A 57,671-nucleotide genomic window follows, 5' to 3' on the forward strand; every position below is an offset into this window, starting at 1 on the left:
TCGACGCCGGGATGGATGTTAACGATGTTGCGTGGTCCGATCGGCGACAGCTCGCCGAAATATTTTCCCTTGGGGAACAGTGCGTTGAACGTACCGAGCTTGGTGTCCTCCGAATCGCGGTCGCCGCTCGCGATATTCGCGCGCAGCCGCAACCGGGGTTTGAACGGCACGTGCGGCAAGTTCCATGCGGTCTCGGTCGCGAGCGACCAGGCGCGGATGGGGTCGCCGTCGAAATGCCCGCGCTGGAGCATCGCCTCCCAGTTCCAGCCGAGATGGCCGCGCTTGCCGAAGAAGCGCAGCCCGAAGCTATCGCGCGTTTCGCGCGCTGTGCTGTTGGCGAAGCGCGCTTCCTCATTCTCATAGCCGAGCCAATAGACGTCGATGCCGATCCCGCTTGCGGGCGTGATCGTTGCATAGACGCCATCGAGCCTGCGGGTTTGGGAGGTCCTGTCGTCGAAGTCGCGCCCACCGATCGAAACGGGGCGCAGACGAAAGGCGTCAACGCGCACCGGGCCATGTTCGGCTATCGCCCGAAAGCCGTCAAAGGCCTGCGGAATATTGGGGCCGTAGCGGATGCCGACGAGCCGCTCCGAACCCAGCGCCATCAACTCGCGTCCGCCGCGCAGCGTCACGCTGCTGCCCGCGCCCAGGTCGAGGCGGATGTCGGCGAAACCCTGCAGGAGATCGATTCCCGTCTCGTCGGCAGGACCCTCGCCCGCGGCGACGCCGCGCGCATAGCCGGCGATCCCCTGCACGAAAACGCGCGCGGGACCGGCGTGAAGATCGGCGTGCGGCATGGCGCGGAGCCACAGATAGCCATCGTCGGGCGCTGGAGGATCGCCCCAAAGGTTGTTGTCGAACCCCTCGAACCGTGCGCGCGCCTCGCCGCCGAGCGTCAGCCAGACGTTGCCGCGCTGGTCGAGCGGGACATATTTGACCTGTCGCCAGCCGTTGTGCTCGCCATCGCGCAGCACCGACCAATCCTCATCGTAACGCAGATTGGTCTGCGGCGCGTCTTGCGCATGCACGCCGAAAGGCATGAGCGCCGCAAGGAGCAGCAGCCGACGCATCAGCGCCGCGTGACGAAATGACGCACCAGCGGGGGCGTGTCGCCCGCGTTGAAGACGGCAAGCGACTCCTGCTGCACCCGGTCGGCATTGGTCACGCGGTCGTGCTGGCGCAGATGCTCCAGCCAACTTTCGACGGTGAAGGTTTCGATAACCGTGCCCGGCTGCGACGTATCCTCATAGACCCCCCAATGGATCGCGCCGTCGCGTCGGCGGATGCGCCGCATCTCCTGGATCGCGGCGAAGAAGTCGGGAACCCTCGCGGGATCGACGCGATATTCGATCGTGACGAGCACCGGTCCGCTGTCATGCTCGACCGCGCCGTCGACGATTGGCGCCGGCCAGTGCGCGGAGGGCGCGAGATCAAGCATGCTTGCACGATCAAGAGGGAAACGCCAGGCGAGCAGCAGGCTGAAGACGACGAGGAGCGCGCCAGCCACCAGCAGCGTCGACGGCACGCCGATTGTCGATGCGACCGAGCCCCACAAGGTCGATCCCGCAGCCATCGACCCTTGAAAGACCAGCAGGTAGATTGCGAGCGCGCGCGCCTTCACCCAGCCGGGCGAGGTCGCCTGCGCGCCGCCGTTCAACGAGGCCATCATCGCGATCCAGGCAAGGCCAGCGACGAACAGCGCTGCCGATGCGGTCCAGAAAGCCTCCGCGAACGACAGACCCGCCATCGCTGCCGCGAGCAGGACCGACGCTACGAGCGTGATCGTGTTGGCGCCCGTCCGCCCTCGCAGTTTCGGCATCAGCACTGCACCTGCAATCGCGCCCGTCCCCATGAAGGTGAGGAGGCCGCCATAGCCTGCCGGCCCCAGATCGAGGTCGCGCCGCGCGATGATCGGCAGCAGCGCCCAGAGGCAGCTCGCGAAAAGGAAGAAGCCGACCGAGCGGATCAGCACGACCTGAAGCTCGGGCGCGCGCATCGCATAGCGCAGCCCCGCGCGCATCGCGCCGACCATGTGCTCGGCGGGCAGGTGCCGTTCGGGCACATGCCTTTGCCAGCGCGCAAGCACGATCAGCACGCCGACCACCGATGCGGCGTTGACCGCGAAGACCGCGCCCGGCCCCGATGCCGCGATGATGACGCCACCCACTGCCGGGCCGATCGCGCGCGCGATGTTGATGCCCAGCGAGTTGAGCGCGACCGCCTGTTGCAATGCCGGTTGCGCGACCAGTTCGGGAACGATCGCCTGGAATGCGGGCGCCGAGAAGGCGGCGCCGATCGCAATGGCCGCAGTAAAGACAAGCAGCACCCACGCAGTCGTGAATCCGGCGAGTGTCAGTGCCGCGAGCGTGGCTGCTGCTGCGAGCCCGAATAGCTGCGCGCCCATCAGCAGTCTGCGCCGATCGACGATATCGGCGAGCGCTCCTGCCGGCAGGGCAAATGCGAATATCGGGAAGGTTGTCGCCGCTTGCACCAGTGCGACCATCAGCGGATCGGGGGAGAGCGACGTCATCAGCCAGCCCGCACCGACATCGTGCATCCAGGTGCCGATGTTCGACACGATCGTCGCGATCCACAGCGCGCGAAACACCGGGCTGGAAAGCGGACCCGCGGTCGAAGGGGCGACGGCTTCGGTCATGCTTTCCGGTCGCGCAGGATCGCCGCGAGCATCAGCCCGCCGATCAACCCGATATGTTCGAGGAAGGTGTTGCGCTCGTGAAAGCGAGCCACGGGGTCAGCTACCTGCCAGAAGGGATGCGCGATCCGCGTTGCGATCGCCGTGAATACACCGAGCGCACCCGCGCCGAGCCAGGCCTGGCGGCCGATGATGATCAGCAGCGATCCGCCGATCTGGACGATGACGGTGATGCCCACGGTGAGCGCGGCGGGCTCGAGCCCGAAATGTCGCGCTTCACCGAGCGCGCCGCCGAGATCGGCGAGCTTGGCGATGCCGCTCGACCAATAAGGGAGGGTGAGCAGTGTCGCGGCAAGGATCGCGAAGCGGCTGTCGCCGAGCAGGCGCGCGATGGCGGCAGGCGTCATCACTCAGACCGCCCAGCAGCCGCAGCCGAAGGCGCCCCAGAAACTCTGGACGTCGGCGGCGGGAACATTGGCGCCGAGCGCGGCGGCATGGTCATGCCCATGCACGTTACAGGCGGTGCCGCAGCCGCATGCCGCGGCGAGTTTCTTTGCGCCCTCGGGCCGTCGATAATGGCCGCCGAAGGTCGCGACCGGAGACCAGTCGGGCATCGGCCTGGGCAGCGCCGGGGCGATCGGGCCATAGTCGCCTTCGCCATGGACGACCTTGCCGCCGAGCAGCGTGAGGACCGAGCGCAGGTGGACGATCTCGCTTTCGGCGACGCTGAGATAGTCGTCGGAGAGGAGCGCGAGGTCCGCGAGCTGGCCCTTCTTGATCTGGCCCTTCTTGCCGACTTCGTTCGAGAACCATGTATTGGCTTCGGTCCAAAGGCGCAGCGCGGTCTCGCGATCGAGACGGTTACGCACGGGGTAGAGCGTCGTACCGCCGAGCGTCTTGCCGGTGACGAGCCAGGCCAGCGACACCCAGGGATTGTAGCTCGCAACGCGCGTGGCATCGGTGCCCGCGCCGACGGGAATGCCCGCCGCCATCATCCGCTTGATCGGCGGGGTTGTCTCGGCGGCCTTGGCGCCATAGCGCTCGACGAAATACTCGCCCTGGAACATCATGCGGTGCTGCACCGCGATGCCGCCGCCCAGCGCGGCGATACGGTCGATGTTGCGCTCGCTGATCGTCTCGGCATGGTCGAAGAACCAGTTGAGCCCTTTGAGCGGGATGTCCTTGTTGACCTTTTCGAACACATCGAGCGCGCGGCTGATCGTCTGGTCATAGGTGGCGTGGAGTCGCCACGGCCATCTGCGTTCGGCCAGCAGACGGACGACGGGTTCGAGGTCGCTTTCCATGTTCGGCGGCATATCGGGGCGCTCGACGCGGAAATCCTCGAAATCGGCGGCCGAATAGACGAGCATCTCGCCCGCGCCATTGTGGCGATAGCTGTCGTCGCCGTCGCCGGGCTTCACCTGGGTAGACCAGGTCGCGAAGTCCTTGAGCTCTTCCCTGGGCCTTTGCGTAAAAAGGTTATAGGCGATGCGCAACGTCAGCGCGCCGTCGCGGTGCAGCTTTTCGATGATCTGGTAATCGTCGGGATAATTCTGATAGCCGCCGCCCGCGTCGATAACGCTGGTGACGCCCAGCGAATTGAGTTCGCGCATGAACTGCCGGGTCGAATTGAGCTGATACTCGGGCGGCAACTTCGGACCCTTGGCCAATGTCGCGTAGAGGATCGTCGCATTGGGCTGGGCGAGCAGCAACCCGGTCGGGTTTCCCGCCGCATCGCGGACGATCTCGCCGCCCGGCGGATTCGGAGTGTCCTTCGTATAGCCGACAGCGCGCAGTGCGGCGGCGTTGAGCAAGGCGCGATCGTAAAGGTGGAGGATGAACACCGGCGTATCGGGTGCGGCTGCGTTTATTTCGTCGATCGTCGGCAGGCGTTTTTCGGCGAACTGGTGCTCGGTGAAGCCGCCGACGACGCGCACCCATTGCGGCGGCGGGGTGTTCTCCGACTGCCGCTTCAGCATCGCCATCGCATCGGCGAGCGTGGGAACGCCCTCCCAGCGCAGCTCCATATTGTAATTGAGGCCGCCGCGGATGACGTGGATATGGCTATCGATCAGGCCCGGGATGAGGCGACGCCCCTTCGCATCGATGACATCGGCGCCGGGCCCCGCTGCGGCGCGCGCCTCGGCTTCGCTGCCGACAGCGAGAAATTCGCCGTCGCGGATCGCGACCGCCTCGGCGACCGGATTGGCGCGGTCGAGCGTAGTCACCCGGGCGTTGACGATAAGAAGATCGGGCATGTTGGTCCTTCCACTGCGGGCCCAGGCGTTGGTCGCGAGCAGCGCGGATGCGCCGCCCACCAGGATTGCACGGCGATCAGGGCCGGTCATGGTGTCCATTCCTTTCCAGCAAGGCGGCGCGCATCAGCTGCGCTCTTCGGACTGGTGCGGCTGCGCCGACGGCAATTGTCCCATGACATGTTCGGCGCAGTCGGTGCGGATATAGGCGGCCACCTCGTCGCCCTTCATCAGCCGCTTGGCGACAGGGACGATCTGTTCGCCCAGGAGAATTCCGAGGAGACCGACGAGCGCGACCACCGGCGGAGCGGGCGAGCGGACATTCAGGAACCCGTAGATTCCGCCGACGAGCAGGCCGACGGCGAGCGCGATCAGATAGGATTTGAAGTCAACCATCACTGTTCTCCGCAAGGGGCTTCGCGCCGGGCGGTGCCCGGCGCGAAGGGATCAGGCGGCGGGGACAGGGTCGAGCCGCGGTCCGTGCGTGACGCGTTCGTCGGCGCCGTGGACCATCGTATAGGCATAGTCGACGCCCATGCCATAGGCGCCGCTGTGCTCGCGCACGACCGCCATCACCGCGTCGTAGCTTTCCTTGCGCGCCCAATCGCGCTGCCATTCGAGCATCACCTGCTGCCAGGTCACGGGGACGATGCCGACCTGGATCATGCGCTGCATCGCATAATCATGTGCGGCCTGGCTAGTCCCGCCCGAGGCGTCTTCGACCATGTAGATTTCGTAGCCGCCCTCGAGCATCGCCGAAAGCGCGAAACCATTGTTGCACACTTCGGTCCACAGGCCCGAGACGATGACCTTTTTCTGGCCGTTCCTGGCGAGCGCGTCGCGTACCTTCTGGTCGTCCCAACTGTTCATCGAGGTGCGCTCGAGAATTGGATGATCGGGAAAGACCGCCAGAAGCTCGGGATAGGTATGACCCGAGAATCCCATCGTCTCGACCGTCGTGATCGTTGTGGGGATACCGAATATCTTCGCCGACTTGGCGAGGGCGACGACGTTGTTCTTCAACGTCTGACGGTCGATCGACTGGACGCCAAAGGCCATTTGGGGCTGTTGATCGATGAAGATCAACTGGCAGTTCGTGGGCGTGAGCAGTTCGAGCTTGGGATCGGTCATGCCGGGTCTCCTTGGTTCAGGCTTTTACAAATGCGAGAAGGTCGGGGTTGATGGTGTCGGGATGCGTCGTGCACATGCCGTGGGGCAGCCCCTTGTAAGTCTTGAGCGTGCCCTGCTTGAGCAGTTTCGCTGAGAGCGGCGCGGAATCCGCATACGGCACGATCTGGTCGTCATCGCCGTGCATGACGAGCGTCGGCACCGCGATTGCCTTCAGATCCTCGGTGAAGTCGGTCTCCGAAAAGGCCTTGATGCAGTCGTAATGCGCCTTGGCGCCGCCCATCATTCCCTGCCGCCACCAATTCTCGATGACGCCCTGGCTCACCTTCGCACCCGGCCGGTTGAAACCGTAGAAGGGCCCCGAGGGCACATCGAGGAAGAACTGCGCGCGATTGGCGACGAGCGCGGCCCGGAACCCGTCGAACACCTCGATCGGCAGGCCGCCGGGGTTCGCCGGCGTCTTGACCATGATCGGTGGCACGGCGCCGATCAGCACGGCTTTGGCGACGCGGCCAGGTCTGGCGCGCGCGACGTAGCGCGCAACCTCGCCGCCGCCGGTCGAATGGCCGATGTGCACCGCGCCCTTCAGGTCGAGATGATCGGCCAGCGCCGCGACGTCGGCGGCATAGGTGTCCATCTCATTACCGGTGTCCGTCTGCGTCGAGCGGCCGTGGCCGCGCCGGTCGTGCGCGATGACGCGGTAGCCCTGCAGCCGGAAGAACATCATCTGATTGTCCCAGTCGTCCGCCGACAGGGGCCAGCCGTGATGGAAGACGATGGGCGTGGCATCCTTCGGCCCCCAGTCCTTGTAAAAGATCGAAACGCCGTCGGGGGTTGTCACATAGTCCTGGGTCATCCGGGTATCTCCTGTCGTTGATGAGGCGGAAGGTGGCTGGGCCAAAAGGGCGCCGGGCCCGACGACCGCAGCAAGGGCGATTGCGGTCGCCGTTCCGGCGGCTCCGCCGATGACTTGCCGGCGTTCCAGGTGCGGTCCGTCGAGCATGTTTGCTTCTCCCATTTTCGTACCCGCCAGGCCTTCCTCGCGGGCGGCCCTATTCCAGCGCTATGACCTTGCGGCCGAAGATCCGCGCGTCGATCGAGTAACCGCCCGCGCCGATCATCGAGAGCGCGAGCGATGCGAGCCCGTGCAACAGCGCGAACAAACCGAGCTGCCCGCCAATATCTGCACCGATCAGCGCCGCTGCGATCAGTCCGCACGCGCCCGCGATCCGTGTCAGGGCGCCCAGTACGAGCATCGCAACGATCAGAAGTACCGGCCACTCCACCCAGGGCGCGGCGGCAAGTGTCGCGCCGACGGCCAGCGCCGCGGCCACCGACAGGCGGAGAAGTAAGAGAGCCCATCCAACCAGCCCCGTCGGATACTGAAAGAAGCTCCTGGTCATGACCTGAGATTAGGAATGGCACCCCGGCTTCGCTACGCCGGAAAGGGGGGTAGAACAGTAACTCTTTCGGGTTTGCCGTGCGCACGGCAGACGGGGCATGGCCGCTCCCAATCGACACCGTCTGCGAGGAGATATAGGACATCGGCATGCGCGGCGGGGGACGATCATGCGTTTGGATCATCGGCGCGCTCATGCTCGCTGCCAACCCGCCTGCACGCGCGCTCGATCCGCAACGGGGCCTCGGCCAGCTCCATCACACCGCCTGGACGATCGAGGATGGTGCGCCGCCCGATATCTGGGCGCTCGCGCAATCGGCGGATGGCTATCTTTGGCTCGGAACAGGCGGTGGACTCTACCGGTTCGATGGCGTGCGGTTCGAAGAATTCCGGCCTGTCGCGGGCGAAAGCTTGCCATCGGCGAACATCAACGCCTTGTTCGCCGATCCCCAGGGCGATTTGTGGATCGGCTTTGAAGCAGGTCAGATATCGAGGCTTCGCGGTGGAAGGCTGACCACATTTTCGCCCGGGGTAGCTGGCGCGTCGGTGCTGCAGATCGCCGGGGGCCGGAACAACGACATTTGGGCCGCCCTGATGGGGCGCCGCCGAGGCGGGCTGGCGCGCTATGCGAACGGTCGGTGGACAATGGTCGGGCAAAGCCGGGGGCTTCCGCCTGGCGGCGTGTCGAGCGTGCTCGCTGCGCGCGACGGATCGATCTGGGCGGCGACAGGCGGCTGGCTCTGGGTGCTGCGGCCGAAGGCGCGAACATTCGAACGAACGGGGGAGCCCGCTCTCGAACGCGCGCGCATCTTTCAGGCCCGCGATGGCCGTATCTGGCTGTCGCCCGGCGGGGCGCTGCCTGTTCATGCGATCGCTCCTGCGCTTCAACCGGCAGGCGTGAAAGGCGCACCGCCCGGCCCGGTCTCACCCAGCCTCGAGGGCAGCGGCGAGCCGATCTGGGTCGATCGCGACAACGTCCTCTGGGGCGCGCGCACGCGCGGCGGCATCTTCCGGATTGCGGCAGCGCGGCGTAGCGCGACGGATCGTGCTTCGCTTCACCCATCCGTCGAGAGATTCACCTTGGGCGACGGACTGAGTTCGGACATCGCCAGTCCGCTGCTTGAAGATCGTGAGGGGAATATCTGGGTCGGCACCAATCTCGGCCTCGATCGTTTCCGGCAAACCAATACGGTCGCGGCGCCAGGCTTGCCGGCCACGTCACGTCAGGGCTTCCAGGCGGCGGCAGGCCAGAACGGCACGGTCTATGTGCTCACCGGCGACAGGTTGTTCAAAGTCCATGCCGATCGCGAGGCTGAACCGATCGCCCGCCTCGAAGGACGGCCCAGATCGCTTTATGTCGACCGGTCGAACGGAGTCTGGGTGGGCTTCGAACACGGCTTCGCCCGTCTCGAAGGTTCGCGATTGCGCTTCGTCACGCTTCCGGGCGGCGTCAAGGGCGGCGTTGTCGGGTGGCTGGAGACCAGCGGCGGGCTTCTCTGCGCTTCGGTGCTCGATCAAGGCGTCTTCTGCAAGGACGCGAAGGGGTGGGAGCGCGCTCCGGCACCGCTCGGCACCCTGCGGCGGGCGCCCGTACAAATGGTTTCCGACGCCGGGGAGCGGCTATGGCTCAACTATGAAGATCATCTGGTATTGCTCGACGGGGCGCGCCAGACGGTCTTTTCGGGGAAAGACGGTCTGACGGTCGGCAGCATCGAAATTGTCGCGGCGGTCGACGACGAGGTCTATGCGGTTGGCGACTTCGGCGTCGCGCGTTTCGACGGGCGGCGCTTCCAGACACTGCGGTCGGATCGGCATCCGCTGCTGAGCCGGCTTTCGGGGATTGCAAAGGGCGCCGACGGTGCGATCTGGCTGAATGGCCTCAAAGGGGTGGTCCGGGTGACGGCCGCGGACATGGCGTCGGCCTTCGCCGATCCCGGCCGCCCGGTGCGCACGGCGCTCTTCGATCTCGATGACGGGCTGCCGGGGGTCGCGCAACAGGATTCGAATACGCCTACCGTGATCTCGACGACCGACGGCAAGCTGTGGTTCGTAACCAGTCATGGCGTCGCGTGGATGGATCCCCGGCATCTCTCGCGAAATCCCCTCCCACCTCCGGTGTCGATCACCCGGCTCGTCGCCGCGGGGCAATCATTCGCGGGGCTTTCGGCGATCGACCTTCCTGCCGGGACGACCAGCTTTCAGATCGATTATACGGCGCTTAGTCTCGCGATACCCGACCGCGTGCGCTTCCGTTACCAGCTCGAGACCATCGATGCGGGATGGGTCGATCCCGGGTTGCGGCGGCAGGCCTTCTACACCGGCCTTGGACCTGGTCGCTATCGTTTCCGGGTCATCGCCGCCAACAATGATGGCGTCTGGAACCGGACGGGCGCGACGCTGACAGTCGTCATTCCCCCGACCTTCGCCCAGAGCATCTGGTTCAAGATCATCATCGCCGGCGCGCTGCTCGCTGGCGGCTGGCTGCTCTACTCGATGCGAATGCGTCAGGTCGCATCGACGATCCGGCTGCAACTTGAAGAACGTCTGCGCGAGCGCGAACGTATCGCGCGCGAGCTCCATGACACCTTGCTGCAGGGCTTTCAGGGCCTGGTATATCGATTCCAGTCGGCGATCGACATGCTCCCGGCGTCGCATCGCGCGCGCGCCAATCTGGAGGAAGCGCTGGATCTCGCCGACACAGCGCTCGCAGAAGGGCGCGACCGGGTGCGCAACCTTCGGACCGGACCGACCGACGACGATGTCGCGCAGCATTTCGCCGGCACGGCCGCGCACAGCGCACCGACGAATGCGGGCGCGTTCCAGCTTGTCACCGAGGGGCATCCGCGTCCGCTGCACCCGGTCGTCCGCGCCGAAATCCTCCGTATCGGAGACGAGGCCATTCTCAATGCGATCCGTCATTCCGCCGCTCAGAAGATCGTGGTGAGCATCGTCTATCATTCACGCGAATTCCTGTTGCAAATTGCCGATAACGGGGTTGGAATCGCGCCCGAGCTGATCGCCCGCGGAGGGCGGCATAACCATTTCGGGATGACGGGGATGCGCGAGCGGGCCGAGGTTGTCCGGGGCAGCTTTTCGATCGCGAGCCGACCCGGCGGCGGCACCCAGGTGACACTGACGGTGCCGGCATCCATAGCCTATGTGCACAAGGCGCGGGGCGGCAAGCGCCTCTTCCGTTGCCGCTTGCCGCTCGGGGATTGAAGGATGGCCGCACCAAAACGGGCTCGTACCATCAAGCTGATGACGGTCGACGATCATCCGTTGCTTCGCGATGGCCTCGCAGCGCTCATCCAGCCCCAGCCCGATATCGAACTGGTCGCCGAAGCTTCGAACGGTGTCGAGGCCGTCGAGTTCTTTCGTCGTTTTCGGCCCGATGTGACGCTGATGGATCTGCAGATGCCGCTAATGGGCGGAATCGAGACGATCGCGGCCATTCGCGCCGAATTCGCCGCCGCGCGGATTATAGTCCTCACGACCTACGCTGATGAGAACAAGGCCGTGCGCGCGCTCAAGGCGGGGGCCGTCGGCTATCTGCTCAAGAATGCGGTGCGCCGGGAGTTGCTCGACACGATTCGGGCGGTGCATGCCGGACAACGCCGGGTTCCTCCGGACATCGCGTGCGAGATTGCGGCTCATCTCGGAGACGAAGAACTGAGCGACCGGGAGATTTCGGTGCTTCAACTCGCCGCCGGCGGCAACGCCAACAAGCAGATCGCATGGCAGCTCTCGATCTCGGAGGATACCGTGAAAGCGCATATGAAGAGCATCTTCGCCAAGCTCGATGCGTCCGACCGGGCGCACGCCGTCGCGATCGCGGCCAGGCGCGGTTTCATCGAAATTTAGCCTGCCATCTCGCGGACACGCCCGAGGACGGCAGGCATTTGTCCGTTTCGACGGTTCCGTTTTCACGTCGATGAAGCCGCCGCGCACAGAGCGAACCATCTCATACCGAGGATGTCATCAGGTCTAGGCCGCCAGTTTGACGGTCGATGCAGGCGCGTTTTCGACCCGGAATTCGTCGGCAAGGGCTGCGAGGTTGATGACCTCGCTCATCAGGTTCAGAGTGGCGGCCGAGCCTTCCTCGGCCATAGCTGCATTACCCTGGACCGCGCCGATCATAGAGGAGAGCGTGGACGTAATCTCGTTGAGCGTATGCGCTTGCGTCTTGTTGTCTTCGGTCATTCCATCCACCAAAGCGTGGACCGAACTGAAATTGCCCGAAATGTTCACCAGAGCAGTATCGACGCGGCGGACCGCCTCGGCCGCTGAACCGATATCGGCCTGCGTGACGGTCAACTGGTCGCGCGCGTGCTTCGCCTCTTCTTCGGCGCGCATGGCCAGCGCCGAAACCAGATCGGCCACGACCGCGAAGCCGCGGCCGGCATCGCCGGCCCGTCCGGCTTCGACTGCAGCGTTCATGGCCAGCACGCGTGTCTGGAAGGCGATCTTGTCCACGCCTTCGATCACCGCGTCGATGCCGATCGCGCTTTCGCGTATGCGCCGCATTGCTACCACGGCTTCTTCCGTCACTGCGCGGCCGTGCGCCATGGCATCGCCGGCGAGATTGGCCTGCTCCTGCATGCGGTCGCCACCGACCGCGATGTCCCGGAGCCGCTCGTCAAGTTCGCCGACCGCAGCCGAAATCTGTTCGAGCGACGCGGCGCTGGTTTCCGACTGACGGGAAAGCGCACGTGATGCGTCGGTGATCCCCTCGGTGCTGGCCCGGATGCTGATGATGCCGCGCGACAGGCTGCCCGCGAGCAGCCCCAGCTTTTCGACTGCGCTGTTGAACGATTGCCGGAGCGCCCCGTATCCTGCGGGGAAATCCTGCCCGATGCGGACGGTGAGATCGCCGCCGGCAAGTCCGTCGAGTCCGTCGCCGAGCAATGCGACCGTGCGGTTGAGTGCTTCTGCCTGATTAGCCTGCTCCGCCCGGGCTTTCGCCTCGACCGCCGATCGAGCCTTCGCCTCCGCTTCGACATGGTGCAGCAGATCGACGACCTTGGCCGCTATCCAGCACAGCGTCGCGGCCTCGGCTAGCAGAATCACGGCGTGAAGCAGGATGCGCCAGAGATTGCCCTCGCCGAAGAACACCCAGGTCGGCACGAGCAGGCCGAAGACGAGATGATGGACGGCCACGACGGCTGTTGCCGCCATCAAGGCGCGGCGATCGCACAGTACCGAGATCATCGCGAGCACGGCAAAGAAGATCATGTGCAGATCGACCTGCCACACATGACCTTCGAACAACTGTAGCAGTAGCGCCGGAGCGGCGGCCACCGTGGCGCTGACCCACATCCGCGCCGCGCAGCCCTGGTCGCCGCGCATCACCAGCCATGTGGGATAGACGGGTAGCAGCAGGGCCGGCGCTATCGTCCAATATTTGTCTCCTCCCATGAAGAATGCGCCGAGAATGGCGACCAGGCAGAGGGTGTATAGAAGAACGGTGAGCAGACGCAGGCCGTTGCGGCGGACGGTGCCGAGAGACAGGGTGTTCATCATCGTTTTCCAGGGACAGTCGCTTGCTCGGGCGCCTCCCCGCATGCGGCGGGGGTGGCGGCAAGCAGCAGCTTTTGATTGGTGAGGGCGGGAACAAGCAACGACGACCGTTCGCCGTGGATGACATAGGATCCGGGCAATGGACCGGGGCCGAGCAGGCGGGCGCCATGCCTTGTCGCCCAGGCGGCGGTCTGACCCGGCGATGCCAGCTCCAGGGGGACGGCCAGCATCTGGCCGCTGGCCGGCGGAGCAATCCATACCGCGGTCAGCGCCAAGAGCACGATCAGATGGAGAGTGCGCAACAAGCGGGAAATTCCGTCGCGTGAACGGATCTCGTCGTCATGATCGAGAGCTTTGGAGGCGGCTGGACAGGACGGACACTGCCCGAAACGCGTTGTCCCGCAATCAGGACTCATGTGCTTGCATCCATATCGAACCTGCCGGACGTGCTTGCCCGCTTACGAATTATAGGACGTTTGAAGGTGAACGAGCCCAATTCTTCTTAAAAGGATTGGGGACGCGTTGATTACCGTGAGTTGCCGCCGGAGGCAGAGAAAAAGGAAAATTGACATGGATATCGGTCACATCACCTCGCCGATACGAGTGTGTTTGACGAACTTGGGCTTGATGCCATCTTTGTCGCCAAGGCCAAGCTGGCGATCCGAATCTCGAAGGTGATACGAGAAGCTGGGATAAGCCAGCGACGCGCCACCGCTTGCATGGGTATTTCTCAGGCTAAGCTTTCACAGCTGACGTGCGGTCATTTTGAAGCGTCAAGCGAAGGCAGGCTTGTCGGACCGACAACGGCCCATTTTGCATTTAACGCCCAACATACTCATGCTGCTATTTAGCGCGGCTATTTCTGAGGCTTTCAGCAAATGGCGCACCCAAGAGGATTCGAACCTCTGGCCTCTGCCTTCGGAGGGCAGCGCTCTATCCAGCTGAGCTATGGGTGCGTGGCGCTTCGCAGCGTGTGAAGCGCGCTTAGCAAAGCCGGTTGCGCTTGGCGAGGGGTTTCATGACGCCGCGCCGATCACTTGCCGGCGAGCTCGACGGGCTGGAACTTGCCGAGGCCGCAGCTCGGGCCCTGGATTGCGGGCGGGGAATGCAGCACCGTGATGATGTCGGTCGAGCAGAGCTGGCTCATCGAAGTCTTGTAGGAAAAGCGTTCCTCGAAGCCCAGCGAGCCGCATTCGTGCGGCAACTCGTTGCGATAGACCCTGCCGCCCGTCATGTGGAAATCGATGGTCTTGTCGCCGTGGACGCGGGTGTTGCGGATCTGGATGATCGGAATGCAGCTGACCGCCTCGCCCTTGGGCGTCGCGACGGGAATTGCGTTGCGGTCCTTCTTCGCCTGGACGGAACCGCCCGCGGCGAGAAGTGCGAGGGTGGCAACGACGGCAAGCGCGCGCATCACATGTCTCCTTTGAGCTTTGCCGCGCGATTCTGCTTCGGCGCAGATGACTTGGGCCTGAACGCACAGAGATCCGCGACCTTGCAGCGCCAGCATTCGGGCGTGCGCGCCTTGCAGACATAGCGGCCGTGAAGGATCAGCCAGTGATGCGCGTGGAGGCGAAAGGGCTGGGGAACCGCCTTTTCGAGCTTCTTCTCGACCGCGAGTGGCGTCTTGCCGGGGGCAAGGCCCGTGCGGTTGCCGACACGGAAGATGTGCGTGTCGACCGCGAAGGTCTCCGCGCCGAATGCCGAGTTCATCACGACGTTCGCGGTCTTGCGCCCCACACCGGGCAGGCGTTCGAGCGCATCGCGATCGGCGGGGACCTCGCTGCCATGTTCGGCGATCAGCTGTTCGGACAGAGCGATGACGTTCTTCGCTTTCGCATTGAACAGGCCGATCGTCTTGATGTGTTCCTTCAGCCCGTCCTCGCCCAATGCGACCATCGCCTCGGGGGTCTGGACCTCCTGGAACAGCCGGCGCGTCGCCTTGTTCACGCCGACATCGGTGGCCTGCGCCGAGAGCACCACCGCGACGAGCAGCGTGAAATCGTTGACATATTCGAGCTCGGTCTCGGGCGCGGGATTGTCCTCGGCCAGCCGCGCGAAGAACTCGACGATATCGGCCTTCTTCACAGTCCGAGCACGTCCGCCATACGGTAACGCCCCGCAGGCTTGCCCGCGAGCCAGAGCGCCGCCCTGACCGCGCCCTGTGCGAAGATCGCGCGGCTCTCGGCGCGGTGGCCGAGCTCGATCCGCTCGCCATTGCCCGCGAGGATCACCATGTGATCGCCCGCGACCGAACCGCCCCGAAGTGCTGCAAAACCGATCTGGCCCTCCTTGCGTGCGCCCGTCTGCCCGTCGCGCCCACGGTCGCTGTGCGTCGCGAGATCGACGCCGCGCCCCCCGGCCGCCGCCTCGCCAAGCAGCAGCGCGGTCCCCGAGGGCGCGTCCACCTTGTGACGGTGGTGCATCTCGACGATCTCGATGTCCCAGTCGGGCCCGAGCCGCGCCGCCGCCTGCTTCACCAGCGCCGCGAGCAGCGTGACGCCGAGCGAGGTATTGCCCGTCTGGAGCACCGCGACATGCTGCGCGGCATCGTCCACATTCTGGAGATCATCGGCGGTGAGCCCCGTGGTGCCCACGACGATCGGCTTGCCTGCAGCGACCGCCGCGCCGAGATTGCCGACCAGCGCCGAGGGCACCGAGAAATCGACGAGCACATCGGCGGCATGCGCCAGCGCCATCGGATCACCGCCCGCATCGACACCGCCCGCATACTCCGCGCCCGCCGCACCGATCGCCTCGCGAATGGCGTGTCCCATCCGCCCTTCGCTGCCGTAAATCCCGATCTTCGTCATGCCCTTGCACCCGTCCTTTCGCGGCCGGCTATGGGCGAGGCGGCTGGCCCTGTCCACGTCCGGCGACGGCTTAGATTCACTTAGATTCACACATTTCTCACAAACGCGCATATTGTCGACCTTCCCCCGCGATCGAGCCAGACGCGTCCGTGAGCCAGCATGACAGCAAGGCCGCGTGTAGGACAGCGCTGCGGGACGAAAGGCCCTGCGCGTCGGCCTTGCGGCCTGCGCGCCGGGCTGCTTCAACAGGAGGCATGAACGCGTATGTCTGTCTCGGAATCGCGATCCTCGCCGAGGTGGTCGCTACCTCCGCGCTGTAGGCGTCGGAGAGCTTCACGCGCATCGGGCCGAGCGCGGTGGTGGTGATCGGCTATGCCATCGCTTTCTACGCACTGTCGCTGACCCTGAAGACAATCCCCGTGGGCATTTCCTATGCGATCTGGTCGGGTGTGGGGATCATTCTCGTCACGGGCGTGGCCTGGGCATTGTACGGGCAGAGGATCGATCTGCCGGGCCTTGCCGGGATTGCGCTGATCATCGCGGGAGTAGCGGTGATCAACCTGTTCTCGCAATCGGCGAGGCATTAGGTGCCTGGCAGGGCGCGTGTTTGTTGTCACGATAAGCGGACAGTCCGGACGCGCCGGTATTGCGGAAATTAGTCAGCGGCTAACTGGGTGCGTTTGGTGGCGATCCTGTGCCGCCTATACATTGCCTAAGCCACGACAGCATTTCGTCTGCCTTGTACAATTGATAGCTGCCTATATCTCCCTGTTCCCGCGAGAGTTTCATAGTGTCAGCTCTTGATAGTTTTTGATCGGAAAGCTCATTCGGCAAGGGCACCATCAGTCCGGGTTCGCCTACAAAGGTCCCTTCGGCGGTCAAGGAAATTTGTTCGATTGGGTCATTGTCACTAATGAATTGAATCGTAACGGCATATTGTTCACGCCATTTGGACCATTGCCAATTCGAGTTTGATAGCATGAGCGTAAGCGGCCTTTGACCTCGGCTATGGAAGCCAATGTGAGTGCCGTCAGGTGCATTAATAGACGCAGCGCAGGAATTAGTGAGCTTGGCGACGCTCCATCCTCCGATCGTTTCCCGTAAATTTGGAGCCTTAGCGCCTAACTGAACTGGGCTGATTACAAGCATCCCAAATAGGAGCGCGTATCCGCCGAGGTACCTCATGTCTCGCTCCGTACTTGTGCAACCGTTATCGATTTATCGCACAAATTCGGGATTTACATAGCAGACTGTCAGTTTACCCCGACTTTTCGGACGTTGCCGCACTCAAAAGCGGATACAAAATCCTGACAGTCAGCTCACGGCGGGACCCTGGGGCAAGCCCCGGGTGACGAAGTGACGCAGCGCCTGCTTCCCCCAACAATTCCGCCGCGCTGACCACTTATATCGCTGCGCCGGAGCTGACATGCATCCGCTCCGGCGTCCGGTGGTGCCGCGCACAGCTGGCTTCAGCGCTGCTCGAGCCGCTTGCGCAGCTGTTCCTCCCGCTCGACGATTTCAGCTGTGACAGCGTCGCCGAAATCGGACAGTTGGACGACCGGCCGGATCTCGATCTCGCTGGGACCCGGCATCGGATTGGGGCAGCGCTTCACCCACTCGACCGCCTCGGCCATGTCCTTCACTTCCCAGAGCCAGTAGCCCGCAACAAGTTCGCGCGTCTCGGCGAACGGGCCATCGATCACGGTACGGCCCGGGCCGTCGAACGCGACGCGCTTGCCCACCGACGATGGCTTCAGGCCCTCGCCGCCAAGCATGATGCCCGCGTTGACCAGCTCCTCATTGTATCTGGTCATCGCGTCGGCCAGCTCGGTCGTGGGCATCGCGCCGGCTTCGCTGTCTTTGGTCGCCTTGACCATCACCATGACACGCATTGGCTTCTCCTGTGCTGCATCGGGGCCGTGAGCGGCCTCCTGCTTTCAAGACGAACGAACTTCGCCGAAATCGACAGGCCCGAGAAAATTTTTCGCGCACCGTCAAAGGCCATCACGCCTTTTGGACAAGGCTATCCCGGCGAGATTTTGCGATCGTTTGACGTGCCTGATGCGGATGCGCGAGAACCGATCGGCCAGCGACGTGAATGTGTCGTGGTGCTCGCGAAGGTCAGCACCGCGGCATTTCCAGAGCCCGGCGGCCTGATTGACCACAAGCGCGGAGTCCCCGACCAGTTCTATTTCGGTCGCCCCCAATGAGTGCGCGATTTCCAGGGCGTGGATGAGCGCGAGCCATTCGGCGTCGTTGTTCGTCCCATGACCCATGTCGGGCTGGTGATAGACAACGCCCCTCGCGACCACCGCGAGTTCCATGGTTCCCGGGTTGGGGCGGCAGCCGCCATCGAAAAAGAGTTTCAACCGACCCTTTGGCATCGTCCCTGCTCATGCGTAGAGGACGATCCTTTTCACGGAGCAGCGTTGCCGAGGCAAGAGGGCGCCTTCGGGCTGCGGCGACGTTGTGTTCACACCGCGCCAAAGAAATGGGCCGGCCACTATGGCCGGCCCTTTCGTTACATCAGAAGCGCCAGTTGATCGTCGCCGCGAAGGTCGAGCTTGAAAAATCGGTGCCCGAGCGGCGGATGTCGGTGCCCGCGGCGTTGGTGGTGATGAAGGGATTGCCCGCGGTGCCGCCCGAGGCGCGGACCGTGAAGTCCTTGGGGCTGAGCTTGGTGTAGAGATACTGCACGCCGAGCGACATATAGGGGGTCAGCTTCTGCTCGACGCCCGCGCCGGCCTTCCAGCCCCATGCGCCAGACTTGCCCGAGCCCACGAACTTGTTGTCGTCGTTGCTCGTGATGAAGTCGCTCTTGAACTTGCCCCAGGCGCCGCCGCCCGTGACGTAGAACAGCGCATTGCGCGCCGCGACGCCCGCACGCGCGCGCAGGCCGACTTCGTGCTGGAGCTTGCGGCGGAAGACATAGGCGTCGGGCGTGCTGGTGAAGCCCGAAACGCTGTCGGTCAGGCTGGGATAGCGATATTCGGCGACGAGCCCGACGACGATATTGCCGAACTGCTTGTCGTAACCCGCGTGCGCCGCGATATCGAACTTGTCCTTGTCCTTGAAGCAGCCGGCGCCGACGCGGTCACCCGCGGCACGTCCGTCGCAATAGCCTGGTGCGAACAGATCGGCGGTGGGCGCCGCGGTGGTGGCGATCATGTCGTCGAACTGGCCGTCGAGATCCTTGTCGAAGACGAGCGTTTCGTTCGAAGCGCCGCTGGCATAGCGCGCTCCGGCCTGGAGACCGACATAGGGGCCCGTCCAGACCTCCTCGTCATTGCTCTGGGCGAGGGCGGGGGAGATGGCGGCACCGGACAGCGCGAGTACCAGCGCGAAACGACATACGGATTTCATGGTGATGGGACCCCTTGAACGAACAGGCGCGCGACTGCGGCTGATTGCCGTCGTTCCGCCCGCATGCGCGCGAAAAATGGCTCTGCGCCCTGAACGGGGGCTGAATGCGGGGGGAGGGCGGAAGTCTGGAGCATTCAACGCTCATCCTGAGGAGGGGCTGAGCCCTTCGACGCCGCCTGTGGCGTCGCTCAGGATAAACTTCGCCCTCGGCGAAGGCGCAGGCCCGTCTCGAAGGACTTTGCATAGTGCGTCCTTCGAGACGCCGTTTCGACTTCGCTCAACGGCTCCTCAGGATGAGCGGTGGGGGCGCCGTCGCATCGAACATGGGCTCCGGGGCAAGCCCGGAGCACTGCCGGAGCGGATCGAAATGACCTGAGCCCAAAGCCGGTGACCGCCGAACACCCGGACAAAGAAAAGCCCCGCCGGATTGCTCCGGCGGGGCCATATTTGCCGCGAGGGCAAAGGTCTTAGATTTCCGAGCCGTCCTCACCATCGGTGTCGGCGACGACGACCGCGAGCGGATCATCGCCCGTGTCGGCCTCGATCGGCTGACGCAGCTCGGCAGCATGTTCTTCGGCCGCCGAGGCGGGCGCGATCAGGCTTTCCTGCCAGCCACGCTGCGAGGCGCGAAGCGCTGCATCGCGGCTCGTCGCGGTGACGCGCAGGCGGTTCATGCCCGCACCGGTGCCGGCGGGGATGAGGCGACCGACGATCACGTTCTCCTTGAGGCCCATCAGCGTGTCCTTCTTGCCCTGGACCGAAGCCTCGGTGAGGACGCGCGTGGTCTCCTGGAAGGATGCGGCCGAGATGAAGCTGCGCGTCTGGAGCGAAGCCTTGGTGATGCCGAGCAGCACCGGCTTGCCCTGCGCCGGCTGGTAGCCCGGCTGCAGCTTTTCGTTGATCTCGTCCATCTCCTCGCGATCGACCTGCTCGCCAGCGAGCAGGGTGGTGTCGCCGCCGTCGGTGATCTCGACCTTCTGCAGCATCTGACGAACGATCGTCTCGATGTGCTTGTCGTTGATCTTCACGCCCTGGAGTCGATAGACTTCCTGGATTTCCGACACGAGATATTCGGCAAGCGCCTCGATGCCGAGGACTTCCAGAATGTCGTGCGGATCGGGCGAGCCGCCGATCAGGTTGTCGCCGCGCTTGACGTAATCGCCTTCCTGCACGTCGATGACCTTGGACTTCGGGATCAGATACTCGACGACCTCGCCGCCGTCCTCGGGCTGGATACCGATCTTGCGCTTGGCCTTGTAGTCCTTGCCGAAGACGACGCGGCCCGAGACCTTCGCGATGATCGCGTTTTCCTTGGGCTTGCGCGCTTCGAACAGCTCCGCCACGCGCGGCAGACCGCCCGTGATGTCGCGGGTCTTGGCGGCTTCGCGGCTGGCACGCGCCAGCACGTCACCGGCATGGACTTCCGCACCGTCCTCGACCGAGAGCGTGGTGCCCGGCGTCAGCATGTAGCGGCCGGCCTCGCCCGAATTGGCGTCAAGCAGCGTCAGGCGCGGACGGAGATCTTCCTTCGAACGCGTGGGCGCACGATATTCGATCACGACGCGCTGGGCGATGCCCGTGGCTTCGTCGGTCTGCTCGGTCAGCGTCTTGCTGTCGATCAGGTCCTGATACTTCACGACACCCGGGTTCTCGGTGATCACCGGCATGGTGAACGGATCCCACTCGGCCAGACGGTCGCCCTTGGTGACCTTCGCCTTGTCGTCGACAAGGACATAGGCACCGTAAGGGATGCGGTGCACCGCACGCTCGCGGCCCTCGCTGTCGATGATCGCCAGCTCGCCCGAACGCGCCAGAACGACGCGGCGGTCGCGCTTGTCGACGATCACGCGCAGGTCGCGATATTCGACCGAACCGTCCGAAACCGCCTCGAGGTTCGACTGCTCGTTGAGCTGCGCCGCGCCACCGATGTGGAAGGTACGCATCGTCAGCTGCGTGCCCGGCTCACCGATCGACTGAGCCGCGATAACGCCGACAGCCTCACCGATGTTGACCGGCGTACCGCGGGCGAGGTCACGCCCGTAGCACTTGCCGCAGACGCCCTGCTTGCTCTCGCAGATCAGCGGCGAACGGATCTTAACCGACTGGATGCCGATGGCCTCGATCTGGGCGATCATCGGCTCGTCGAGCAGCGTGCCCTCGGGGATCGCGACCTCGTTGGTCTTGCTGTCGACGATGTCTTCGGCCGTGGTACGGCCGAGGATACGCTCGCCGAGCGACGCGATGGTCGAACCGCCCTGGACGATGGCCTTCATCTCGAGCGCACGGCTGGTGCCGCAATCCTCTTCGATGACGACGCAATCCTGGCTGACGTCGACCAGACGGCGGGTGAGGTAACCCGAGTTCGCCGTCTTGAGCGCGGTGTCGGCCAGACCCTTGCGGGCGCCGTGGGTGGAGTTGAAGTATTCAAGGACGGTCAGGCCTTCCTTGAAGTTCGAGATGATCGGCGTCTCGATGATCTCGCCCGAAGGCTTGGCCATCAGGCCGCGCATGCCCGCGAGCTGCTTGATCTGCGCGGCGCTACCACGCGCACCGGAGTGCGCCATCATGTAGATCGCGTTGATCGGCTTTTCGCGGCCGTTCTCGTCCTTCTTGACCGCCTGGATTTCCTTCATCATCGCGGCAGCAACCTGGTCACCGCAACGCGACCATGCGTCGATCACCTTGTTGTACTTTTCCTGCTGCGTGATCAGGCCGTCCTGATACTGCTGCTCGTAATCCTTCACGAGTTCGCGCGTCTCATCGACCAGCGCGATCTTCTCGCCGGGGATGATCATGTCGTCCTTGCCGAACGAGATGCCCGCCTTGAACGCGTGACGGAAGCCGAGCGCCATGATCGCGTCGGCGAACAGCACGGTCTCCTTCTGGCCGGTGTGGCGATAGACCTCGTCGATCACGTCGCCGATGTCCTTCTTGGTGAGAAGGCGGTTGACCGTCTCGAAGGGCACCTTGTGGCTCTTGGGGAGGCACTCGCCGAGCAGCATGCGGCCCGGCGTCGTCTCGTAGCGCTTGAGGTACTGGTTGCCGTCCTCGTCGGTCTGCGGGACGCGGCTGATCACCTTGGTGTGCAGCGTCACGGCGCCGGCGTTGATCGCCTGGTGCACCTCGGCCATGTCCGAAAGCAGCATGCCCTCGCCGGGCTCGCCTTCCTTCAGCATCGACAGATAGTAGAGGCCGAGGACCATGTCCTGCGAGGGAACGATGATCGGCTTGCCGTTCGCGGGGCTGAGGATGTTGTTGGTCGACATCATCAGCACGCGCGCCTCGAGCTGGGCTTCCAGCGAGAGGGGAACGTGGACCGCCATCTGGTCACCGTCGAAGTCGGCGTTGAACGCCGAGCAGACGAGCGGGTGCAGCTGGATCGCCTTGCCCTCGATCAGCACGGGCTCGAACGCCTGGATGCCGAGGCGGTGGAGCGTCGGTGCGCGGTTCAGAAGGACGGGGTGCTCGCGGATGACTTCATCCAGGATGTCCCAGACTTCCTTGCGCTCCTTCTCGACCCACTTCTTCGCCTGCTTGAGGGTCATCGACAGACCCTTGGCGTCGAGGCGCGCGTAGATGAAGGGCTTGAACAGCTCGAGCGCCATCTTCTTCGGCAGGCCGCACTGGTGCAGTTTGAGTTCGGGACCGGTCACGATGACCGAACGGCCCGAATAGTCGACGCGCTTGCCGAGCAGGTTCTGACGGAAGCGGCCCTGCTTGCCCTTGAGCATATCGGACAGCGACTTCAGCGGACGCTTGTTGGCGCCGGTGATGACGCGGCCGCGGCGGCCGTTGTCGAACAGCGCGTCAACGGCTTCCTGCAGCATGCGCTTTTCGTTGCGGACGATGATGTCCGGCGCGCGCAGCTCCATGAGGCGCTTGAGGCGGTTGTTGCGGTTGATGACGCGACGATAGAGGTCGTTCAGATCCGAGGTCGCGAAGCGGCCGCCATCGAGCGGCACCAGCGGGCGCAGTTCGGGCGGGATCACGGGGACGACTTCGAGGATCATCCATTCGGGGCGGTTGCCCGAATCGATGAAGCTCTCGACGACCTTGAGGCGCTTGATGATCTTCTTGGGCTTCAGCTCCGACTTGGTCTCGGCCAGCTCCTTCAGAAGGTCCTGACGCTCGCCTTCGAGGTCGAGGCTTTCGAGCATCTTGCGCACGGCTTCGGCGCCGATGCCCGCGGTGAAGGCGTCTTCGCCATATTCGTCCTGCGCATCGAGCAGCTCATCCTCGGTGAGGAGCGAGAACTTCTCGAGCGGGGTCAGGCCGGGCTCGATGACGATATAGGCTTCGAAGTACAGCACGCGCTCGAGCTGCTTGAGCTGCATGTCGAGCAGCAGGCCGATGCGCGACGGCAGCGACTTCAGGAACCAGATGTGCGCGACGGGCGCTGCGAGCTCGATATGGCCCATGCGCTCGCGGCGGACCTTCGAGACCGTGACTTCGACACCGCACTTCTCACAGACGATGCCCTTGTACTTCATGCGCTTGTACTTGCCGCACAGGCACTCATAGTCCTTGATCGGGCCGAAGATGCGCGCGCAGAACAGGCCGTCACGCTCGGGCTTGAACGTGCGGTAGTTGATCGTCTCGGGCTTCTTGATCTCGCCGAAGGACCAGCTGCGGATGCGGTCCGGTGACGCGATCCCGATCTGGATCTGGTCGAAGGTCTCCGGCTTGGCCATCGGATTGGCGAAATTGGTCAGTTCGTTCATTTTCTCTTCCCTCTGGAGGGCAAATCTCTGGCGGGGCGGATCGGAAGCCCTGCGGGATCACCGCAGGGCTCCTTGATCGTCACTCCGCGGCTTCGGCGATGTCGCTGTCGCTCTGGTCCTCGATTGCGGACAGTTCGACGTTGAGGCCGAGCGAACGCATTTCCTTGACGAGCACGTTGAAGCTCTCGGGGATGCCGGCCTCGAAGGTGTCGTCGCCCTTGACGATCGCCTCGTAGACCTTGGTGCGGCCGACGACGTCGTCGGACTTCACCGTGAGCATTTCCTGGAGCGTGTATGCCGCGCCATAGGCCTGCAGTGCCCAGACCTCCATCTCACCGAAGCGCTGGCCGCCGAACTGCGCCTTGCCGCCCAGCGGCTGCTGGGTGACGAGCGAGTAGGGGCCGATCGAGCGCGCGTGGATCTTGTCGTCGACGAGGTGGTGGAGCTTCAGCATGTAGATGTAGCCCACGGTCACCTTGCGGTCGAACGCGTCGCCGGTGCGACCGTCGAACAACTCGACCTGACCCGAGGTGTCGAGACCCGCCAGCTCGAGCATGTTCGCCACGTCCGCCTCGCGGGCACCGTCGAACACCGGCGTCGCCATCGGCACGCCGTTCTTGAGCAGGCCAGCCATCTCGACGATCTGGTCGGTCGACCGTGCGTCGATCTCGGCGTGATACTGTTCGCCATAGACCGCCTTCAGCCGCTCCACGACCGCTGCGGGCGCGGGGCCTGCCTCGGGGTTGGGATTGGCTTCGCGCCACGCTTCCAGAGCCTCGGTGATCTGGCGACCAAGACCGCGTGCGGCCCAGCCCAGATGCGTTTCGAAGATCTGCCCGACGTTCATGCGCGAAGGCACGCCCAGCGGGTTGAGCACGAGGTCGACGGGGGTGCCGTCCTCGAGGAAAGGCATGTCCTCCACGGGCAGGATGCGCGAGATGACGCCCTTGTTGCCGTGACGGCCGGCCATCTTGTCGCCCGGCTGCAGCTTGCGCTTCACCGCGACGAAGACCTTGACCATCTTGAGCACGCCCGGGGGCAGCTCGTCGCCGCGCTCCAGCTTCTCGCGACGGTCCTCGAACTTCTCGTTGATGAGCTTCACGGCCTCATCATACTGCGCCTTGACGGCTTCGAGGTCGGCCTGGACCTTGTCGTCCTGGACCGCGAACTTCCACCATTCGTGACGCTCGACCTCTTCGAGCAGCTCGCCGGTGATCTCGCTGCCCTTCTTGATGCCCTTGGGCGCCGCGGTTGCGACCTGGCCCACGAGCATGTCGCGGAGGCGCGACCACGAAGCGCGGTTCAGAATGCCGCGTTCGTCATCGGCATCCTTGCGCAGACGCTCGATCTCCTCGCGCTCGATCGCCATCGCGCGCTCGTCCTTGTCGATGCCGTGGCGATTGAACACGCGCACTTCGACGACGGTGCCCGCAACGCCCGGGGGCAGGCGGAGCGAGGTGTCGCGCACGTCCGAGGCCTTTTCACCGAAGATCGCGCGGAGGAGCTTTTCTTCCGGCGTCATCGGCGATTCACCCTTGGGGGTGATCTTGCCGCAGAGGATGTCGCCCGGCTCCACTTCGGCGCCGATATAGACGATGCCCGCCTCGTCGAGGTTGCGGAGCGCTTCCTCGCCGACATTGGGGATGTCGCGCGTGATGTCCTCGGGCCCGAGCTTGGTGTCGCGGGCCATGACCTCGAACTCCTCGATGTGGATCGAGGTGAAGACGTCATCCTTCACGATGCGTTCGGAAATGAGGATCGAGTCCTCATAGTTGTAGCCGTTCCAGGGCATGAACGCGACGAGGCTGTTGCGGCCCAGCGCGAGTTCGCCCAGCTCGGTCGACGGGCCGTCGGCGATAATGTCGCCTTCGTTGACCACGTCGCCCACCTTCACCAGCGGACGCTGGTTGATGCAGGTGTTCTGGTTCGAACGCTGGAACTTCATCAGCGTGTAGATGTCGACGCCCGACTTGCCGGCCTCGACTTCGCCCGTTGCGCGGATGACGATACGCGTCGCGTCGACCTGGTCGACGATGCCCGAACGGCGTGCGCCGATCGCTGCGCCCGAATCGCGCGCCACGGTTTCTTCCATGCCGGTGCCGACGAAGGGCGCTTCCGCCTTCACGAGCGGCACGGCCTGACGCTGCATGTTCGAGCCCATGAGTGCGCGGTTCGCGTCGTCGTTCTCAAGGAACGGGATCAGCGAGGCCGCGACCGAAACGAGCTGCTTCGGCGACACGTCCATGAGCGTGATATGGTCGCGCGGCGCCATCAGGAACTCGCCCGCTTCACGCGCGGAGATCAGGTCCTCGGCGAAGCTGCCATCGGCATTGAGCTCGGCGTTGGCCTGCGCGATCGTGTGCTTGGCCTCTTCCATCGCGGAGAGATAGACGACGTCCTTCGTCACCTTGCCGTCGACGACCTTGCGGTACGGCGTCTCGATGAAGCCGTACTTGTTGACGCGGCTGAACGACGCCAGCGAGTTGATCAGACCGATGTTCGGGCCTTCGGGCGTTTCGATCGGGCAGATACGGCCATAGTGCGTCGGGTGGACGTCGCGGACCTCGAAGCCCGCGCGCTCGCGGGTGAGACCGCCCGGCCCGAGCGCCGAGACGCGACGCTTGTGCGTCACTTCGGAGAGCGGGTTGGTCTGGTCCATGAACTGCGAGAGCTGCGACGAACCGAAGAACTCGCGCACCGCGGCAACCGCGGGCTTGGCGTTGATCAGGTCGTTGGGCATCACGGTCGACACGTCGACCGAGCTCATGCGCTCCTTAACGGCGCGCTCCATGCGGAGCAGACCGATCCGGTACTGGTTCTCGAGCAGCTCGCCCACTGAACGCACGCGGCGGTTGCCGAGATTGTCGATGTCGTCGATCTCACCCTTGCCGTCCTTCAGGTCGACGAGGGTCTTGACCACCGCGAGGATGTCCTCGGTGCGCAGCGTCGTGACGGTGTCCTCGGCGTCGAGGTCGAGGCGCATGTTGAGCTTCACGCGGCCGACGGCCGACAGGTCATAGCGCTCGGGATCGAAGAACAGGCCCGCGAACAGCGCTTCTGCGGTTTCGCGCGTCGGCGGCTCGCCGGGGCGCATGACGCGGTAGATGTCCGAAAGCGCGTGGTCGCGGTCCTCGGCCTTGTCGGCCTTGAGGGTGTTGCGGATCCACGGACCGGTGTTGACGTGATCGATGTCGAGCAGCTCGAGCTTCTCGATGCCGGCCTTGTCGAGCTTTTCGAGATTTTCGGGGGAAACCTCGTCGCCGGCCTCGATATAGATCTCGCCGGTGGCTTCGTTGATCAGATCATAGGCGCTGTAACGGCCGAAGATTTCCTCGGTCGGGATCAGCAGCTGCTCGAGGCCGTCCTTGGCCACCTTGTTGGCGGCGCGCGGCGAAATCTTCTGGCCGGCGGGGAAGATCACTTCGCCCGTCTTGGCGTCGACGACGTCGAACGCGGGCTTCTGGCCACGCCATTGCTCGGCGTTGAAGGGGATGACCCAGCCGCCCTCGCCACGCACGAACGTGACCTTGTTGTAGAAATGGCCGAGGATTTCTTCGCTGTTGAGACCAAGCGCGAAGAGCAGCGCCGTGACGGGCAGCTTGCGCTTGCGGTCGATACGGACGTTGACGATGTCCTTGGCGTCGAACTCGAAGTCGAGCCACGAACCGCGATAGGGGATGACGCGCGCGGCGAAGAGATATTTGCCCGAGGCGTGGGTCTTGCCGCGGTCATGGTCGAACAGCACACCCGGCGAACGGTGCATCTGCGAAACGATGACGCGCTCGGTGCCGTTGATGAAGAAGGTGCCGTTGCCCGTCATCAGGGGCATGTCGCCCATGTAGACGTCCTGCTCCTTGATATCGAGGACCGAACGGGTTTCGGTATCGGCGTCCACTTCGAACACGATCAGGCGCAGCGTGACGCGCATCGGGGCGGCGTAGGTGATGCCGCGCTGGCGGCACTCTTCCACGTCGAACTTGGGATCCTCGAGCTCGTAATGCACGAAGTCGAGTTCGGCAGTGCCCGCGAAATCGCGGATCGGGAACACCGAGCGCAGTGTTTTCTCAAGACCCGAGACGTAACCCGTCTTGGGATCCGAGCGAAGGAACTGTTCGTATGATTCGCGCTGAACCTCGATCAGGTTCGGCATCTGCACCACTTCGTGGATATTGCCGAAGACCTTCCGGATGCGCTTCTTGACGGTCGCCGGTGCTGCCTTGGTCGCCATGTAAATTTCGCCTCGTATTCAAGAACATAGGCGCGCAAAAACGCCGAGAAGCCGCACGCCTTCCTCTCGGAAAACCGCGGCTTTCAGCGTCATATGGAACCGCAACCGCCCAATTCGTCCGATGCGCTGCGCGACGGCACATCATTTCCCGAACGGCTGTGGTGATGGGGTGGATATAGGCGCGGGGGTCCGGGGTGTCAAAGGGGCGTGTTGGAAATATGGATCGCCGGGGCCTTTTTCGGGCTTTCGTGGACGCCGACCCGGACGGGCGAAAAAAAAGGCCGCGCGCCTCTGGGAAGAGCGCGCGGCCAGTCTGGGTCCGGTATGTCTCAGGCGGGTCGGGCGAGAGCGGCCGGACGGTCCGATATGGGCAACCGGTCGCGCCAGCCATCGGGCAGGGTGCCCACCACCATGCGGCGGACGGGGTGCCAGAAGGCCGAGAGCATCAGCAGTGCCGATCCGATGATAAGCGCGGTGAAGGCGACGCCCAGACTGACAGCGCCGAAGCGTTCGAACAGCGCGCTCATCGCATAGAGCACATAGGCGAGCGACGAGACGAGCAGCGCGCGCCGGTCGACCGCGAGCGAGACGCCGGCAAAGAAGACATAGAGCGCGATGACGATCGCCGCCTGTGCGGTCCCCACATAGCCGTCGAGCACGCCCAGTTGGTGGAAGATGGGGTGCGCGATCATGGGCGCGGCGGCGAGGTGAAGCCAGAAGGCGACATCGGAACGGCGCGTCTGACGGGGGCGGTCCGACATGTCCCACCACATCGCGGTCGCAAAGATAGCGATGCCGCCTGCAAGGACGAACCAGGCGATCTGGCCACCAACCATGGGAACTGCGGCGAGAATAAGCGCAACCGCCACCCCGACAAGCGAGACCGCGCCCGCTGCCACCGTGATCGGCACGTGGAAACGCCGCCAATGCGCCCATGTCGCGATCGCCGTCACGACGCCGAAGCCCGCCAGGATCAGCGCGTTGACACGGTCGGAGAGCTGCGGGTCGAGATCGACCATCGTGCCGACCATCGTTGCGGCCACGCCGCCCGTGAAGCTCAGCAGCAAAAGGATGCTGGGCAGCGCCATGCGGCGCTTCATCGTGAAATATTCGGCGAGCATCCAGCTCGCGCCCGCGACGAGCGCGCCGCCGAGGCCGGGAGACACGTCGCCGCCGATCCACGCCAGCGCGGTCAGCAGCAGCGCGATCGCGATCGCGACGAAAATGTCGTTGAAGCCGGTGAGGAGGCGAAAGCTCTCCTCATCGACCAGCGCGGTCGAGCGGCTGGACGCAATATGGTTGCGAAAGGCGGCGGCCGCGGCGGGCGTTATCGCCCCTGCCGCAACCGCGCTTTCAAGATCGGATTCGCTGTACATCGGCATGATCCTCCTGTGCGAAGGATCGTAGCATTAGTGTGTTAATACAGCAATACGGTAATTGTGCCGGGCAAGCCGGGCTTCAGCCGCCCTGCAGCTTGTTCAGGATGATGGCCGATTGCTCCATGCCCGACTGGGGCACGATCTCGCCCGTACGATCGGTGATCTGCGCCCAGGCCGCGGCGATCCCCTCGGGCGTGCGCTGGTCCTGGGGCAGGAAAGCGCCCTGGGTCAGCGTGACATAGGCCGCCTGGAAAACGCCTGCGCCCGCACCCACGATCGCGTTGGTGGGAGCGTCCTCGGACACGAGATAGAGCGCCGCGGGAGCGACATTCTCGGGTGCGAAGGCGGCGAAAGCGGCTTCGGGAAGAATGTCCTCGGTCATCCGCGTGCCCGCGACGGGGGCCAGCGTGTTGACCTTGATGTTGTACTTCGCGCCCTCGAGGTAGAGCGTCTTGGTGAGTCCCGCGAGACCGAGCTTTGCGGCACCGTAATTGGCCTGGCCGAAATTGCCGTAAAGCCCGGTGGACGACGCGGTCATCAGGATGCGGCCGTAATTCTGGTCGCGCATCGTGTCCCACACCGCCTTGGTGCAATTGGCCGAGCCAAGCAGGTGGACCTTGACGACGAAGTCGAAATCCTCGGGCTCCATCTTGGCGAAGCTCTTGTCGCGCAGCACGCCCGCATTGTTGATCAGGATGTGAACGCCGCCCCAGGCTTCCTTGGCTTTGGCGACCATCTCGACCATCTGTGCATATTCGGTGACGCTGCCGCCGTTGGACATGGCGGTCCCGCCCGCGGCCTCGATCTCCTCGACAACCTTCAGCGCGGCGTCCGAATGGCCGGTGCCGTCGCGCGAGCCGCCAAGGTCGTTGACCACCACCTTCGCACCGCGCTTCGCCAGTTCTAGCGCATAGGCGCGGCCAAGCCCGCCGCCTGCGCCGGTCACGATGGCGACGCGATCCCTGAAGTCGATGGTCATTGCGGCATTCTCCTGTCGTTTACGTGAACGTCAGCTAAAAGCCGCCGCACCAAAAGACAAGGGCGCAATCACTCATCGGATGCCGCAACCGGTCTCCCTGCAGGGGTCGACGCGATGACGCGCCCAAACGGAGAGGCCGGTCAGCGGCTGCCGGAACTATTTAGGGCTGCGGCGCTGCTTGCAGCCGTCGGTAACGGTCCTGGAGCACCACGGATATTCAGCCTTGGGCTCGGGCGGCGGATATTTCTGCTCGACCGAAGGCGTGGGGCCGACCTGCTTGGTCTCTCCGGCGGGAGGCGCAGCGGCCATCGGGTCTGCCGCAGGCATCTGAGATTCCGGCGCCGGCGCAGGCATCTGGGTCGCCTCGGGCGGCATCTGCGTCGCGTCTGGCGGTGGTGTCTGCGTCGCCTCGGGCGGCGGCATCGGTTCGGCCGGGGGTGCTTCCTGGGCCAAGGCGGCACTGCCCATCATGAGGGCCGCCGCGAGCATGAGTTTCTTCATCGCAACCTCCTTCTGGCGGCCGGGACGGCCGCTTTGTGGTTCAGACCCGCGAACGGGTCGTGCGCACACCGATTCAGAACGAGGAAAGAACGAGACCGATCCATTTTTGGCCCGAGACGGCCGGGCGGGTGCGCCCAGCCGCCTTAAAGCAGGGGCGGATCAGGCAGTGGCGTCGGTATCCAGTGCGTAGCCCGCCGAACGGACGGTGCGGATGATGTCGGCGCGGTCGCCCTGATTGATCGCCTTGCGCAGACGGCGGATATGGACGTCGACGGTGCGCGGCTCGATCTCGCTGTCGCGGCCCCAGACGCTGTCGAGCAGGCGCTCGCGCGAGAACACCCAGCCCGGATGCTCGAGGAAGTGCTTGAGCAGGCGGAATTCGGTCGGACCCAGCGGGACGACGTCGCCGCCGCGCTTCACCTTGTGGCCCACGGTGTCCATCTCGATGTCCGCATAGCTCAGCGTCTCGCCCGCAAGTGCAGGCCGGACGCGCCGGAGCACGGCGCCGACGCGCGCGACCAGTTCGCGCGGGGAGAAGGGCTTCGTGACATAATCGTCGGCGCCCGTCTCGAGACCGCGCACGCGGTCTTCCTCCTCACCGCGCGCGGTGAGCATGATGATCGGCACGTTCGCGGTTTCGGGCGCGCGGCGCAGACGCCGGCAGACCTCGATTCCGGAAAGGCTTTCGACCATCCAGTCGAGCAGCACGATATCGGGCGTCGATTCCTGCGCGAGCAGGAGCGCCTCTTCGCCGTCTGGCGTGTGACGGACCGAGAAGTCCTCGCGCTGGAAATTGTAGATGAGGAGTTCGGCAAGCGCCGCGTCGTCCTCGACCAGCAGCATGTCGGCACGCGCCATGGACTTAGACTCCCTGCGGTGCGGTAGGGTCCTCGCCGCGTTCGCGGTCCGCGAGATATTCGCCTGTGGCTGCATAATAGACCATCTCCGCTACATTGGTGGCATGATCGCCGACGCGTTCGAGGTTCTTGGCAATGAAGAGCAGATGCGCCGCCTCGCCGATGGTCTGGGGATTTTCCATCATGAAGGTGACCAGCGTCCGGAAGATGCTGTTGTAGAAATCGTCGACCACCTGGTCCCTTTCGACCACGGCGGCAGCCTTTTGCGCATCGCGCGCGGCAAAGGCGTCGAGCACGTCATGGACCATTTCGGTCGCGGTGCGGGCCATTGCGGGCATGAGCGACAGCGGCTCGATCTTGCGCTTGGTCTCGATCAGCGGAACGCGCTTCGCGACATTCTTGGCATAGTCGCCGATGCGCTCGATCACGCCCGCGATCTTGATCGCGGCGACCACCTCGCGAAGATCGTCCGCCATCGGCGCGCGCAGCGCGATGATGCGGACCGCGGCCTTTTCGATGGCGCTTTCGAGTTCGTCGATCTTGCGGTCGTCGGCGACGATCTGCCTGGCGGCTTCGTTGTCGCGCTTGATGAGCGCGTCCATCGCACCGATGATTGCGCTTTCGGCGCGGCCGCCCATTTCGGAGATGAGCCCGCGCAGTTCGCCGATGTCTTCGTCAAACGCCTTGACGGTATGTTCGGTGCCAGTTCCCATATCTCTGTCTTTCCTCAGCCGTACCGGCCCGTGATGTAGTCCTTGGTCCGCTCCTGACGCGGATTGGTGAAGATCTCCGACGTTTCGCCATATTCCACCAGGTTGCCGAGGTGGAAAAATGCGGTGCGCTGCGAGACGCGCGCGGCCTGCTGCATGTTGTGCGTGACAATCACGATCGCATAGCGCCCGCGCAGTTCGTGGATCAGTTCTTCAATTTTGGCGGTCGCGATGGGATCGAGCGCCGAGCAGGGCTCATCCATCAGGATCACCTCGGGATCGACCGCAATGGCGCGCGCGATGCACAGGCGCTGCTGCTGACCGCCCGAAAGCGCGGTGCCGCTGTCGGACAGGCGATCCTTCACCTCGTCCCAGAGCCCCGCCTTGCGCAGCGCCTGCTCGACGATCGCGTCCATATCGGCCTTGCTTGCCGCAAGTCCGTGGATGCGCGGACCATAGCCGACATTCTCGTAGATCGACTTGGGGAAGGGGTTGGGTTTCTGGAACACCATGCCGACGCGCGCGCGCAGTTGCACCACGTCCATCGAAGACGAATAAATGTCCTCGCCGTCGAGCCTGATGTCGCCTTCGACCCGTGCCGAGGCCACGGTGTCGTTCATGCGGTTGAGCGTGCGCAGGAAGGTCGACTTGCCACAGCCCGACGGGCCGATGAAGGCGGTGACATTCTCCATGTCGACGTCGATCGAGACGTTGTCGATCGCGCGCTTGTCGCCATAATAGACGCTGACGCCGCGTGCGGTCATTTTTGATTTTTCGGTCATTTTTTCCATTACCAGCGACGTTCGAACCTGTTGCGGAGATAGATGGCGAGCCCGTTCATCGTGAGCAGGAAGACGAGCAGCACAATGATGGCGGCGGATGTCTTCTCGACGAAGCCGCGGCTCACTTCGTCCGACCAGAGGAAGATCTGGACGGGCAGCACGGTGGCGGGGTCGGCGATGCCGCCCGGGGGCGTCGCGATGAAGGCGCGCATGCCGATCATCAGCAGCGGCGCGGTTTCGCCGAGCGCGCGCGCCATGCCGATGATCGTGCCCGTGAGGATGCCTGGCAGCGCGAGCGGCAGGACATGGTGGAACACCACCTGCACAGGACTCGCCCCGATACCGAGCGCGGCGTCGCGGATCGAGGGCGGCACCGACTTGATCGCGTTGCGCCCCGCGATGACGATGACGGGCATCGTCATCAGCGCGAGCGTCATGCCCCCTACCAGCGCGGCAGAGCGCGGCAGGTGCATGAAGTTGAGGAACACCGCGAGCCCGAGCAGGCCGAAGATGATCGAGGGTACCGCCGCGAGGTTGTTGATCGACACTTCGATGAGGTCGGTCCAGCGATTGCGCGGGGCATATTCTTCCAGGTACACCGCGGCGAGCACGCCGACCGGGAAGGCGAGCAGAAGCGTGACGAACATCGTCAGCAGCGAACCCTTGAGCGCCCCCCAGATGCCCACGCGCGTCGGATCGGTCGAATCCGCGGAACTCAGGAAGCTGGTGTTGAAGCTCGTGCTGACGCGTCCTTCGGCATTCAGCCGCTGATAGATGGCTTCGGCTTCGGGCTCGCCCTTGCCCTTGGCGGCGAGGTCGATCGCGGTCGAGGCTGGAACCTCGATCTCGACCGAGCGCGACAGGACGGAGGGATCATCGCGGACCGCGTCGCGAACCTTCAGCCAGGCGCCGTCCGACAGATAGTCGGCGCCGTCCGGTCCGAAAGCCGCGACGGCCGCGGCCGCGGTTGCGCCCTCGATATCGGCGCTGGCCAGCGCCATCCCCGCCTGCGGTCCCTTGAGCGCGGCTGGATCGAGGATCATCGCGGCGCGGGGGAAATCCACGGGCAGCCCGATCTCGGTCTGGGTAAAGCCGCGTGCGCCGTTTCCGAGCATGGTGACAAGCAGGAAGACGAGGAACGCGACCGAGATCAGCACCGCGCCCATCCCCAACAGCTTGAAGCGGCGTTCGGCGGCGTAGCGCCGGGCGATGCGGCGCTGCATCGCGTCGGTCTTCCAGTCGGTCGGCTTGCGCGCAGCCCGGGTGACGGGGAGGGGGGCCTCGACGGTCATGGCCTTACTCATATGCTTCCCGATATTTCTTCACGACGCGGAGCGCGACGATGTTGAGCAGCAGCGTGACGATGAACAGCACGAGCCCGAGCGCGAAAGCGGCCAGCGTCTTGGCGCTGTCGAATTCCTGGTCGCCCGTCAGCAACTGCACGATCTGTGTGGTGACGGTGGTCACCGAGGCAAAGGGATTGGCGGTCATGTTGGCGGCGAGCCCCGCCGCCATCACCACGATCATCGTCTCGCCGATCGCGCGGCTCACTGCGAGTAGCACGCCGCCGACGACGCCGGGAAGTGCCGCCGGAAGCAAGACCTTGCGGATCGTTTCCGAAGGGGTCGCGCCCATCGCCAGCGAACCGTCGCGCATAGATTGCGGCACCGCGGCGATCGAATCGTCCGCCATCGAGGAGACGAAGGGAATGATCATCACGCCCATGACGATGCCGGCGGCGAGCGCGGATTCCGACGATGCGCCGCTGATCCCGATCGAGGCCGCGAAATTGCGCAGCGCGGGAGCGACCGTGAGTGCCGCGAAATAGCCATAGACCACGGTCGGTACACCCGCGAGAATCTCGAGGATCGGCTTCATCCAGCTCCGCGTCCTGGGCCTGGCATATTGCGTCAGGTAGATTGCGCTCATCAGGCCGAGCGGGATCGCGACGATCATCGCGATGATCGCGCCGATGAAGATCGTGCCCCAGAAGAGCGGGATCGCGCCGAACGACCCCGACGACGCGGGCAGGTTGGATGCGGGCGGGCTCCATTTGGTGCCGAACAGGAACTCGGCGGGTGACACCATCGAGAAGAAGCGCACCGATTCAAACAGCAGCGAGGCGACGATACCGACGGTCGTCAGGATCGCGACGAGCGACGCGACGAGCAGCGTGACCATCACCAGCCGCTCGACACGCGTGCGTGCCCGGAAATCCGGCTTGATCCGCGTAAAGGCATAGGCGCCGCCCGCAAAGGCAAGGATCATCGCAAGCACGGTCCCGATGACGCCATATTTGGTGGTCGCCTCGGCATAGGCGGGGGCGAGCGCGGTTGCCTGCGGGTTGAAGGCGGTCTCGATCGCGCCCGTGCCGAGCGCGCGCGCTTCGGACAGGATTGCGGCGCGGTCCATGCCGAACGCGGGCAGGTCCGCGGCGGCGGGCGATGCAAGCACCGACTGGGTGATGAGCCCGGGCGATACCGCGCCCCAGACGGCAAGGAAGATCAGTGCGGGCAGCGCGGTCCACAGGCCGACATACCAGCCATGATAGGCGGGAAGCGAATGGGGACGGCTGCCCCCCGTACCGGCGAAGCGCGTTGCGCGCATCCGCGCGGTGACCCAGGCGATAAGCCCGAGGCCAAGCACGAGAAACAGGAGTGCAAGTGTGGACACCGTTGGTCTTGCGCCTTTCGTGAGTGTCGCGCCGAATTGACGGGCCGGGCGGGAGGTCCAGCGCCTCCTCGCCCGGCCGGGTTACAGGGTTATTTCAGGTCGCTGCCGTTCATGTAGGTCAGCTTGGTCGCGACCTCGGCATTGGCGGCGCGTACCGCGTCGGGCGAGGCGATGAGGCCGCGCTTGGCGAGGTAGCCGTCAGGGTTCCAGGCGGACGCATATTCGCCGAGAAATTCCTTGAGGCCGGGAATGGCGTTCAGATGCGCACCCTTCACATAGATGTAGAGAGCGCGCGCGCCGGGATAGGAGAAATCCGCGATCGTCTCATAGGTCGGCGCCACGTTGTTGATTTTCACGCCGTTCACGCTTGCCAGATTTTCCTCGAGGAAGCTGTAGCCGAGCACGCCGATCGCATTGGGATTGGCCGCCAGCTTCTGAACGATCAGATTGTCGTTCTCGCCCGATTCGATATAGGCGCCGTCCTCGCGGACCTTGGTGCAGAGATCCTTGTGCTTGTCGGCGTCGCTGGTCTTGAGCGCCTTCATCTCGGCGTTCGCGTCGCAACCCTTTTCGAGGATCAACTCGGCGAGCGAGTCACGCGTGCCCGAGGTCGAGGGCGGGCCGTAAACCTGGATCGCGACCGCGGGAAGCGCGGCGTTGACGTCCTTCCAGGTCTTGGCGGTGTTGGGCTTGCCATAGGGATTGGCGGCCAGCGCCTTGTAGATGTCCTCGGTGGTCAGCGCCATCTTGGGGCCGTTCTTGGCCTCGATCAGCGCGAGCCCGTCGATGCCGACCTGGATCTCGACGATGTCCTTGACGCCGTTCGTCGCGCAGTCCTCGAACTCCGACTTCTTCATGCGACGCGAGGCGTTCTCGATATCGGGGTGGTTGGCGCCCACGCCCGCGCAAAACAGCTTCATGCCCGCGCCCGTGCCCGTCGATTCGACCACCGCGGCCTTGAAGCGCGGGTTCTTGGTGACGAACTGTTCGGCAACCGCGGTCGTGAACGGATAGAGCGTCGAGGAGCCGACCACCTTGATCTGGTCGCGCGCGCCCGAGGCACCGGTTCCGGCCTCATCGCCGCAGGCAGCAAGCGCGAGCGCCGAAACGGCGACGAAAACGAAATTCTTCAACATCTGGATCTCCCCTGCCGCATGGATGGCGCGGCTCGGTGCCGCCCCTAGCAGTGTGTCTTTGGGCTTTTGTTGCAGTTGTGTGTCAGTTTGATGACAGTGCACCCGGCGCGGCCGGCAGATTGACCGTGACGGTCGTGCCCTTGCCCTGGATGCTCGCAATATCAAGGCGTCCACGGTGGCGTTCGACGATGTGCTTGACGATCGACAGGCCGAGGCCGGTGCCGCCCATCGCGCGGCTCCGACCCGAATCGACGCGATAGAATCGCTCGGTGAGTCGCGGCAGATGCTCGGAGGCGATGCCTTCGCCCTCGTCCTCCACCGACAGCCGCACCATCGAATCGCCGTTGCGCGACATGGTGATCCGGATCGGCGTGCCCCCGCGGCCATATTTGATCGCGTTGCCGACGATATTGTGGAGGAGCTGCGAGAGCTGCGCGCGGTCACCCGCGACCGGCGGTACGCCCTTGTCGATCACGATCATCAGATCGCGGTCCCTGCCATCGGGGCTATCCTTGACCACGCGATTGACGTCGCCGACCAGCGTCGCGAGGTCGACCGCATCGTCGGGCGCGCGGTGCTTTTCGGATTCGATCCTTGAAAGCGAGATGAGGTCGTCGACGAGCGTCTGCATGCGCCGTGCTTCCTTCATCATCACGTTCAGGAAGCGATTGCGCGTTCCCTCGTCGCCGCCGGCCTCGGGATCGCCGAGCGTCTCGATGAAGCCCAGGATCGCGGCGAGCGGCGTGCGCAGTTCGTGGCTCGCATTGGCGACGAAATCGACGCGCATCCGTTCGGCGGCGTGCGCCAGGCTGCGGTCGACAAGATGGACCAGCCGGCGGCCGTCGCCGAGCTCGGCGACATGCATCAGCCAGCGTTGCTCGCGGGTCCCAAGCCCGACCAGTTCGATCCCCCGGTCGGAGTTGCCGCGAAAGCTGCGCGCCAGATGCTCGGCCGCGGCCGGGTGGCGGATCGCGGTACGAATGTCCTCGCCCGTGATATGCTTGCCCAGCAGCGCGATCGCGGCGCCGTTGGCGTTGAGCACGCGCCCTTCGCGCACCAGCAGCACCGGATCGGTCAGCGCCTCGAGCACCGCGGCGGTCGTATCGGCAGCATATTCGTCGGAATGGATCGCGGCCGGTGTCGCCTCGCGGATGTTGGAAAGCGGGTAGATCGCCAGCAGCACCGCGCCGACCCCCCCGAGAAGGAAGACGAGTATCGCCTCGAGACCGGTGCCGAGCGCGATCCCCACCATCGCGGCGATGCCGACGATGACGATGGCGGCAACGGTCCACGCGGAATCAAGGGGCCTCATGCCGCGCCTCATAGCCGATTTCGTGACAATGTAATGACACAAATGCCGCTTTGCGCAGCGCTCGACGCTGTGCGGTGCATTCGCACCAACCACGGAATTCTTACCGCCTTGCGCCACGCAACCTGCTGAAGTTAATGTCCCGCCGACAGATCGGAACGAGGGCGCGCGCCTATGATCGATCCGCAGCAATCGCACGCATGGCTCGTCGGCGGCGGCATTTCGTCGCTGGCTGCGGCGGTCTTCCTCATTCGCGACGCAGGCGTGCCCGGACCGCATGTGCATGTCCTGGAGGAAAGCACGATCGCGGGGGGCGCGCTCGACGGCGCAATGTCTCCTGCGCAGCGCGGATATGTCACGCGTGGCGGCCGCATGTTCGAGGAAGAAGCGTATGACACGCTGTGGAACCTGCTCGAAACGATACCCTCGCTCGACGATCCGGCGCTTAGCGTTCGCGAAGAGATCCTTTCATTCAACGAGCAGGTGAAGACCGAATCGCGCGCGCGGCTGGTGGCGCGCGGACCGAATATCGTCAACGCGCGCGCGTTCGGCTTTGACCTTCAGGACCGTGTCGCGATGATGCGGCTGATGACCACGCCCGAGCAACTGCTCGGCACGCGCCGGATCGACGAGATTTTCTCGGCGCATTTCCTGGCATCCAACTTCTGGCAGATGTGGCGAACCACCTTTGCTTTCCAGAACTGGCACAGCGCGGTGGAACTGCGGCGCTATTTCCTGCGCTTTGCCCGGGAATTCTCGCATCTGAACACGCTCTCGGGCGTAAGGCGGACGCGGTACAACCAGTATGATTCGATGGTGCGCCCGATTCAGCGCTGGCTGGAGGCGCAGGGCGTCGATGTGCGCTTCGGCGCGCGCGTGGTCGATATCGACCTGACCCAGATCGAGCCTGCATATCGACGCATCACGCGCCTGCATATCGAAACCGCAGCGGGACCGGCGGCAATCGAACTGGACGACCAGGACACCGCGTTCATCACTATCGGGTCAATCACCGCGGACGCGTGTTACGCCGGCAATGACAGCGTGCCCGATCTCGTCCGCGATCGACGTGGCGGTTCCTGGCGGCTCTGGGAGACGCTGGCGATGAAGTCCGGCGATTTCGGACGTCCCTCGGTATACTTCGGCAATATCGAGGAGAACAAGTGGGAGTCCTTCACGCTCACCATGCATGGCGATGCATTGTTGCGGCGTATCGTCGCATTCTCGGGCAATGAGCCCGGCACCGGCGCCCTGATGTCCTTCGTCGATTCTGCGTGGCTGCTGTCGATTGTGGTGCCCTGTCAGCCGCACTTTCTCGATATGCCGCCGGATACCTTCACGCTCTGGGGGTACGGGCTCCACATCGACATGCCCGGGGATTTCGTCAAAAAGCCGATGTCGCAATGCACCGGGCATGAGATACTGAGCGAGCTGGTACACCATCTGGGCTTCGAGGCTGCGCTCGACGAGATCCGCGCGAACACCGACGTCACCACCGCGATGCTCCCCTATGCGTCCTCGCTGTTCAGCTGCCGCGCGCTGGGCGACAGGCCGTTGGTGGTGCCCGAAGGGGCGCGCAACTTCGCGTTCCTGGGACAGTTCACGGAGATGCCCGTCGATGTCGTCTTCACCGTCGAATACTCGGTCCAGGGCGCCATGCACGCGGTCTACACGCTCTACCGCCCCGACGACCTTCCGCCGGTCCGGCATACGGGTCTGGAGCCCGGCGTCGCCTGGAATGCGCTGCAAACGCTCTTCCTGCGACGATAGGAGGCTGCCTCGTCAGGCGGATAGATAGTTAATCGCGTCGCTTCGCCCAAGGTTTACGAATATGTAAGCGGGATCGGGCGAAAAGGGCGTGATATGAGCAAGATCGACAGGCAACAGGACGAAGGTCCAGGCATAGCGACGCGTCGCCAGACGCTGATGCTTGGCGCCGTCGCGGCATCGGCGGTCGTCTCGATCCGCCCGGCGCTCGCGCAGGCGACCGGATCGGTGCTCAACTGCGACATTCCCGTTCCCGAAGCCGGGCGCGCAGGGCATCACATCGCGGCCGACGGCAGTCTCGTCCCGCGCGATACGCCCGGCGCCTTCGCGCCGGCGCCGCGGCCGTTCACGGGCGAAGAGGTGAAGGCGGCGCTCGACGGGCGCTCGCTTCCGGGCACCACCATGGAACAGAGCCAGGCCTATACCAACTATATCCGCCGGCTTCAGCACGGGATGAGCGGCTTTACCTGCTATGCCTCGCTGCAGAACCCGCGGGGCTGACATCTTGCCATGCCCGGCCCCGTATATCGCGCCGAGCCGGCCAGGCATCTGTGTCGCGTTTCGCTCGACACGCTCGACCTGATCTATCATCGCGCGTCGGGCATCACGCATGTCGTGGCCGAGCCTGTGCCGCAAATCCTTGCCGCGCTTGAACGAGGGCAGGCCGATGCCGCGGAGGTCGCCCGGCGGCTGGCGGCGACGCACGACATAGACCCGCGCGAGGCCGAACCGGTCGTGGCGGCGCGGTTGGCTGAACTGGAGGCCGTCGGACTGGTCGTGCGGGCATGAAGCATCAATTTGATGTTCGCATCGGCCCGGTGGGATTTCGTGTCGGCTCGGCCTGGCCGCAGCCCATCGCCCGGCTCGCCACGCTGTACGCCGGCTATCCCGCGCCCGAAGACGGGATTGCCGATTTCACGGTACGGCTCGAGCCCGAACGCCCCTGGCGGCGCTGGGTGCGTCCGTCGATCGCGATAAGCGGCGACTTCATGCTTCCCGACGCCGCGCCGCTTTCGCTGGCGCATGGCCTGCTCGCCGCCGAAATGGGCATGAACCTGCAAATCGCGCTGGGGCAGCGCCGTTACCTGCTGCTGCATGCATCCGCGGTCGAGCGCGATGGGCGCGCGTTGCTGATGACGGGGCATTCGGGGGCGGGCAAGTCGACGCTGGCGGCCTTGCTCGGCGAGCGCGGATGGCGCTTCATGGGCGACGAGTTTGCGCTCCTCGATCCCGTGACGGGATTGATCCATGCGTTTCCGCGCCTCGTGAGCCTCAAAAATGGCGCGATCGCGGCGATGGAAAAGGAAGCCGCCGACGATCGCTTCGGACCGCGCCTTACGGGAACCCCAAAGGGTGATATCCGTCATCTGCGTCCCAATGGCCGTGCGGTGGCCGAAATGGCGGTGCCTGCGAAGCCTGCGCTGATCCTGTTTCCCCGCTTCGGCTTTGACGCCGCCGACCGGACGATGGGCGCAAGCGAGGTCTTCGTCCGGCTGACCCAGGCTTCGACCAATTATGTGGCGCTGGGCGAGGCCGGATTCGATGCCCTGTCGACGCTGGTGCGCCGCGTTCCCGCGCGCGCCATCGACTATCCCGACGCTGCGACTGCGCTTGGGCTGGTGGAAATGCTCTGGGCCGAGCTGGTCCGATGATGGATGCGATGTCACTCGTACGTGCGCTGCGCGATCCGATGTCGGCATGCCAGCTGGATGCACAGGGCTGGACCGGGCTGATCGCGGTCGCGCGCGCCGAACAGATGATCGGCACGCTGGCGCATCGACTGAAGGGAATTCCGATGCCCGACGCGGCGGCGCGCATATTGGCAGATGCGCGCTTGTCCGCCGAGCATTGGCGTCGTGCTGCGCTGTGGGAGGCGGAGGCGGCGCGCCGCGCGCTGGAGCCGCTCGGCTGTCCGGTCATTCTGCTCAAGGGCACCGCCTTCGTTGCCGCCGGGCTTGATGCGGGGCGGGGGCGTGCGATCGGCGATCTCGACATTCTGGTGCCGCGCGACCGGCTGGACGAGGTCGAGCATGCGCTGCTGGAAACGGGGTGGGAATGGGTGAAGCCCGATGCCTATGACGACGCCTATTACCGGCGCTGGATGCACGAGCTGCCGCCGCTTATTCACCGCGAACGCGACCGCATGATCGATGTCCATCACACCATATTGCCACCGACCGCGAGGATCACGCCCGACGTCGGAGCACTGATCGCGGACAGCGTTCCGCTCGGGAGCGGGCTTCGCGCGCTCTCGCCGCCCGACATGATCTGCCACGCCGTGATCCATCTCTTCGCCGACGGCGATCTTTCCGGCGGGCTGAGGAATCTGTGGGACATCGACCGGCTCTTGCGCGAGTATCGCGACGATGCTTCGGTCTGGGAAGCGCTGCCGCACCGCGCGACGCGTCATGGCATCACAAGGGAGTTCGAGCGCGCCATGCGCCTTGCCGAACGGCTCTTCGGTTCGCCGATGCCCATCGCGCCAAAAAGCCATGCGCTCGACGCATTCTATGCCCGGCGCCTCACCGCGCGCGACGGATGGGGGCGCGAGACGCGCAAGGCGCTGCGTTTCGCGTTCTACGTCAGATCGCACTGGCGACGCATGCCGCCGCTCATGCTGGCCCGGCATTTGTGGATCAAGTCCCGGCGCTGAGCAGGTTCAGCGTCCCCGATCATTCCAGTCGCTATGCTCGGTCGTCGTCGCGACGCGCAGCGGCGCAAGCGGCCGCTTGACCGGGTAGCCGTGAAGCCAGGCGCGCCCCGCGGCGAAGCTCATGACGGGGAAATAGTCGGGCACCAGGCCGGATTCGCGCACCTCGTTGGTCGTGCTGTCGAGCACGAGAAACCTGCCGCCCTCACGCACGGCGAGGATCGCGTGATCGCTGCGTCGCGCGCCGTCGCGGACCAGCACCAGGAAAAGATCCTCGGCGCGAAATCCCATGCTGGCCAGCAGCGCCATCTTGGCGATCGCATAATCCTCGCAATCGCCACGTCCACGCGTCAGCGTGACAGCCGCCGGCGACCAGAGATCTGGCCGGCCATCCAGCGACTGATCGCTGGCATAACCCAGATGGTCATTCACCCAGCGGCTGACATGTTCGAGCTGGCCGGTGCGATCCATCCGCCTTGCCTGCGCGAGCGCCGACGACCACGGGCCGCCGCCAGCCAGCGTCGTGGGACTCAGCTTGCGCAGGCGCGCATCAAAGGGCGTGTGATGAACGGGGATCGCGACCGATCCGAATATGGCGGGACCGCCCGATGCATCGAAGGCCGCGGCATCGTCATGGTGTCGAACGGGCGCGCCGCGTTCTGCAGCGGCTCGGCATGGTTCAGCTGCGTTCTGCGCCGCCGATTGCTGTCGTGCGATCATCTCGGAAAAACGGTTGCCACAGGCGGGCTCGTCGGAATCGCCCGGATGCGCGGCCACGGAGGTCAGCAGCAATATGACCCAAATCGTTCCGCAAGCGAACCATCTGAGGCGGAATTTTGGGCGGATTGTCGATGGTGCAATATTGGACAAGTGACGATTGCGCGTCGCGCTGACTTGCGAGCGCCAGTCATGCGAACATGACGCTTCGGGCCTTTCGGGGAAATTGCCGATGTACATCGGCATTTACTCCCTAACGAGTATGCATCCCCGCCCGAAGCTTTCGTTCGACAACATTATTACTAAAGTGACACAATATGTACAACTATAATTATAGATTAATACGGCTTTGCACTTTACCTATTGCGCAAATATGCACCTAACATTTGGCGGGGCGGCCCACCGTTTCGGGAAGTTTGGCCGCGCGGATCGGGGTCAGCCGAGCCGTTCGAGCGTGGGGATCAGGCAATCATAATGGTCGATGATCGCATCGGCGCCGAGTTCTTCGACGGGGTGGGTCAGAAATCCGAACGAGACGGCTATGGACGGGATTCCGGCATTCCTTGCGGCCATCACATCATAGATCGAGTCGCCGACAAATGCGGCACGGCCGCCGCCGGCGCGCGCGATCATTTCATGGATCGGCATGGCCGAAGGCTTGGCATTGCCCTTGCCCATGGTATCGCCGCCGATCAGCGCGTCAAAACGATCGCGAAGGCCGAGATCGGACAGCAGCTTCTCGGCGAAATGCTCAAACTTGTTCGTGCAGACGGCCAGCTTGACGCCCATCGCGGCGAGCCGGTCCAGCGCGTCGATCATGCCGGGAAAGGCGACCGTGCCGCCGGACAGATTCTGCTCATAATAAGCGAGCAAGATCCCGTAGAGCCGCTTCATCTCGTCTTCCGGGCAGCCGCCCGTCGCTTCGAGGCCACGCTCGAGCATCCGCTTCGCACCGCCGCCGATCATGGGTTTGACTTCATCGAGCGAGAGCGCCGGGCGCCCGGCGACGCCAAGCGCATGGTTCACCGCATCGGCCAGGTCGCGGCTGGTGTCGAGAAGCGTGCCGTCGAGGTCGAAGCCGACCACGGCAAAAGGAAATTTCGTCATGGTCCGGGGCATGCCCGCTGGGGGATAGCGTTGGCAAGCCGGACGTGGCAATGCGCGCTCAGGTTCGACAAGGAGTAAGCATGAGCCAGCCGCCGATTGCCGCCATCGTTCTCGCCGCCGGGCAGGGGACGCGGATGAAATCGGATCGGCACAAGGTGCTCCATCCGATCGCGGGCCATCCGATGCTTCACCATCTTCTGGCAAGCGTCGATCGGCTGCACCCCGCCGAGAAGGTCGTCGTGGTCGGCGCGGGCCGCGAGCAGGTCGAGGCCTCGCTTGCGGGGCGCGGCGTCAAGGTCGCGGTGCAGGCCGAACAGCTCGGCACCGGCCATGCCGTGCAGCAGGCCGAAGCCGCGCTTGAGGAGTTCTCGGGCGACGTCCTCATTCTTTATGGCGATGTGCCGCTCGTGACCGCCGGGACGATGCAGCGTCTGCTCGACCGGTTGAACGCGCCCGACGCGCCGGTCGCGGTCGTGCTCGGATTCAGGCCCGCCGATCCGGGGGCCTATGGCCGCATCATCGCGGAAGAGGACGGCGTCATCCGGCGCATGGTCGAGTTCAAGGATGCGACGCCCGAGGAGCGCGGGATGACGCTCTGCAATTCGGGCCTGCTCGCGGTGCGCGCTGCCGATCTCTTCGCGCGGCTCGCGCGCGTCGGCAACGACAATGCCGCGCGCGAATATTATCTGCCCGACATCGTGATGCTCGCCGCAGCGGACGGCCGCCGGAGCGCCGTGATCGAGGCCGACGCGTCCGAAGTGGCGGGCGTGAACAGCCGCGCCGAGCTCGCGGCGGTCGAGGCCGAATGGCAGCGCCGTCGCCGCGCCGAGGCGATGGCGGCGGGGGTTACGCTCACCGCGCCGGAGACGGTCTGGTTCGCGCACGATACCGTCGTCGGCCGCGACGTGACGATCGCGCCCAATGTCGTCTTCGGTCCCGGGGTCCATATTGCGGACAATGTGACCATCCATGCCTTCAGCCATATCGAGGGCGCGACGATCGAAAGCGGGGCCGAGGTTGGCCCCTATGCGCGCTTGCGGCCCGGCGCGATCCTGCGCGAAAAGGCCAAGGTCGGCAATTTCGTCGAGGTGAAGAAGGCGGAGCTTGGCATCGGCGCCAAGGCCAATCACCTCACCTATCTGGGCGATGCCAGCATCGGCGCGGGCGCCAATATCGGCGCGGGCACGATCACGTGCAATTATGACGGCTATTTCAAGTACAAGACCGAGATCGGGGCAGGGGCGTTCATTGGGTCGAACAGCGCGCTTGTCGCGCCCGTGAAGATCGGCGATGGCGCGATTGTCGGGGCGGGCTCGGTCATCACGCGCAATGTCGACCCTGATGCGCTGGCGCTGGGGCGCGGTGGGCAGGAAGCGAAGCCGGGCTGGGCCAGGCGGTTTCGCGACATGATGAAATCCAAGAAGGCAGGTTGAGCGTATATGTGCGGCATCATCGGAATTCTGGGGCAGAGCGACGTCGCGGACCGGCTGGTCGACGGCCTGAGGCGGCTCGAATATCGCGGTTATGATTCCGCGGGCGTCTGCACGGTACATGACGGCCGGCTCGATCGTCGTCGCGCCGAGGGCAAGCTCAACAATCTCGCGCGCGAACTTTCCGCAGCACCGCTGCCCGGCGTGATCGGCATCGCGCACACGCGGTGGGCCACGCACGGCGCCCCCACCACAAGCAACGCGCATCCGCACGCAACCGGCGAGGTTGCGCTGGTCCACAACGGCATCATCGAGAATTTCAAGCCGTTGCGCGAGGAACTGCAGGCGCGTGGCCGCAAGTTCGACAGCGAGACCGATACCGAGGTCGTGGCGCATCTGGTGAGCGAACTCGTCGAGGCGGGGCAATCGCCCAAGGACGCGGTGCAGGCGGTGCTTCCGCGCCTCCACGGCGCGTTCGCGCTGGCGATCCTGTTTCGCCAATATCCCGACATGCTCATCGGCGCGCGGCTCGGCTCGCCGCTGGTCGTGGGCTATGGCGACGACGAAACCTATCTGGGTTCGGATGCGCTCGCGCTCGCACCCCTGACGCAGAAGATCGCGTATCTGGAGGAGGGCGACTGGGTCGTCATCACGCGCGATGGCACGCAGATCTACGACAGGAGCAATAATCCGGTCACGCGTGCGGTCACGATCTCGGGCGTCACGGGCGCGCTGATCGACAAGGGCAACCACCGCCACTTCATGCAGAAGGAGATCTTCGAGCAGCCCGTGGTGGTCGCGCAGACGTTGCAAAGCTATCTCCGCCCGCTCGAGGAGCAGGTCGCGCTGCCGCAGATGGATTTCGACCTCGCCGACATCCGGCGCGTGACGATCGTTGCATGCGGCACGAGCTATTATGCGGGCATGGTCGCCAAATACTGGTTCGAACAGTTTGCGCGCATGCCCGTCGACCTCGATGTCGCATCCGAATTCCGCTACCGCGCGCCCGTGCTCGAGCCCAATGGGCTGGCGCTGTTCATCTCGCAATCGGGCGAGACCGCTGACACGCTCGCGGCTCTGCGTCATGCGCGCGCCGAGGGACAGAAGATCGCTGTGGTGGTCAACGTACCGACGAGCTCGATGGCGCGCGAGGCTGACCTTTTGCTCCCGACGCACGCCGGCCCCGAGATCGGTGTCGCTTCGACCAAGGCCTTTACGTGCCAGCTCGCGGTGCTGGCGGCGCTCGCAGCCAATCTCGCCCGCGCGCGCGGCAAGCTCACCGCGGAAGAGGAGCGCGAGATCGTCCGTCACCTCGCCGAGGCGCCGGCTGCGCTGAACGCGGCGCTGGCGCATGACGAGGATATCGAGGCGATGGCGCATCTGGTCGCACCGGCGCGCGACGTGCTCTATCTTGGCCGCGGACCCGATTATCCGATGGCGCTCGAGGGCGCGCTGAAACTCAAGGAAATCAGCTATATCCACGCCGAAGGGTATGCGGCGGGAGAGATGAAGCATGGTCCGATCGCACTGATCGACGAGAATGTGCCCGTAATCGTCCTCGCGCCTTCGGGGCCGCTGTTCGAGAAGACCGTCTCGAACATGCAGGAAGTGCAGGCGCGCGGCGGCAAGGTGATCCTGATCTCCGACGCCGAGGGGATTGCGCAGGCGGGTGAGGGGACGATCGCGACGATCGAGATGCCCAAGGTGCACCCGCTGATCGCGCCGCTGGTCTATGCGGTGCCCGTGCAGTTGCTCGCCTATCACGTCGCGGTCGCCAAGGGCACCGATGTCGATCAGCCGCGCAATCTGGCGAAATCCGTTACCGTCGAATGAGTTGGTGCGGCGCGTAGCGCCGCATCCGCGCGCACAAAAGCCAGAGGTGGTTCTGGCGCTCATGTTCCGCGTCTTCATCAACTATGTGTCACCGTAGCGGTTGTTTTTTCTAAACAGGCTTGTACGGTCCCATTTAGGCTTGCACGACTACTCTTGAGGACTCCGGTCTTCAGGATTGTTCGCTCGATGGAAAGAAGGAATTTTGGCATGCGAACAATGAAGCTCGCGTTCGCGACCGCAGCGCTGCTTGCCGCGCCCGCGCTCCTGGCCCAGACCGGCGACGACACCGGATTTCTCGAGTTCCCGATTGCGACCGACGTCAGCAATGCGGACGTCCCGGCCTTCGCGTGGCTGGTGCGCCAGGGCGAAAACAGCACGCTGATGTTCGCACGAACGCCGGATTTCAAGCCGGTGAAGCTCTTCGCCCAGGCGGATGTCGACGGACAGCCGATCACCAGCGTCTCCCTCTCGCCTGACGGCAGGTTCGTCGCCTTCCAGACCGGCGTTCCATTCGGCGGAAGCGGGGAAGGCTTCAACCCCGCAAGCTTGGTCGAGGCCCCGAAGCCGACGCTCTGGGTAATGGCCACTGACGCCGGCGCCAAACCCGTCAGGATCGGCGTCGGCTTCAGCCCGAGGTTCGCGCCCGACGGGAAGCGGATGCTTTACCGACAGGGACGCGACCTCTGGGCGGTGGACCTTGCAGACCCGTCGGCGAAGCCGGCGATGCTGGTGCCGGGCGGCGCCGCGTTCGGCCAGGGGGTGTGGGCCAAGGACGGCAAATCGATCATTTTCGCGCAGGACCGCGGCGGCTGGTCCTTTCTTGGCCGGTTTACGCTGGGCGAAGACCGGATTCACTGGCTGGTCACGGGCGCCGACCGGCTGAGTTCGCCTGTCCTTTCGCCCGACGGCGCCAGCGTTGCCTATCTGCGCTGGCCCGGCCGCCAGCACACGGTCACCTATGATCTGACCGAAAACCAGCCGTTCGCGGTCGAGACCGTCGATCTCGCCAGCGGACAGGTGCGGACGCTGTACGAGGCGACGGGCAAGTCGGGATCGCAACTGTCGGACGATCCCGAAGGGGATCTGCGCTGGGCCGACGACCGCAACATCGTTTTCCGGTCGGAACATGACGGCTGGGCGCGGCTCTATGCGGTGGCGCGGGGCGGCGGCACGCCGCGCGCGCTCACGCCCGCGAACTGCGAGGTCGCGGAAAGCGAGCTCGCCGGCGCCGACACGCTGTTCGTCGTCCACAATTGTCGCGATATCGACACGCGCCAGCTCTCCAGCATCACTGTGTCGTCGGGCCGGGAACGCGAGATCGCGAGCCGCGACGTCGTCATGGGGCTGGCCGGAGCGGTCGGCGACGGCCGCTACGTCGCGTTCACCGGCGGCAATGCCGAGGACGCGCCCCTGCTGCGCGTGCTGGACCTGAAGTCGGGGAAGCTGGCGCTGGCCGAAAAGCCGACCGACTACGGCTATGCGCACCACTTCAGCGCGCCGGCGCCGCAAGTGGTACGGATCAAGGCGAGCGACGGGGGAACCGTGCCGGCGCAGCTGTTCCTGCCGAGCAAGCCGGGGCCGCATCCGGCGTTGGTCTATGTTCATGGCGGCCCGCCGCGGCAGATGTTTCCGGCGTTCCACTTCGGAAGCTACTACGCCAGCGACTTCGCGGTGAACCGGCATCTCGCGGAACTCGGCTATGTTGTCGTCAGCATCAACTATCGCTCCGGAGTCGGCTATGGCCGTGCCTTCCGCGAGGCGCCCGAGCGCGCCTGGCGGGGCGCATCCGAATATAACGACGTCCTTGGCACGGGGCGCTGGCTGGCGCAGCGCGACGATGTTGACGCAAAGCGGATCGGGATCTGGGGCGGCTCCTATGGCGGGCTGCTGACCGCCCAGGCGCTTGCGCGAAATTCGGACGTGTTCGCGGCCGGGATCGCGGTGCACGGGGTATATGACTGGTCGTGGCCGTCGCCGACACCGGGGCACCAGAATCCGAGCAGGCTCTTCGGCGTCTCCGAGGCCGACAAGCCGCTGGCCTTCCGGTCGTCGCCGCTTGGCGCCATTGCAGGATGGACATCGCCGGTGCTGCTGGTGAGCGGCGATCGCGACATGAACGTGGACGTGCTCGAGACGGTCGATCTGCACCAGAAACTGCGCGCCAAGGGGGTGGACGTGCGCACCGTGATCATCCCGGGCGAGGCTCACGACATGATCCGCCACTCAAGCTGGCTGGAATTGTGGGGCGAGAGCCGCCGTTTTCTCCAGGAGAAGCTTGGGAAGTAACAGTATCCAGTTAGCTCGGCCGGGATGAGCCGTCGCGATTAATGGGAGGGGATATGAAGAAGTTGCTGCTGGCCACGGTCGCATCCTTGCTGATTTCGAACGCGGCGCCGACGCCTGCCGAATACGACATCGTGATCCGCGGCGGGCGGGTGCTCGACGGCGCCGGCAACCCCTGGGTGCAGGCCGATGTCGCGATCAAGGACGGTCGCATCGTCAAAGTCGGTCAGGTCGTCGAGGCCGGACGCAAGGAGGTGGACGCGCGCGGCCGCTATGTCTCCCCCGGCTTCATAGACATGCAGGACCAGTCCGGCCGCGGGATTCTGGATACCGGCGCCGAGAGCAAACTGCGCCAGGGCGTTACCAGCCTGATTGCCGGCGAAGGCGGAACCCCCGTGCCCGCTGACGAGATCGCCGGCTGGTTCGGCCAGATGGAAAAGAAGGGCATCCCGGTCAATTTCGGCACTTATTACGGCGCAGTCCAGGCACGCTCGAAAGTGATGGCTGACCGTGCGGGCACGCCCACGCCCGAACAGATCGAGGTGATGCGGCAGGAGGTCGCGACCGCGATGCGCGCGGGGGTATTCGGCATCAGCACCGCTCTCATCTATGCGCCCGCCACCTTTCAGTCCAAGGCCGATCTGATCGAACTCGCCAAGGTCGCGGGCCAGTGCGGCGGCTTTTATGTCACGCATATGCGCGATGAATCTGACAAGTTGCTGCCCGCGATCCAGGAAGCGATCGAGATTGGAGAGGGAGGCGGCACCAAGGTGGAGATCTACCACCTCAAGGCGGCCTACCAGCCCAAATGGGGCAAGCTCATGCCGCAGGCCGTCGCGGCAATCGAGGCCGCCCGCGCGCGCGGCGTGGACATCGCGGCGGATATGTATGTCTACACTGCGGGTGGCACAGGCCTGAACGTCACCGTGCCCAGCTGGGTGTGGGCGGACGGTCGCGACAAGGGACTGGAGCGGCTGCGCGATCCAGCAGTTCGAGCGCGCATCAAGAAGGAGGTCGCGGCCGGGTCGCAGCCCGACTGGTCCAACCTGGTCGCCGCATCCGGCGGATGGGACCATGTCATGCTGGCCGGCTCCTACAGCCCCGACTATGCGCAATATGAAGGCAAGAGCATCGCCTATATCGGCAAGCAGCTGAAGAAGGACCCGGCCGACGTTGCCTGGGACATCGTGCTTGCCGCCCAGCCGAAGCGGGCGGGCGCGCTCTACTTCATGATGAGCGAGAAGGATGTTGAGACCGCGCTCCGCCAGCCCTGGATCAGCATCGGCAGCGACGCCGGCGCTACCGACGAGATGAGCGCACCCAATGGCGGCGTGGGCCGGGCGCATCCGCGCTCCTATGGCAATTTCGTCCGCGTCATCGCCGAATATGTGAAGAAGCGGCATGTGCTCACGCTGGAGGACGCGGTGCGCAAGATGACCGGTTGGCCCGCGCAGCGCATGGGCCTGCGCGATCGTGGGCTGATCCGCGAAGGGATGCGCGCCGACGTGATCGTGTTCGACCTCGACAAGCTTCAGGACGTCGCCACCTATGAGCGGCCGGTCGCTACGCCCGTCGGTATCGACGACGTGATCGTCAACGGGGTCGCCGCCATCGAAGGCGGCAGGATGACGGGCGCTCGCTCAGGCCAGGTACTGCGACATCCCTGCAACCTGCCGGCGCCTCCGGGCTGAGCGGAGCGACTACACCAGGGCGATCCATCGCGAACCGGGAATGTATGGCGCGTCGCTGCGGCTCGCGGCTGCCGAATAATTGGCAAGCGGCTTTGGGTGCTGCCGCAATATTCCTAAAATGCCTTGTGAGCATGTGGCAATTCGCGTGTCGCAGTGCGCACAGGGAATCCGCTTGCCATGCGAAATCTGTCTGAACTGAAACGGCCCCGCGGCGCGATGATCATCGCCGCGATTTCCGCCGTCAGCTTCGTCGGCATGGCGGGGGTATGGAGCGCCGGTATCTCGATGAACCGATTTGCGCGCGACAGTCAGTCACGCCTTATCGAGAATCTGATCACGCGCAGCGTTCACAGGAATATCGAGCAACTGCGCCTGTCGAGCTCCAGAAAGGAGCTTCCCGAAAAAATCCGAAATATCGAGACGCCGGACGCGCTCGAATGGCTCGACCGCGAAATTGGCGCGGTGCACGCGGATGACTTCGACCAGCAATCTGTCGGCATCATGGGGCCCGGCGGCGCGATGTACGCCTTTGCGCCCCTTGAGCACGGTTCGCTCGAGAAGCTGAACGCGCTGGAACGACACACGGAGCTGGTCGTCGCGAATCTTCGCAACACCAGCGCACATCCCCTCGTCGAGCGAGACACGGGGTATCCGGAAATCGAAGCCAAATACGAAGATCCAACCAACCGCCGGGCGGCGCGGTGGGACGTTCATGTCATGGAGATCGATCGGGCGCCCGCTATCGTGGGGGCGGCGCGCATCGGAAACGCCGATGCCGCAAATCTTCTGGTGAGCGTCACACCGATCAGTGCCGACCGGATTGAAATGATCGGGCGGACATTGATGCTCGGCGATCTCAAGGGCATCAAGGCCGGGTCCCCCACACCCGATGGCTATGCCGAGTTCGTCATCCGGGCCGATGACGGGAAACCGATCAGCAAGCTCGTCTGGCAGCCGCAGACACCGGGAAACGCATTGCTCTACGGCATCCTGCCGGCGATGTTCGCGATGGTCGTTATCTTCATCCTGCTGTTCGCAATCGCGGTCCGGCGGCTGCATGTCCTGAACGAACAGGCGGTCAGCAACAGTCGCCGCGCGCTCTACCTCGCGAATTTCGATCCGCTGTCCGGACTCTCGAACCGACGCAATCTGGGCGAGTATCTCGACAAGCTCGTCGGGCGACGCCGCTGCCAGATCGCGTTCGTCGATCTCGACGATTTCAAGCTGATCAACGACACCATGGGACATTCCGCCGGAGACGAGATCGTCCAGAAAATCGCTGGCCGCCTGACCGCGACCTTCGCGGGTGACGACTATCTTGTCGCCCGGTTGGGCGGTGACGAGTTTGCGATCGTGGACAGTTCGGTAGAGCGCGATCCCCACCACCTGGGCGGGCAGATCATGCAGCTGGTGTCCGAAAAGCTGCAGGTCGAAAAGACCGCTTTGACGATCAGCCTTTCGGCTGGAATCGCGCAGTCACCCGAGTTCGGCGCAACGGTGTCGGAGTTGATGCGCAACGCCGATATCGCGCTCTATGCCGCGAAGGCCGAAGGCAAGGGCGCCTATGCCATCTACTCGCACGAGCTGGGCCGCCTGGTCGAGCAGCGCCGCGAACGCGAGGATCTGCTGGCCCGCGCGATCGACGACTATGCATTCGAGCTCCACTATCAGCCGATCGTTTGCCTCGCGACCGACCTGCCGACGAGCATCGAGGCGCTGGTCCGGCTCAAGGGGCACCACAATCTCACCCCCGATATCTTCATTCCCATAGTCGAGAATATGGGCCTCATGCCCAGGCTCGGGGAATGGATCATCAAGACCGCGTTCGAAGATTCGCTGAAATGGCCGGGCGTGCATACGTCGATCAATCTGTCGCCGTTGCAGATCCAGAACGCCGATCTGCTGGCGATAGTCGATCAGCACAAGGCGGAGTTCGACATCGATCCCGCGACGATCATCTTCGAGATCACCGAGGGCGTCCTGCTCGACAAGACGCAGCATGTCCGCAGCGTGCTCGACGGGCTCAAGGCGCGCGGATACAAGATCGCGCTGGACGATTTCGGGACGGGCTATTCGTCGCTGAGCTATCTCGGCGACATGAACATCGATCGCCTGAAGCTCGATCAGAGCTTCGTGCGCGGCGGCCGGATACGCGAGGCGCGAAACGCGACGCTCGTGAAGGCGGTCATCGACATCGGCCGCAACCTCGGTATCGAGGTGGTGGCCGAAGGCGTCGAGGATCTTGCCGAGGTCGAGGCGCTGCGCCTGTGGGGCTGCAGCCATGTGCAGGGCTATCTGCTTTCCAAGGCGGTGCCGCCCAATGCCGCGGTAAAGCGCCTGCGCGATCTGATGGACAAGGCGCGCAGTTCCGAACTGCCGCGCGACCGGACCCGCAAGCTTACCGTCATCTGACGCCAGTGGTGTCCTGGCCTGTTCCGGAGTGGGATCCTGTGCGCGCGCCGTACGGTCGGGCCGGCGATCGTCTACAATAGCATTGTGAACAATGCGATGCTCAAAGATCTGAATCCCGAGGCGGACCAGGAATCGGCTGTCAGGCAGATTCTCGTATTCCTGAGGCGTCATGGTCTCGACATCCGCCCCGAGCACTATGAACTTGGCTATCGCCTGATCGTTGATCGCGATCCGCTCATCATCGCCGCAGCCCAGCGCGCGATCGAGGCGGGACGCCCGGTTGCGACGACCGACATGAAGGCTTCGCTGCGGCAGGCGGGCGCGGGGGAGCAGCGCGCGCGCGAATTGACGGTCGAGGTCGATCGCAACGCGGCCTCGCTTCAGGACATCCTCAGTCGAAGCCAGTCCGCGGCGCGCGACTATAGCGACGCCCTGCAGGGAAGCGTGCAGGACCTGGCTGCGGCTGCGCGCGGAGAGTCGATTTCAAGTCTGGTCGACATCGCGGGCCGGATGCTGGCGCGCGCGACCCAGGCGGAAGCTGAGCTGGCCGAAGCCCGCACGGAGGTCGACGGGCTTCGCGAGCACCTGGCCGAGGCGCGCAATGTCGCGCGTCAGGACCCGCTGACCCAGCTGCCAAATCGCCGGGCGTTCGAGGAAAAATGCTTCGCCGAGCTCAGCATTGGCAACAACCTCACGATCGCCATCTGCGACATCGATCGATTCAAATATATCAACGACACGCATGGTCATAACATCGGTGACCGCGTGCTGCAGTTCGTTGCGGGCTGCCTGGAAAAGACGTGCGAGGAGCATTTTGTTGCGCGCCTGGGCGGCGAGGAGTTCGTGGTCCTGATGTCGGCCACCAACATGATGACCGCGCACCGGATCATCGATGCCGCGCGCAGGGACGTCAACGCGCACGACCTCAAGATCCGCGAAAGCGGGGTCTATATTGGCGCAATTTCCTTCTCGGCGGGGCTGGCGATCGGCGGGAAGGGCGAGCCCCCCGCCGACATATTGAAGCGCGCCGACGAAAACCTGTATCAGGCCAAGAATTCGGGACGCAACAAGGTCGTATTCTGAAAGGCCCCGCGGAGGACGCGCCCGATTGCGCTATTCGGACGACGCCGTCCAGATCGCGGCAGATTCGGCATAGGCTTCGAGTTCGCGCCAATGACGATCCCAGCCCGGTCCGCGCTGGCTTTTGGGGATCTCCATTTCCACCCAGTTGCGTGCCCTGGTGACCGGATTGAGCGGCGGGGACTGAAGACGAAGCAGGACATCGCGTATCTCGGCAGGCGGCCCCGCATGGATCGCGGCGTCGTTCGCCACCGGCGGTATCGGGGCTTCATCGGAGGCTGCGCGTTCAGGCATGCATGATCGCCATAGGCGCGCATGCCTTGTTGCTCAAATTTATTGTTCTCACCTTTGTCAGGTGATTATGACCGCCCGGAATGAAGGGCGGTCATGCCAAAGGGATTTGTTCTGGATGCACATGAACCATGATGCCTCGGCGCCGGCCGCCGATCCGATCGGCTTCGATCAGTTTCTCGCGGTCGACATCCGCATCGGCACGATCGTCGAGGCCGAGCCCTATCCCGAGGCGCGCAAGCCGTCGGTGAAGCTCGTCATCGATTTCGGTGCCGTGATCGGGCGCAGGAAATCATCGGCTCAGATAGTCGCCAACTACCCGCTCGACGCGCTGGTGGGACGCCAGGTGGCGGCAGTGGTCAATTTTCCGCCGCGCCAGATCGGCAGGTTCATGTCGGAGGTGCTGACCCTGGGCTTTCCCGACGCCGAGGGAGAGGTGGTGCTCTTCGCCCCCGACAAGCGCGTGCCCGATGGCGGACGGCTCTTCTAGGGCGCATAATCCCGACAACTGATCGCAGCCGCTTGCGGGCCTTGGAAATCGCCTTAATGCTGCGCGCAAACAGATGTGGAGAGCGGGGGATTATGGCGAGTGTCGCGGCAGGGCCGGTACAGGGGCCGAGCAAGAAGGATATCCGGCTGGTCATCGCCGCGTCCTCGCTCGGCACGGTCTTCGAATGGTACGATTTCTTCATCTACGGCACGCTGGCCGCGATCATCGGCCGCACCTTCTTTCCTTCGGGCAATCCGACGATCGAATTGATCCTCTCGCTCTTCGGTTTCGCGATCGGCTTCGGTTTTCGTCCGCTCGGCGCCGTGTTGTTCGGCTATCTCGGCGACAAGCTTGGCCGCAAATATACCTTCCTCGTCACGATCACCTTGATGGGCCTCGCGACCGCGGCGATCGGCTTCGTCCCCTCGGCGGCGACAATAGGCATGGCGGCGCCGATCATCATCCTGCTGCTGCGCGTGCTGCAGGGACTTGCGCTCGGCGGCGAATATGGCGGCGCGGCGATCTATGTGGCCGAGCATGCGCCCGACGGAAAGCGCGGCTTCTACACCAGCTTCATCCAGGCGAGCGTTGCGGGCGGCTTCATTCTCTCGCTCGCGGTGGTGCTCACCACCCAGGCGATTATCGGCAAGGAAGCGTGGAACGAATGGGGCTGGCGCATCCCCTTCATCTTCTCGCTGTTCCTGCTCGCGGTCTCGCTGTGGATGCGATTGAAGCTCTCCGAAAGCCCGGTCTTCAAGGCGATGAAGGAAGCCGGCGAGATCGCGAAGAACCCGCTCAAGGAGACTTTCACCTATCCGGGCAATGGCAAGCGCCTGTTCGTCGCGCTGTTCGGGGTCGCTGCCGGGCTGACCGTGATCTGGTACACCGCGATGTTCCAGGTGCTCTATTTCCTCCAGAACGCATTGAAGGTCGAGGAATCGATCGCGCAGCTGCTCGTCGGGATCGGCGCGGCGTCGGGGCTCGTCTGGTTCGTGCTGTTCGGCTGGCTGTCCGACAAGGTCGGGCGCAGGAAGCCGATCATCATCGGCTATGCGCTGACCTTGCTGCTGCTCTTTCCGATCTTCAAGATGATCGGCGGCGCGGCCAATCCCGAGCTTGCAAGTGCTGCGGCCCGCGCGCCCGTCGTGGTTGCGGGACCCGATTGCGGCTATGATCCCTTTGCCAAGGTGCAGGCCGGCGCGTGCGGCAAGCTGCTCGACTATTTCTCCAAAAAGGGCGTGAGCTACACCAAGGTCGAAGCGCCCGAGGTGGCGGTCACCATCGGCGGCGAGGCCGTCGCCGACCTCGCGCCCGCCGCGCTCGATGCGCGACTGGCACAAGCGGGTTACGATCTGGGCAAGGTAAAGCCCACGGGCGGTTCGATCTTCATGATCCTCCTTGGCGTCCTCGCGCTCTCTGCGCTTTCAGGCATGACCTACGGCCCCGTCGCGGCGCTGCTGTCCGAACTCTTCCCGCCGCGCATCCGCTACAGCTCGATGTCGATCCCCTATCATATC

The 57,671-nt window shown here is 64.5% G+C and carries 46 protein-coding genes, 1 tRNA gene and 2 pseudogenes (2 of these 49 cut by a window edge); 17 read left to right on the forward strand and 32 right to left on the reverse strand.

Features of this window, described 5'->3' with window-relative positions; genetic code table 11:
• The 8 genes from MKI88_RS04860 to MKI88_RS04895 form a co-directional block, all read right to left on the reverse strand.
• Nucleotides 1-1,070: the 5' portion of an alginate export family protein gene (locus MKI88_RS04860; protein ID WP_241629834.1), read on the reverse strand. 289 nt of this gene lie to the left of the window's left edge; 1,070 of the gene's 1,359 nt are visible here — the first part of the coding sequence; it begins with the start codon at nt 1,068-1,070; its stop codon lies beyond the left edge, outside the window.
• A complete protein-coding gene (locus tag MKI88_RS04865; protein WP_241629835.1) occupies nt 1,070-2,656 on the reverse strand; it encodes an MFS transporter in 1,587 nt (528 codons plus the stop codon). Before MKI88_RS04865 ends, MKI88_RS04860 begins: the two co-directional genes overlap by 1 nt.
• Entirely contained in the window at nt 2,653-3,060 is a 408-nt protein-coding gene (locus MKI88_RS04870) for a DoxX family protein (protein WP_241629836.1), read from the reverse strand. The genes MKI88_RS04865 and MKI88_RS04870 overlap by 4 nt, the downstream gene beginning before the upstream one ends.
• A 3-nt stretch (nt 3,061-3,063) precedes the next feature.
• Nucleotides 3,064-5,001 carry an amidohydrolase gene (locus tag MKI88_RS04875; protein ID WP_407073302.1) on the reverse strand — a complete coding sequence of 646 codons (1,938 nt, stop codon included), beginning with the start codon at nt 4,999-5,001 and terminating at the stop codon, nt 3,064-3,066.
• Between the two features lie 33 nt (nt 5,002-5,034).
• A complete protein-coding gene (locus tag MKI88_RS04880; protein ID WP_241629837.1) occupies nt 5,035-5,304 on the reverse strand; it encodes a DUF1427 family protein in 270 nt (89 codons plus the stop codon).
• A 51-nt stretch (nt 5,305-5,355) separates the two neighbouring features.
• The gene (locus MKI88_RS04885) at nt 5,356-6,039 is read right to left on the reverse strand and encodes a hydrolase (RefSeq protein ID WP_241629838.1); all 684 of its coding nucleotides are present in this window, start codon (nt 6,037-6,039) and stop codon (nt 5,356-5,358) included.
• 16 nt (nt 6,040-6,055) lie between these two features.
• Entirely contained in the window at nt 6,056-6,892 is an 837-nt protein-coding gene (locus tag MKI88_RS04890; protein WP_241629839.1) for an alpha/beta fold hydrolase, read from the reverse strand.
• 196 nt (nt 6,893-7,088) lie between these two features.
• Complete coding sequence (locus MKI88_RS04895) at nt 7,089-7,439, reverse strand: hypothetical protein (protein WP_241629840.1); 351 nt, start codon at nt 7,437-7,439, stop codon at nt 7,089-7,091.
• A gap of 191 nt (nt 7,440-7,630) precedes the next feature.
• Between MKI88_RS04895 and MKI88_RS04900 the strand changes: the two genes are divergently transcribed.
• Together MKI88_RS04900 and MKI88_RS04905 are read left to right on the forward strand one after the other, a co-directional pair.
• Nucleotides 7,631-10,654: a sensor histidine kinase gene (locus MKI88_RS04900; protein WP_241629841.1), complete on the forward strand. Its 3,024-nt coding sequence runs from the start codon at nt 7,631-7,633 to the stop codon at nt 10,652-10,654.
• A 3-nt stretch (nt 10,655-10,657) separates the two neighbouring features.
• Complete coding sequence (locus MKI88_RS04905) at nt 10,658-11,296, forward strand: response regulator transcription factor (RefSeq protein ID WP_241629842.1); 639 nt, start codon at nt 10,658-10,660, stop codon at nt 11,294-11,296.
• Nucleotides 11,297-11,419: 123 nt separating this feature from the next.
• On the opposite strand, the gene MKI88_RS04910 is transcribed toward MKI88_RS04905, so the two are convergent.
• Together MKI88_RS04910 and MKI88_RS04915 are read right to left on the reverse strand one after the other, a co-directional pair.
• Nucleotides 11,420-12,955 (reverse strand): methyl-accepting chemotaxis protein, encoded by a 1,536-nt coding sequence (locus MKI88_RS04910; RefSeq protein WP_241629843.1) that lies wholly within the window; start codon nt 12,953-12,955, stop codon nt 11,420-11,422.
• A complete protein-coding gene (locus MKI88_RS04915) occupies nt 12,952-13,368 on the reverse strand; it encodes a hypothetical protein (RefSeq protein WP_241629844.1) in 417 nt (138 codons plus the stop codon). Before MKI88_RS04915 ends, MKI88_RS04910 begins: the two co-directional genes overlap by 4 nt.
• 189 nt (nt 13,369-13,557) lie before the next feature.
• Here MKI88_RS04915 and MKI88_RS21510 point away from each other — a divergent pair, with 189 nt between their 5' ends.
• Nucleotides 13,558-13,803: an XRE family transcriptional regulator gene (locus tag MKI88_RS21510; RefSeq protein ID WP_407073303.1), complete on the forward strand. Its 246-nt coding sequence runs from the start codon at nt 13,558-13,560 to the stop codon at nt 13,801-13,803.
• A gap of 28 nt (nt 13,804-13,831) precedes the next feature.
• Here the strand turns inward: MKI88_RS21510 and MKI88_RS04920 are convergent.
• The 4 genes from MKI88_RS04920 to dapB form a co-directional block, all read right to left on the reverse strand.
• Nucleotides 13,832-13,908 (reverse strand) — tRNA-Arg (locus MKI88_RS04920).
• A gap of 77 nt (nt 13,909-13,985) precedes the next feature.
• Complete coding sequence (locus MKI88_RS04925; protein ID WP_241629845.1) at nt 13,986-14,366, reverse strand: hypothetical protein; 381 nt, start codon at nt 14,364-14,366, stop codon at nt 13,986-13,988.
• The gene (gene nth, locus MKI88_RS04930) at nt 14,366-15,040 is read right to left on the reverse strand and encodes an endonuclease III (protein WP_241629846.1); all 675 of its coding nucleotides are present in this window, start codon (nt 15,038-15,040) and stop codon (nt 14,366-14,368) included. The genes MKI88_RS04925 and nth overlap by 1 nt, the downstream gene beginning before the upstream one ends.
• Nucleotides 15,037-15,765, reverse strand: coding sequence for a 4-hydroxy-tetrahydrodipicolinate reductase (gene dapB, locus MKI88_RS04935; RefSeq protein WP_241629847.1), 729 nt, complete (start codon nt 15,763-15,765; stop codon nt 15,037-15,039). The genes nth and dapB overlap by 4 nt, the downstream gene beginning before the upstream one ends.
• Before the next feature lie 254 nt (nt 15,766-16,019).
• Here dapB and MKI88_RS04940 point away from each other — a divergent pair.
• A pseudogene (locus MKI88_RS04940) lies at nt 16,020-16,352 on the forward strand (SMR family transporter).
• Nucleotides 16,353-17,306: 954 nt separating this feature from the next.
• Here MKI88_RS04940 and MKI88_RS04945 read toward each other — a convergent pair.
• From MKI88_RS04945 to MKI88_RS05015, 15 genes and pseudogenes are all read right to left on the reverse strand, one after another.
• Nucleotides 17,307-17,657, reverse strand: a pseudogene (locus MKI88_RS04945) (YciI family protein); the annotation flags it as partial.
• 102 nt (nt 17,658-17,759) lie between these two features.
• Nucleotides 17,760-18,149, reverse strand: coding sequence for a ribonuclease HI family protein (locus MKI88_RS04950; RefSeq protein WP_241629848.1), 390 nt, complete (start codon nt 18,147-18,149; stop codon nt 17,760-17,762).
• A gap of 142 nt (nt 18,150-18,291) precedes the next feature.
• Nucleotides 18,292-19,128, reverse strand: coding sequence for an outer membrane protein (locus MKI88_RS04955; RefSeq protein WP_241629849.1), 837 nt, complete (start codon nt 19,126-19,128; stop codon nt 18,292-18,294).
• Nucleotides 19,129-19,595: 467 nt separating this feature from the next.
• Nucleotides 19,596-23,849 carry a DNA-directed RNA polymerase subunit beta' gene (rpoC, locus tag MKI88_RS04960; RefSeq protein ID WP_241629850.1) on the reverse strand — a complete coding sequence of 1,418 codons (4,254 nt, stop codon included), beginning with the start codon at nt 23,847-23,849 and terminating at the stop codon, nt 19,596-19,598.
• A 79-nt stretch (nt 23,850-23,928) separates the two neighbouring features.
• Entirely contained in the window at nt 23,929-28,077 is a 4,149-nt protein-coding gene (gene rpoB, locus MKI88_RS04965) for a DNA-directed RNA polymerase subunit beta (protein ID WP_241629851.1), read from the reverse strand.
• A gap of 329 nt (nt 28,078-28,406) precedes the next feature.
• Complete coding sequence (locus tag MKI88_RS04970) at nt 28,407-29,453, reverse strand: hypothetical protein (RefSeq protein WP_241629852.1); 1,047 nt, start codon at nt 29,451-29,453, stop codon at nt 28,407-28,409.
• An 82-nt stretch (nt 29,454-29,535) separates the two neighbouring features.
• A complete protein-coding gene (locus MKI88_RS04975) occupies nt 29,536-30,435 on the reverse strand; it encodes an SDR family NAD(P)-dependent oxidoreductase (protein ID WP_241629853.1) in 900 nt (299 codons plus the stop codon).
• 156 nt (nt 30,436-30,591) lie between these two features.
• A complete protein-coding gene (locus MKI88_RS04980) occupies nt 30,592-30,936 on the reverse strand; it encodes a hypothetical protein (RefSeq protein ID WP_241629854.1) in 345 nt (114 codons plus the stop codon).
• A 159-nt stretch (nt 30,937-31,095) separates the two neighbouring features.
• Nucleotides 31,096-31,794, reverse strand: coding sequence for a phosphate regulon transcriptional regulator PhoB (gene phoB / locus MKI88_RS04985; protein ID WP_119764444.1), 699 nt, complete (start codon nt 31,792-31,794; stop codon nt 31,096-31,098).
• Nucleotides 31,795-31,798: 4 nt separating this feature from the next.
• Nucleotides 31,799-32,506: a phosphate signaling complex protein PhoU gene (phoU, locus tag MKI88_RS04990; RefSeq protein ID WP_241629855.1), complete on the reverse strand. Its 708-nt coding sequence runs from the start codon at nt 32,504-32,506 to the stop codon at nt 31,799-31,801.
• 14 nt (nt 32,507-32,520) lie between these two features.
• Nucleotides 32,521-33,294: a phosphate ABC transporter ATP-binding protein PstB gene (gene pstB, locus MKI88_RS04995; RefSeq protein WP_241629856.1), complete on the reverse strand. Its 774-nt coding sequence runs from the start codon at nt 33,292-33,294 to the stop codon at nt 32,521-32,523.
• A complete protein-coding gene (gene pstA / locus MKI88_RS05000) occupies nt 33,294-34,577 on the reverse strand; it encodes a phosphate ABC transporter permease PstA (protein ID WP_241629857.1) in 1,284 nt (427 codons plus the stop codon). The genes pstB and pstA overlap by 1 nt, the downstream gene beginning before the upstream one ends.
• A gap of 4 nt (nt 34,578-34,581) precedes the next feature.
• Nucleotides 34,582-35,958: a phosphate ABC transporter permease subunit PstC gene (gene pstC, locus MKI88_RS05005; protein WP_241629858.1), complete on the reverse strand. Its 1,377-nt coding sequence runs from the start codon at nt 35,956-35,958 to the stop codon at nt 34,582-34,584.
• Nucleotides 35,959-36,047: 89 nt separating this feature from the next.
• Nucleotides 36,048-37,094: a substrate-binding domain-containing protein gene (locus tag MKI88_RS05010; protein WP_241629859.1), complete on the reverse strand. Its 1,047-nt coding sequence runs from the start codon at nt 37,092-37,094 to the stop codon at nt 36,048-36,050.
• Between the two features lie 82 nt (nt 37,095-37,176).
• Nucleotides 37,177-38,406, reverse strand: a complete 1,230-nt coding sequence (locus MKI88_RS05015) for an ATP-binding protein (RefSeq protein ID WP_241629860.1) — start codon at nt 38,404-38,406, stop codon at nt 37,177-37,179.
• A gap of 171 nt (nt 38,407-38,577) precedes the next feature.
• Between MKI88_RS05015 and MKI88_RS05020 the strand changes: the two genes are divergently transcribed.
• The 5 genes from MKI88_RS05020 to MKI88_RS05040 all read left to right on the forward strand — a co-directional run bounded on the left by MKI88_RS05020 (nt 38,578) and on the right by MKI88_RS05040 (nt 42,823).
• Nucleotides 38,578-40,173: an oleate hydratase gene (locus tag MKI88_RS05020; RefSeq protein ID WP_241629861.1), complete on the forward strand. Its 1,596-nt coding sequence runs from the start codon at nt 38,578-38,580 to the stop codon at nt 40,171-40,173.
• A gap of 93 nt (nt 40,174-40,266) precedes the next feature.
• Nucleotides 40,267-40,671 carry a hypothetical protein gene (locus MKI88_RS05025; protein ID WP_241629862.1) on the forward strand — a complete coding sequence of 135 codons (405 nt, stop codon included), beginning with the start codon at nt 40,267-40,269 and terminating at the stop codon, nt 40,669-40,671.
• Between the two features lie 9 nt (nt 40,672-40,680).
• Nucleotides 40,681-40,959, forward strand: coding sequence for an HPr-rel-A system PqqD family peptide chaperone (locus tag MKI88_RS05030; RefSeq protein WP_241629863.1), 279 nt, complete (start codon nt 40,681-40,683; stop codon nt 40,957-40,959).
• Nucleotides 40,956-41,822, forward strand: coding sequence for an HprK-related kinase A (locus tag MKI88_RS05035; protein WP_241629864.1), 867 nt, complete (start codon nt 40,956-40,958; stop codon nt 41,820-41,822). Before MKI88_RS05030 ends, MKI88_RS05035 begins: the two co-directional genes overlap by 4 nt.
• On the forward strand, nt 41,819-42,823 hold the full coding sequence (locus MKI88_RS05040; protein WP_241629865.1) for a nucleotidyltransferase family protein: 1,005 nt from the start codon (nt 41,819-41,821) through the stop codon (nt 42,821-42,823). Before MKI88_RS05035 ends, MKI88_RS05040 begins: the two co-directional genes overlap by 4 nt.
• 6 nt (nt 42,824-42,829) lie before the next feature.
• Here MKI88_RS05040 and MKI88_RS05045 read toward each other — a convergent pair whose 3' ends face one another.
• Together MKI88_RS05045 and MKI88_RS05050 are read right to left on the reverse strand one after the other, a co-directional pair.
• The gene (locus tag MKI88_RS05045; RefSeq protein ID WP_241629866.1) at nt 42,830-43,612 is read right to left on the reverse strand and encodes a transglutaminase-like cysteine peptidase; all 783 of its coding nucleotides are present in this window, start codon (nt 43,610-43,612) and stop codon (nt 42,830-42,832) included.
• Between the two features lie 360 nt (nt 43,613-43,972).
• Nucleotides 43,973-44,644, reverse strand: coding sequence for an HAD-IA family hydrolase (locus MKI88_RS05050; RefSeq protein ID WP_241629867.1), 672 nt, complete (start codon nt 44,642-44,644; stop codon nt 43,973-43,975).
• An 80-nt stretch (nt 44,645-44,724) separates the two neighbouring features.
• Between MKI88_RS05050 and glmU the strand changes: the two genes are divergently transcribed.
• The 6 genes from glmU (at nt 44,725) to MKI88_RS05080 (ending at nt 55,376) form a co-directional block, all read left to right on the forward strand.
• Nucleotides 44,725-46,077, forward strand: coding sequence for a bifunctional UDP-N-acetylglucosamine diphosphorylase/glucosamine-1-phosphate N-acetyltransferase GlmU (gene glmU, locus MKI88_RS05055; protein WP_241629868.1), 1,353 nt, complete (start codon nt 44,725-44,727; stop codon nt 46,075-46,077).
• Between the two features lie 6 nt (nt 46,078-46,083).
• A complete protein-coding gene (glmS, locus tag MKI88_RS05060; RefSeq protein ID WP_241629869.1) occupies nt 46,084-47,907 on the forward strand; it encodes a glutamine--fructose-6-phosphate transaminase (isomerizing) in 1,824 nt (607 codons plus the stop codon).
• Nucleotides 47,908-48,114: 207 nt separating this feature from the next.
• Complete coding sequence (locus MKI88_RS05065) at nt 48,115-50,193, forward strand: prolyl oligopeptidase family serine peptidase (RefSeq protein ID WP_241629870.1); 2,079 nt, start codon at nt 48,115-48,117, stop codon at nt 50,191-50,193.
• Between the two features lie 53 nt (nt 50,194-50,246).
• On the forward strand, nt 50,247-51,881 hold the full coding sequence (locus MKI88_RS05070; RefSeq protein ID WP_241629871.1) for an amidohydrolase family protein: 1,635 nt from the start codon (nt 50,247-50,249) through the stop codon (nt 51,879-51,881).
• 177 nt (nt 51,882-52,058) lie between these two features.
• The gene (locus MKI88_RS05075; protein ID WP_241629872.1) at nt 52,059-54,293 is read left to right on the forward strand and encodes a bifunctional diguanylate cyclase/phosphodiesterase; all 2,235 of its coding nucleotides are present in this window, start codon (nt 52,059-52,061) and stop codon (nt 54,291-54,293) included.
• A gap of 96 nt (nt 54,294-54,389) precedes the next feature.
• Nucleotides 54,390-55,376 (forward strand): GGDEF domain-containing protein, encoded by a 987-nt coding sequence (locus MKI88_RS05080; protein ID WP_241629873.1) that lies wholly within the window; start codon nt 54,390-54,392, stop codon nt 55,374-55,376.
• Between the two features lie 30 nt (nt 55,377-55,406).
• Here MKI88_RS05080 and MKI88_RS05085 read toward each other — a convergent pair whose 3' ends face one another.
• Entirely contained in the window at nt 55,407-55,667 is a 261-nt protein-coding gene (locus MKI88_RS05085) for a hypothetical protein (protein WP_241629874.1), read from the reverse strand.
• 115 nt (nt 55,668-55,782) lie between these two features.
• Here MKI88_RS05085 and MKI88_RS05090 point away from each other — a divergent pair, with 115 nt between their 5' ends.
• Together MKI88_RS05090 and MKI88_RS05095 are read left to right on the forward strand one after the other, a co-directional pair.
• Nucleotides 55,783-56,154: a tRNA-binding protein gene (locus MKI88_RS05090; protein WP_241629875.1), complete on the forward strand. Its 372-nt coding sequence runs from the start codon at nt 55,783-55,785 to the stop codon at nt 56,152-56,154.
• Nucleotides 56,155-56,246: 92 nt separating this feature from the next.
• Nucleotides 56,247-57,671, forward strand: the 5' portion of a protein-coding gene (locus MKI88_RS05095) for an MFS transporter (RefSeq protein ID WP_241629876.1). Its footprint extends 174 nt past the window's final position; 1,425 of the gene's 1,599 nt are visible here — the first part of the coding sequence; the start codon lies at nt 56,247-56,249; its stop codon lies off the right edge, out of view.

It is taken from the genome of Sphingomonas sp. LaA6.9 (genome assembly GCF_022601895.1).
Classification (GTDB): Bacteria; Pseudomonadota; Alphaproteobacteria; order Sphingomonadales; family Sphingomonadaceae; genus Sphingobium_A.

What these genes read in the sequence shown, in the direction of transcription:
- MKI88_RS04865 (WP_241629835.1), bottom strand. Translation starts at nt 2,656, where the DNA reads ATGACCGAAGCCGTCGCCCCTTCGACCGCGGGTCCGCTTTCCAGCCCG.
- MKI88_RS04870 (WP_241629836.1), bottom strand. Translation starts at nt 3,060, where the DNA reads ATGACGCCTGCCGCCATCGCGCGCCTGCTCGGCGACAGCCGCTTCGCG.
- MKI88_RS04875 (WP_407073302.1), bottom strand. Translation starts at nt 5,001, where the DNA reads ATGACCGGCCCTGATCGCCGTGCAATCCTGGTGGGCGGCGCATCCGCG.
- MKI88_RS04880 (WP_241629837.1), bottom strand. Translation starts at nt 5,304, where the DNA reads ATGGTTGACTTCAAATCCTATCTGATCGCGCTCGCCGTCGGCCTGCTC.
- MKI88_RS04885 (WP_241629838.1), bottom strand. Translation starts at nt 6,039, where the DNA reads ATGACCGATCCCAAGCTCGAACTGCTCACGCCCACGAACTGCCAGTTG.
- MKI88_RS04890 (WP_241629839.1), bottom strand. Translation starts at nt 6,892, where the DNA reads ATGACCCAGGACTATGTGACAACCCCCGACGGCGTTTCGATCTTTTAC.
- MKI88_RS04895 (WP_241629840.1), bottom strand. Translation starts at nt 7,439, where the DNA reads ATGACCAGGAGCTTCTTTCAGTATCCGACGGGGCTGGTTGGATGGGCT.
- MKI88_RS04900 (WP_241629841.1), top strand. Translation starts at nt 7,631, where the DNA reads ATGCTCGCTGCCAACCCGCCTGCACGCGCGCTCGATCCGCAACGGGGC.
- MKI88_RS04905 (WP_241629842.1), top strand. Translation starts at nt 10,658, where the DNA reads ATGGCCGCACCAAAACGGGCTCGTACCATCAAGCTGATGACGGTCGAC.
- MKI88_RS04910 (WP_241629843.1), bottom strand. Translation starts at nt 12,955, where the DNA reads ATGATGAACACCCTGTCTCTCGGCACCGTCCGCCGCAACGGCCTGCGT.
- MKI88_RS04915 (WP_241629844.1), bottom strand. Translation starts at nt 13,368, where the DNA reads ATGAGTCCTGATTGCGGGACAACGCGTTTCGGGCAGTGTCCGTCCTGT.
- MKI88_RS04925 (WP_241629845.1), bottom strand. Translation starts at nt 14,366, where the DNA reads ATGCGCGCGCTTGCCGTCGTTGCCACCCTCGCACTTCTCGCCGCGGGC.
- dapB (WP_241629847.1), bottom strand. Translation starts at nt 15,765, where the DNA reads ATGACGAAGATCGGGATTTACGGCAGCGAAGGGCGGATGGGACACGCC.
- MKI88_RS04950 (WP_241629848.1), bottom strand. Translation starts at nt 18,149, where the DNA reads ATGCCAAAGGGTCGGTTGAAACTCTTTTTCGATGGCGGCTGCCGCCCC.
- MKI88_RS04955 (WP_241629849.1), bottom strand. Translation starts at nt 19,128, where the DNA reads ATGAAATCCGTATGTCGTTTCGCGCTGGTACTCGCGCTGTCCGGTGCC.
- rpoC (WP_241629850.1), bottom strand. Translation starts at nt 23,849, where the DNA reads ATGAACGAACTGACCAATTTCGCCAATCCGATGGCCAAGCCGGAGACC.
- rpoB (WP_241629851.1), bottom strand. Translation starts at nt 28,077, where the DNA reads ATGGCGACCAAGGCAGCACCGGCGACCGTCAAGAAGCGCATCCGGAAG.
- MKI88_RS04970 (WP_241629852.1), bottom strand. Translation starts at nt 29,453, where the DNA reads ATGTACAGCGAATCCGATCTTGAAAGCGCGGTTGCGGCAGGGGCGATA.
- MKI88_RS04975 (WP_241629853.1), bottom strand. Translation starts at nt 30,435, where the DNA reads ATGACCATCGACTTCAGGGATCGCGTCGCCATCGTGACCGGCGCAGGC.
- MKI88_RS04980 (WP_241629854.1), bottom strand. Translation starts at nt 30,936, where the DNA reads ATGAAGAAACTCATGCTCGCGGCGGCCCTCATGATGGGCAGTGCCGCC.
- phoB (WP_119764444.1), bottom strand. Translation starts at nt 31,794, where the DNA reads ATGGCGCGTGCCGACATGCTGCTGGTCGAGGACGACGCGGCGCTTGCC.
- phoU (WP_241629855.1), bottom strand. Translation starts at nt 32,506, where the DNA reads ATGGGAACTGGCACCGAACATACCGTCAAGGCGTTTGACGAAGACATC.
- pstB (WP_241629856.1), bottom strand. Translation starts at nt 33,294, where the DNA reads ATGGAAAAAATGACCGAAAAATCAAAAATGACCGCACGCGGCGTCAGC.
- pstA (WP_241629857.1), bottom strand. Translation starts at nt 34,577, where the DNA reads ATGACCGTCGAGGCCCCCCTCCCCGTCACCCGGGCTGCGCGCAAGCCG.
- MKI88_RS05010 (WP_241629859.1), bottom strand. Translation starts at nt 37,094, where the DNA reads ATGTTGAAGAATTTCGTTTTCGTCGCCGTTTCGGCGCTCGCGCTTGCT.
- MKI88_RS05015 (WP_241629860.1), bottom strand. Translation starts at nt 38,406, where the DNA reads ATGAGGCCCCTTGATTCCGCGTGGACCGTTGCCGCCATCGTCATCGTC.
- MKI88_RS05020 (WP_241629861.1), top strand. Translation starts at nt 38,578, where the DNA reads ATGATCGATCCGCAGCAATCGCACGCATGGCTCGTCGGCGGCGGCATT.
- MKI88_RS05025 (WP_241629862.1), top strand. Translation starts at nt 40,267, where the DNA reads ATGAGCAAGATCGACAGGCAACAGGACGAAGGTCCAGGCATAGCGACG.
- MKI88_RS05030 (WP_241629863.1), top strand. Translation starts at nt 40,681, where the DNA reads ATGCCCGGCCCCGTATATCGCGCCGAGCCGGCCAGGCATCTGTGTCGC.
- MKI88_RS05035 (WP_241629864.1), top strand. Translation starts at nt 40,956, where the DNA reads ATGAAGCATCAATTTGATGTTCGCATCGGCCCGGTGGGATTTCGTGTC.
- MKI88_RS05040 (WP_241629865.1), top strand. Translation starts at nt 41,819, where the DNA reads ATGATGGATGCGATGTCACTCGTACGTGCGCTGCGCGATCCGATGTCG.
- MKI88_RS05050 (WP_241629867.1), bottom strand. Translation starts at nt 44,644, where the DNA reads ATGACGAAATTTCCTTTTGCCGTGGTCGGCTTCGACCTCGACGGCACG.
- glmU (WP_241629868.1), top strand. Translation starts at nt 44,725, where the DNA reads ATGAGCCAGCCGCCGATTGCCGCCATCGTTCTCGCCGCCGGGCAGGGG.
- glmS (WP_241629869.1), top strand. Translation starts at nt 46,084, where the DNA reads ATGTGCGGCATCATCGGAATTCTGGGGCAGAGCGACGTCGCGGACCGG.
- MKI88_RS05065 (WP_241629870.1), top strand. Translation starts at nt 48,115, where the DNA reads ATGCGAACAATGAAGCTCGCGTTCGCGACCGCAGCGCTGCTTGCCGCG.
- MKI88_RS05070 (WP_241629871.1), top strand. Translation starts at nt 50,247, where the DNA reads ATGAAGAAGTTGCTGCTGGCCACGGTCGCATCCTTGCTGATTTCGAAC.
- MKI88_RS05075 (WP_241629872.1), top strand. Translation starts at nt 52,059, where the DNA reads ATGCGAAATCTGTCTGAACTGAAACGGCCCCGCGGCGCGATGATCATC.
- MKI88_RS05080 (WP_241629873.1), top strand. Translation starts at nt 54,390, where the DNA reads ATGCTCAAAGATCTGAATCCCGAGGCGGACCAGGAATCGGCTGTCAGG.
- MKI88_RS05085 (WP_241629874.1), bottom strand. Translation starts at nt 55,667, where the DNA reads ATGCCTGAACGCGCAGCCTCCGATGAAGCCCCGATACCGCCGGTGGCG.
- MKI88_RS05090 (WP_241629875.1), top strand. Translation starts at nt 55,783, where the DNA reads ATGCACATGAACCATGATGCCTCGGCGCCGGCCGCCGATCCGATCGGC.